51 protein-coding genes (1 of these 51 running past the window's edge) are annotated in these 57,671 nt (G+C 28.3%); 4 read left to right on the forward strand and 47 right to left on the reverse strand.

What is annotated here, in order from left to right; translation table 11 throughout:
* Window positions 1-175 precede the first annotated feature (175 nt).
* The 5 genes from BN899_RS11480 to BN899_RS11500 all read right to left on the reverse strand — a co-directional run bounded on the left by BN899_RS11480 (window position 176) and on the right by BN899_RS11500 (window position 3,836).
* Entirely contained in the window at window positions 176-1,807 is a 1,632-nt protein-coding gene (locus BN899_RS11480; RefSeq protein WP_052356838.1) for an SIR2 family protein, read from the reverse strand.
* A 126-nt stretch (window positions 1,808-1,933) separates the two neighbouring features.
* Complete coding sequence (locus BN899_RS11485; protein ID WP_042275551.1) at window positions 1,934-2,491, reverse strand: 3'-5' exonuclease; 558 nt, start codon at window positions 2,489-2,491, stop codon at window positions 1,934-1,936.
* Window positions 2,492-2,561: 70 nt separating this feature from the next.
* Complete coding sequence (locus BN899_RS11490) at window positions 2,562-3,071, reverse strand: hypothetical protein (protein WP_042275554.1); 510 nt, start codon at window positions 3,069-3,071, stop codon at window positions 2,562-2,564.
* A 48-nt stretch (window positions 3,072-3,119) separates the two neighbouring features.
* A complete protein-coding gene (locus tag BN899_RS11495; protein ID WP_042275557.1) occupies window positions 3,120-3,599 on the reverse strand; it encodes a hypothetical protein in 480 nt (159 codons plus the stop codon).
* 9 nt (window positions 3,600-3,608) lie between these two features.
* Window positions 3,609-3,836, reverse strand: coding sequence for a hypothetical protein (locus BN899_RS11500; protein ID WP_042275560.1), 228 nt, complete (start codon window positions 3,834-3,836; stop codon window positions 3,609-3,611).
* Between the two features lie 571 nt (window positions 3,837-4,407).
* On the opposite strand from BN899_RS11500, the gene BN899_RS11505 reads away from it, so the two are divergent.
* On the forward strand, window positions 4,408-4,668 hold the full coding sequence (locus BN899_RS11505; RefSeq protein ID WP_081712247.1) for a manganese catalase family protein: 261 nt from the start codon (window positions 4,408-4,410) through the stop codon (window positions 4,666-4,668).
* 490 nt (window positions 4,669-5,158) lie between these two features.
* Here BN899_RS11505 and BN899_RS11510 read toward each other — a convergent pair whose 3' ends face one another.
* From BN899_RS11510 to dut, 3 genes are all read right to left on the reverse strand, one after another.
* On the reverse strand, window positions 5,159-5,566 hold the full coding sequence (locus BN899_RS11510) for a hypothetical protein (protein ID WP_042275562.1): 408 nt from the start codon (window positions 5,564-5,566) through the stop codon (window positions 5,159-5,161).
* A gap of 168 nt (window positions 5,567-5,734) precedes the next feature.
* Window positions 5,735-6,862 carry a C40 family peptidase gene (locus tag BN899_RS11515; RefSeq protein ID WP_042275565.1) on the reverse strand — a complete coding sequence of 376 codons (1,128 nt, stop codon included), beginning with the start codon at window positions 6,860-6,862 and terminating at the stop codon, window positions 5,735-5,737.
* 327 nt (window positions 6,863-7,189) lie between these two features.
* The gene (gene dut / locus BN899_RS11520) at window positions 7,190-7,621 is read right to left on the reverse strand and encodes a dUTP diphosphatase (protein ID WP_042275568.1); all 432 of its coding nucleotides are present in this window, start codon (window positions 7,619-7,621) and stop codon (window positions 7,190-7,192) included.
* A 128-nt stretch (window positions 7,622-7,749) separates the two neighbouring features.
* On the opposite strand from dut, the gene BN899_RS11525 reads away from it, so the two are divergent.
* Together BN899_RS11525 and BN899_RS11530 are read left to right on the forward strand one after the other, a co-directional pair.
* Complete coding sequence (locus BN899_RS11525; protein ID WP_042275569.1) at window positions 7,750-8,379, forward strand: hypothetical protein; 630 nt, start codon at window positions 7,750-7,752, stop codon at window positions 8,377-8,379.
* 88 nt (window positions 8,380-8,467) lie between these two features.
* Entirely contained in the window at window positions 8,468-10,657 is a 2,190-nt protein-coding gene (locus tag BN899_RS11530; RefSeq protein ID WP_042275571.1) for a DNA topoisomerase, read from the forward strand.
* 19 nt (window positions 10,658-10,676) lie between these two features.
* Here the strand turns inward: BN899_RS11530 and BN899_RS11535 are convergent, their stop codons facing one another.
* From BN899_RS11535 to BN899_RS11610, 17 genes are all read right to left on the reverse strand, one after another.
* Window positions 10,677-10,928, reverse strand: a complete 252-nt coding sequence (locus BN899_RS11535) for a zinc ribbon domain-containing protein (protein WP_042275573.1) — start codon at window positions 10,926-10,928, stop codon at window positions 10,677-10,679.
* A gap of 261 nt (window positions 10,929-11,189) precedes the next feature.
* The gene (ppdK, locus tag BN899_RS11540; protein ID WP_042275574.1) at window positions 11,190-13,811 is read right to left on the reverse strand and encodes a pyruvate, phosphate dikinase; all 2,622 of its coding nucleotides are present in this window, start codon (window positions 13,809-13,811) and stop codon (window positions 11,190-11,192) included.
* A 44-nt stretch (window positions 13,812-13,855) separates the two neighbouring features.
* Window positions 13,856-14,692, reverse strand: a complete 837-nt coding sequence (locus BN899_RS11545) for a pyruvate, water dikinase regulatory protein (RefSeq protein ID WP_042275576.1) — start codon at window positions 14,690-14,692, stop codon at window positions 13,856-13,858.
* A 10-nt stretch (window positions 14,693-14,702) separates the two neighbouring features.
* A complete protein-coding gene (locus BN899_RS11550; protein ID WP_042275578.1) occupies window positions 14,703-15,341 on the reverse strand; it encodes a helix-turn-helix transcriptional regulator in 639 nt (212 codons plus the stop codon).
* A 339-nt stretch (window positions 15,342-15,680) separates the two neighbouring features.
* Window positions 15,681-17,747 (reverse strand): glycine--tRNA ligase subunit beta, encoded by a 2,067-nt coding sequence (gene glyS, locus BN899_RS11555; RefSeq protein ID WP_042275579.1) that lies wholly within the window; start codon window positions 17,745-17,747, stop codon window positions 15,681-15,683.
* On the reverse strand, window positions 17,747-18,625 hold the full coding sequence (glyQ, locus tag BN899_RS11560) for a glycine--tRNA ligase subunit alpha (RefSeq protein ID WP_042275581.1): 879 nt from the start codon (window positions 18,623-18,625) through the stop codon (window positions 17,747-17,749). Before glyQ ends, glyS begins: the two co-directional genes overlap by 1 nt.
* 156 nt (window positions 18,626-18,781) lie before the next feature.
* Window positions 18,782-19,405, reverse strand: coding sequence for a DUF4342 domain-containing protein (locus tag BN899_RS11565; RefSeq protein WP_042275583.1), 624 nt, complete (start codon window positions 19,403-19,405; stop codon window positions 18,782-18,784).
* Complete coding sequence (gene recO / locus BN899_RS11570) at window positions 19,398-20,171, reverse strand: DNA repair protein RecO (protein ID WP_042275585.1); 774 nt, start codon at window positions 20,169-20,171, stop codon at window positions 19,398-19,400. Before recO ends, BN899_RS11565 begins: the two co-directional genes overlap by 8 nt.
* On the reverse strand, window positions 20,137-20,292 hold the full coding sequence (locus BN899_RS11575; protein WP_071162450.1) for a YqzL family protein: 156 nt from the start codon (window positions 20,290-20,292) through the stop codon (window positions 20,137-20,139). Before BN899_RS11575 ends, recO begins: the two co-directional genes overlap by 35 nt.
* A 70-nt stretch (window positions 20,293-20,362) precedes the next feature.
* Window positions 20,363-21,742: a magnesium transporter gene (mgtE, locus tag BN899_RS11580; protein ID WP_042275587.1), complete on the reverse strand. Its 1,380-nt coding sequence runs from the start codon at window positions 21,740-21,742 to the stop codon at window positions 20,363-20,365.
* An 11-nt stretch (window positions 21,743-21,753) separates the two neighbouring features.
* Window positions 21,754-22,644, reverse strand: a complete 891-nt coding sequence (gene era, locus BN899_RS11585) for a GTPase Era (RefSeq protein ID WP_042275588.1) — start codon at window positions 22,642-22,644, stop codon at window positions 21,754-21,756.
* Window positions 22,645-22,950: 306 nt separating this feature from the next.
* Window positions 22,951-23,673 (reverse strand): diacylglycerol kinase, encoded by a 723-nt coding sequence (locus BN899_RS11590; RefSeq protein WP_042275590.1) that lies wholly within the window; start codon window positions 23,671-23,673, stop codon window positions 22,951-22,953.
* 3 nt (window positions 23,674-23,676) lie between these two features.
* A complete protein-coding gene (ybeY, locus tag BN899_RS11595) occupies window positions 23,677-24,135 on the reverse strand; it encodes an rRNA maturation RNase YbeY (RefSeq protein WP_042275592.1) in 459 nt (152 codons plus the stop codon).
* 29 nt (window positions 24,136-24,164) lie between these two features.
* Window positions 24,165-25,142 (reverse strand): PhoH family protein, encoded by a 978-nt coding sequence (locus tag BN899_RS11600; protein WP_042275594.1) that lies wholly within the window; start codon window positions 25,140-25,142, stop codon window positions 24,165-24,167.
* Between the two features lie 27 nt (window positions 25,143-25,169).
* Window positions 25,170-25,862, reverse strand: coding sequence for a sporulation protein YqfD (locus tag BN899_RS19805; RefSeq protein ID WP_242824162.1), 693 nt, complete (start codon window positions 25,860-25,862; stop codon window positions 25,170-25,172).
* Window positions 25,744-26,463 carry a sporulation protein YqfD gene (locus BN899_RS19810; RefSeq protein ID WP_242824160.1) on the reverse strand — a complete coding sequence of 240 codons (720 nt, stop codon included), beginning with the start codon at window positions 26,461-26,463 and terminating at the stop codon, window positions 25,744-25,746. Before BN899_RS19810 ends, BN899_RS19805 begins: the two co-directional genes overlap by 119 nt.
* Before the next feature lie 12 nt (window positions 26,464-26,475).
* A complete protein-coding gene (locus tag BN899_RS11610; RefSeq protein ID WP_042275596.1) occupies window positions 26,476-26,712 on the reverse strand; it encodes a YabP/YqfC family sporulation protein in 237 nt (78 codons plus the stop codon).
* 243 nt (window positions 26,713-26,955) lie between these two features.
* Between BN899_RS11610 and BN899_RS11615 the strand changes: the two genes are divergently transcribed.
* A complete protein-coding gene (locus tag BN899_RS11615; protein ID WP_042275598.1) occupies window positions 26,956-27,960 on the forward strand; it encodes a hypothetical protein in 1,005 nt (334 codons plus the stop codon).
* A 69-nt stretch (window positions 27,961-28,029) separates the two neighbouring features.
* On the opposite strand, the gene BN899_RS11620 is transcribed toward BN899_RS11615, so the two are convergent.
* From BN899_RS11620 to BN899_RS11725, 22 genes are all read right to left on the reverse strand, one after another.
* Window positions 28,030-28,527 (reverse strand): TspO/MBR family protein, encoded by a 498-nt coding sequence (locus tag BN899_RS11620; RefSeq protein WP_052356840.1) that lies wholly within the window; start codon window positions 28,525-28,527, stop codon window positions 28,030-28,032.
* A gap of 246 nt (window positions 28,528-28,773) precedes the next feature.
* Window positions 28,774-29,217 carry a GatB/YqeY domain-containing protein gene (locus BN899_RS11625; RefSeq protein WP_042275600.1) on the reverse strand — a complete coding sequence of 148 codons (444 nt, stop codon included), beginning with the start codon at window positions 29,215-29,217 and terminating at the stop codon, window positions 28,774-28,776.
* Window positions 29,218-29,244: 27 nt separating this feature from the next.
* A complete protein-coding gene (gene rpsU, locus BN899_RS11630; protein WP_021125460.1) occupies window positions 29,245-29,424 on the reverse strand; it encodes a 30S ribosomal protein S21 in 180 nt (59 codons plus the stop codon).
* 161 nt (window positions 29,425-29,585) lie between these two features.
* Window positions 29,586-29,936 (reverse strand): histidine triad nucleotide-binding protein, encoded by a 351-nt coding sequence (locus BN899_RS11635; protein ID WP_042275601.1) that lies wholly within the window; start codon window positions 29,934-29,936, stop codon window positions 29,586-29,588.
* Between the two features lie 41 nt (window positions 29,937-29,977).
* Window positions 29,978-31,279, reverse strand: coding sequence for a tRNA (N(6)-L-threonylcarbamoyladenosine(37)-C(2))-methylthiotransferase MtaB (gene mtaB / locus BN899_RS11640; protein WP_042275634.1), 1,302 nt, complete (start codon window positions 31,277-31,279; stop codon window positions 29,978-29,980).
* A gap of 1 nt (window position 31,280) precedes the next feature.
* The gene (locus tag BN899_RS11645) at window positions 31,281-32,033 is read right to left on the reverse strand and encodes an RsmE family RNA methyltransferase (protein ID WP_042275602.1); all 753 of its coding nucleotides are present in this window, start codon (window positions 32,031-32,033) and stop codon (window positions 31,281-31,283) included.
* Window positions 32,034-32,041: 8 nt separating this feature from the next.
* Window positions 32,042-32,980: a 50S ribosomal protein L11 methyltransferase gene (gene prmA, locus BN899_RS11650; protein ID WP_042275603.1), complete on the reverse strand. Its 939-nt coding sequence runs from the start codon at window positions 32,978-32,980 to the stop codon at window positions 32,042-32,044.
* Between the two features lie 154 nt (window positions 32,981-33,134).
* Entirely contained in the window at window positions 33,135-35,483 is a 2,349-nt protein-coding gene (locus BN899_RS11655; protein WP_042275604.1) for a glycoside hydrolase family 31 protein, read from the reverse strand.
* Window positions 35,484-35,554: 71 nt separating this feature from the next.
* A complete protein-coding gene (locus BN899_RS11660; RefSeq protein ID WP_052356841.1) occupies window positions 35,555-38,587 on the reverse strand; it encodes an endo-beta-N-acetylglucosaminidase in 3,033 nt (1,010 codons plus the stop codon).
* 121 nt (window positions 38,588-38,708) lie between these two features.
* Complete coding sequence (locus BN899_RS11665) at window positions 38,709-39,614, reverse strand: ROK family protein (protein WP_042275606.1); 906 nt, start codon at window positions 39,612-39,614, stop codon at window positions 38,709-38,711.
* Window positions 39,615-39,645: 31 nt separating this feature from the next.
* On the reverse strand, window positions 39,646-41,025 hold the full coding sequence (locus tag BN899_RS11670) for a glycoside hydrolase family 1 protein (RefSeq protein WP_042275607.1): 1,380 nt from the start codon (window positions 41,023-41,025) through the stop codon (window positions 39,646-39,648).
* A 99-nt stretch (window positions 41,026-41,124) separates the two neighbouring features.
* Window positions 41,125-42,399 carry a glycoside hydrolase family 125 protein gene (locus tag BN899_RS11675; RefSeq protein WP_042275608.1) on the reverse strand — a complete coding sequence of 425 codons (1,275 nt, stop codon included), beginning with the start codon at window positions 42,397-42,399 and terminating at the stop codon, window positions 41,125-41,127.
* Window positions 42,400-42,491: 92 nt separating this feature from the next.
* On the reverse strand, window positions 42,492-43,955 hold the full coding sequence (locus BN899_RS11680) for an ABC transporter substrate-binding protein (RefSeq protein ID WP_042275610.1): 1,464 nt from the start codon (window positions 43,953-43,955) through the stop codon (window positions 42,492-42,494).
* A 42-nt stretch (window positions 43,956-43,997) separates the two neighbouring features.
* A complete protein-coding gene (locus tag BN899_RS11685) occupies window positions 43,998-44,948 on the reverse strand; it encodes a carbohydrate ABC transporter permease (protein ID WP_081712248.1) in 951 nt (316 codons plus the stop codon).
* Between the two features lie 38 nt (window positions 44,949-44,986).
* The gene (locus BN899_RS11690; RefSeq protein WP_042275611.1) at window positions 44,987-45,916 is read right to left on the reverse strand and encodes an ABC transporter permease; all 930 of its coding nucleotides are present in this window, start codon (window positions 45,914-45,916) and stop codon (window positions 44,987-44,989) included.
* A gap of 179 nt (window positions 45,917-46,095) precedes the next feature.
* Window positions 46,096-47,586, reverse strand: a complete 1,491-nt coding sequence (locus tag BN899_RS11695) for a response regulator transcription factor (RefSeq protein ID WP_052356842.1) — start codon at window positions 47,584-47,586, stop codon at window positions 46,096-46,098.
* Window positions 47,579-49,312 carry a sensor histidine kinase gene (locus tag BN899_RS11700; protein ID WP_042275612.1) on the reverse strand — a complete coding sequence of 578 codons (1,734 nt, stop codon included), beginning with the start codon at window positions 49,310-49,312 and terminating at the stop codon, window positions 47,579-47,581. Before BN899_RS11700 ends, BN899_RS11695 begins: the two co-directional genes overlap by 8 nt.
* Window positions 49,313-49,323: 11 nt before the next feature.
* Window positions 49,324-49,938 carry a YesL family protein gene (locus BN899_RS11705; protein WP_042275613.1) on the reverse strand — a complete coding sequence of 205 codons (615 nt, stop codon included), beginning with the start codon at window positions 49,936-49,938 and terminating at the stop codon, window positions 49,324-49,326.
* Window positions 49,939-50,071: 133 nt separating this feature from the next.
* A complete protein-coding gene (manA, locus tag BN899_RS11710; protein WP_081712251.1) occupies window positions 50,072-51,016 on the reverse strand; it encodes a mannose-6-phosphate isomerase, class I in 945 nt (314 codons plus the stop codon).
* Window positions 51,017-51,112: 96 nt separating this feature from the next.
* Window positions 51,113-53,815, reverse strand: a complete 2,703-nt coding sequence (locus BN899_RS11715) for an alpha-mannosidase (RefSeq protein ID WP_042275615.1) — start codon at window positions 53,813-53,815, stop codon at window positions 51,113-51,115.
* Between the two features lie 135 nt (window positions 53,816-53,950).
* Window positions 53,951-57,073, reverse strand: coding sequence for an alpha-mannosidase (locus BN899_RS11720; protein ID WP_042275616.1), 3,123 nt, complete (start codon window positions 57,071-57,073; stop codon window positions 53,951-53,953).
* A 139-nt stretch (window positions 57,074-57,212) separates the two neighbouring features.
* Window positions 57,213-57,671, reverse strand: the 3' portion of a protein-coding gene (locus tag BN899_RS11725; protein ID WP_042275617.1) for an ROK family protein. It continues 477 nt past the right edge of the window; only the last 459 of its 936 coding nucleotides appear in the window; its start codon lies off the right edge, out of view; the stop codon is at window positions 57,213-57,215.

Consider the following 57,671-nt stretch of genomic DNA (forward strand, 5'->3'; position numbering starts at 1 on the left):
ACTTTTTTATTGCTTTTACAATTATATTCATTATTTTTATAATGTCTTAATTATATTAATAATATTATCTACAATTAATTTATATCCTACTATATAAATTATACATATATAGTACAAATCTTTAATATACTATAATAAGAGCTTTTATAATCGTCAACCTAAGAAGTCGGCTAAATTATATAGGTTCTTTTGTTAGGGAGCATATGCTCCCTTTTTGTCCTTCGTAATACTTTATGAAATCATAAATCTTAACTAATCTATTTAAATCTGTACGGCTTGCACCTGTAACTAAGTCCATATGATTGTCTGATACCTCTTTAATGAACTCATATAATTCATCTATATCTATATATTCTTTTTTCATTCTTGGAATATTCTTCAAACAATCTTTTATACTATAAGTAGTTTTTAATTCAGCAATACTTGTCTGAGTAATCTTATTTTTCCTTAAATCCTTTTTTATTCCCTCTGTTAGATACTCTCCATAAGTAGTCTTCTGATGTTTCTTTATTGATGGGTGTAATTCTCCTTCATATCCTCGTATATACTTATGCATTGGTATACTTTGGTTATGCTTTATTATATTAGGTAATGATTCTTCTACAACGGCTTTATTATTTAATGGCTTTCCTTCAAATCCTGTATTATAAATGATATCATTAAACAGATCTCTAGCCTCAATACCCTTATAACCTTTGTACCCTAATTGCTCCATTACCCCAAAACCAACTACTGCCTCTACTTCATCTAGCCTATCATCTTCTATATCCATAAGTACATTTAGCGTCTTTGATGGACTAGACTCTAATACTACATTGTATATATCATTTTTTAACTTTTTAATAAGTCTAGGGTTATATGAAACCTTATTTTCTAACAATGTTTCATATAATATAGAAAAATCTTTTATAAATAATTTTGTCATAGAGATAGATTTATCATCTCCTAAATTGGCAAATTCATATTTTGAAACACTATCTGGCTTATCTGTATTATTCCATTCAACAAATATAAATCTATCTTCTAATTTATTAAGATTTTCTTTTGATAAACATTTAGATATTGACGTTAATATTTCCCTAATATTAGTATCTCCTATTTTATACCCCATAAAAATTATAGGATATTCTAAAAATATAGTTAATAACTTTGCTACTAAATATGCATTTCTTTCATTAAACTTTTGATAATCCTTATCATTAATAACTATGCTATTGGGATCTAAACAACACCCATGAATTTTATATATCTCACTAATACCTGTTATTGGTTGGAATAATAACTCTTCTTGACCTACATATATTGAATATTTATATCTAGAAAATATTCTTTCTATTATGCAATCATAATTTGTTGTTATTATTCCTGCAATACTTTTATCTGCAACTTCTTCTAAAAGACCAATTTCTATATCAGTACCTTCCTTAAAATCTTTATTAGATATTTCTTTAAATAAATCTGCTATTTCAATTTTTAATGGTGAACAACCACTGCTACCTACATCAGTGTACTTAGCTCTACTTTCTTTGTACTCACTCGACATATACCATTTCTTATTAAAATCACCTTCTATTAATTCTGCTATTTTAGGCTCTAATCCATTTGAATATTCACTCCTACTTGCTTCATCTTTATACATTTGATATGCAAATTCACTATCTGCTGACAACTTTGCAAAATGTTTTAATAATCCCTCCCAAGTTGGAGCACCCATATACCTTTGTGTTATACCTGAACCTACAAATAAAAATGGTGGAGCAGATACCGATTTCAATTTACTTAATATTTCACTCTTAACATTATCCATGTATAAATTCCCCTTATTATTTCCATTTTACTTATTTAATTTTATCATATTTTGTAGATTAATATTTGATTAATTAATAATTATATATAACAAAAAGCAGGTATTATATCTACCTGCTTTTTATCTCTAAACCATCTTTTGATATATTTTATGTGCATATTCTGCATCATTTAACCCTCTATGAGCATTATTGTTATAGTTGCTCCATTCATCTATACCTAATAATTCAGTTATTGCATCACCTAATTTTGCACCATCTGCTTTCATATCGTAATATTCTTTATGCCATTTTTTATACATTTCCATAGTACAATATTTTTTTCTCCTAAATTCTTTATTGTTTATTCTTTTATAGTTTTCATTTATAAATCCATAATCAAATTTTATGTTATGACCTACTAATGCTAGCTTTTCTGCAAATTCTATAAATTTAGGTAAGACTTCTTCTATAGATGGAGCATCTTGAACCATTTCATTTGTTATTCCGGTTAAATCAGTTATTTTCTTAGATATCTTTTTTGTTGGTTTTACTAACATTTCAAATGTATCAACAACTTCTCCATGCTTTATTTTTAAAGCACCTATTTCTGTAATCTCATTTGTTACTGGTGATAATCCAGTTGTTTCTATATCAAATGCAATATAATTTTGTTTATCTAAATATTTTTTTCTTCTCTTTTTAATCTGCTATTTGCCTTTTTTCTTTGATCTTCAATGAATGTTTCTAATTGCCATGATTTAGTTTCTGTAACTTTTATATTTTTTGTTCCATTTCTTTTATTTTTGGTAAATAAATACTTTCTAATTTTTCAACATTTTCAACTAGGCTTGAAGGTAGACAATACTCGGGATTGTTTAATTGCCATATAAGATGTTGCATTTCATTTAGAATTAATATATATGGTTCTTTTTCATTTATTTCATCTATTAATATTTTTATATTTTCATCTTCTGAACATGATGTTTCACCTAATTTATTAAGTATATCTTTATACTCATCTATAACTTCTTTAATATTGTGAGCATTTCTTTCAATATCTCCATAAAGTTCATTTTTCCTTTTTATTAAGCTCTCTTCATAATCTTTTAATTTTCTTTTCTCTTCAACTTCATTTAATCTTATTTGCTCTTTAATTTCTTCTATTTTTCTTTTTTCTTCAAATTCATTTTGTTTAACATGATTACAATCTTTACATAATCCATCTATTAATTTTAAAAATATCCCTTTTTTATCACATTTACTACATTGATTAAATAACCCCATAATTGCCTCCATAATTGTATGTATTATAGGTTATATTATACTGTTATTTTATTTATTTTCCAACTTGTATTCATATATAAATCTTCTATCATATTTCTTACATTTCTTAGGTTTACGTCCTACATTAACTACTTGAGTTCCAGATATTTCAAAGTTACTTTTTATTTTACCAAACTTCCATTTAGAGATATTTAAAACTTCACATACTTCGTATTTAAACATATCTAATTTAATCTGATGTTCTTTGTATATTTCCAATACTACTTCTGGAGGTTGTTCTAGTAGATGTTTTTTTAATAATTCCTTAACTTCTTTTTCTTTTAAATCTGTATATTTTTTTATACCTATTTTACCTACTATCTTTTTACACTCATTTGTTGTTATTCTATCTATAAGTTTTATTGTATCTCTTATTACAAATACATCTATTTCATTTGGTTCATAAGATTTATAATCTATATTAAATACTTCTAAGAAAATATTATATAACTTATTATCATTTTTATTATTTATATATTTTGCTTTCATTACTTCTTATTATTTTTTGACTTTCTTTTTACTCTTATTATCATTATATCCTTCTACTAGTGTAAACTTTATGCAATATTTTCTGTTCATCGTCCCTTTTCCAAACCTACATAATTTTCTATTGTAATATAGACATTTATCACATACACATCTTATAGGTTTTATTCCTTGTTTCTTTCTTTCAGTAAGTGCATTTTTTGTTCCAGTCATACTCATTCCAGTTTTTTTACTTTTCATATTACATCTCCAATCTCTATATTATCTATTTCTTTTTTATTAAGCACTCAACTATGTCCAACTATTAAATTTATACTAGCAACTATTGACATATGGTAACCTAAACTGATTATCCTTGAAGGCTTAGCTATTTGGACATAGTTACCCACGAAAACTGTGAGTAGCCTTCCAGTAATTATCCCAGTTAGGATAGGTATGTTACGACCATACAACGTTACGGACTAGTACAAGCCATACAATATCTATGTTGATAATTTAATACCTGCTACATCCAACCCCGTAGCCACGTTTTAAATGATATTGCCCTCAAATTGGACTTCCTACCCCACCTATTTTTATTTATGGCTCGTGGTTACCATTCTCACCCCTTCAATATGGTACTAGACATATTTATATGGTGTTGGGATTTGTCCTATCTTAGAACCTTACCCAAGTGTTTAGTCGGCATCACCTGTACTCTGTCGAGCCATTCGATTCGCTATCTTGGTCAAACACACTTCCTTCTAACACCTTTTCGTGGTAAAATAAAATAACCACTATTAAGTTTTATACTTAATAATGGTTTTATTTATTGTTAGCAGATGCTCAAGGTGTTCCATTTACCACTGCTTTTATAGCTGTTATGGGAAATCCAGTTACTGATTTACATGAAGATATGGCTGCTGAACAAAAAGCTCTGGCAACTTATTATCAACTTGTAAATTTAACTGATGACGTTGATATAAAAAATGTACTAAAATTCTTAGGTGAAAGAGAAATAGTTCATTACCAAAGATTTGGCGAAGCTTTAATGGATGTTTATGAATTTGAAGAAAGTCAAAACTTATTTTAATATTATCTAAATATATGTCACCATCAAAATTTAAATAAACATGTTGGTGACATACTCATTTAATAAACAAAGTATAAAAACCTCTTACAGTATATATTGGTAAGAGGTTTTTATATTTTATTTATTAAATTAAACACGATAGTTCTCCTTTGAAGTATTTATTGCATAATATTTATTTAATTATTCAAATGAATATTTCATATGAATTTATCTTTTGTATACATTCATTATTCTGTATCGTAATCTGGTGTATAATCATACTCTAATTCATTTTCGTAATCAAGGTATACTAAGTCTAAACTATTATCCATAATTTCACCTCCTAAATATTTTATAATTTCAAATATGAAAGTTCATCTAATATTCTTTCATTTTAAAATATTATATGCAATTAGTTAACTAAAATTTCCATTTGTTACGAAATTATTTTTTATTTTTAATTATGCTTTTTAAAATATAAAAACTCTACCTACTAATGTAGGAAGAGTTTTTATATACTTGATAATACTCTTACTTTAATATCTTCATTTAATACACTAAATCTTGATATATTATCTATATCCTTAACTAAGTATGATTGTAAATAATCATTTAAGACTCTCAGAGGCATATATTCATATCGATTATCAAAGTAATAATTTAAACTTTTTATATACTTTAAATAACATTTATTAATTCTTAGTTCTACATATAAAGAATCTGTGTTTTCTCTTGATGATTGAAACATCTCTTTCAATCTCATATACGCACACTGAAAATCTTTTGGTAATTCTAAACTACTTAACCTTTCATCTAAAGCTTCTTCTATACTTAAAACGGCAACTCTATTAATAAATAAATCTATATAATAGCAATTTCTGCTATATTTGAATTGATAAAAATCAGTTACTTGGCTCATTGCTACACTCCTTACACTTTATATCTGATTTTTGACTCTTATATTTATTATTTTCAATATACCTTGTTATTTATTCATTAATAATTAATAAAGTTAATTTTGATTGTTGCATAAAAAAATCTATTTTCACTTTATTAAGTAAAAATAGATTATATAATTATATATTTATTATAAAACTCTTCTTGCGTTTACATATGCATTATTATAGTATCCATTCATATCAGATATTATTACTTTCTTTTTACTTGATGATGCATGTATAAATTGGCCATTACCCATATATATTCCTATATGACTTACTTGCCCATTATTTGCTCCATCGGTATCAAATGATATTAAATCACCTTTTTTAATATCACTTTTATTTATATATTGACCAAATTTAGCTTGATCTCTAGAAACCCTTGGAATACTAACTCCTACAGATTTTTTAAATACATATTGAGTAAATCCTGAACAGTCAAAGCTACTTGGACCTTCAGCTCCCCATACATAAGGCTTACCTAATAATGTTTTAGCAAATTCTATAACCTTATCAGCCTTTTGACTACTTGGAACATTAGATGATCCTTTATTACCTAAATATTGACTTGACATATATCCAACTTTTCCATTATAGCTTATTTTTGACCATCCGTTAGATTCTGATATGAATCCTACTTCTGTTCCTATTGACAAAGTAGCTATTTTTGAGTGACTTGTACTTGGGCCCGTTCTAAAGTTAACTGAATTTTCATTTACTACTTTTGTTGATTTTACAGAATTATCTTCTGATGGTGTATTTCCTTTATTTGATAAGTATTGGCTTGACATATATCCTATTTTTCCATTATAACTTATCTTTGACCATCCATTAGATTCTGATATAAATCCTACTTCTGCACCTTTATTTAGTTTACCAATCGATGAGTTACTTGTGCTTGGTCCTGTTCTAAAGTTTACTGAATTTCCATTTACTACCTTTGTTGATTTTATAGTATTATCTGTTGAAGTATTATTAGATGTAGATACATAATCTCCATGTACATATCCTACTTTTCCATTATGCTTAACGTTTACCCAATCACCACTTTTGCCTATATACTCCACAGTATTACCTTTATTTAATTTACCCATTGATGAATGATTTGTCCCTGGGCCTGTTCTAAAGTTTACTGAATTTCCAGTTATTGTTCTATATTCTATATTCATCGCTTGTACATTATTTTCATTTGCACTTGCTATAGTCGCTGACATTGGTAGAACTATAGATGTAGCTACCAATGTAGCAACTGCTTCTTTTTTACTTATGTTCATAATAAATCATTACAGACTTAACAGACTGTAATTAACTCAACTCCTTTCAAGTTTTTTAATAATATCTATATAAAGTAATATAATTTATATAAATCATCTTACTTTACAATTATGTTCTATTTACATTTCATACTCGATATGTATACTGTTTAACTTTATAAATATTTTTTATTTCATTTTAATCTATAATATTATTATTGCAAATTTGTTACTTTTTGTCTATACAAATACTAACTTGTAAAAAACTGACATTTTTTGTAGATTTATACATAAAAAAAGAAGAGGTAAATATTAAATTTAAACTCTTCCTTGTGAGAAATATTTTATTTAAAATCCAGTAGATCCAAATCCACCTTTACCTCTCTCTGTATTATCTAATTCTTTAACTTCTTCTATATTTATATCATATATAGGTTTAACTACCATTTGAGCAATTTTCATTCCTTTAGTTACAACAAATTCTTCTTTACCATGATTTATTAGTATTATACAGATTTCACCTCTATATCCTTCATCTATAGTACCAGGTGTATTTAAAACTGTAATTGAATGCTTAAGAGCCATACCACTTCTTGGTCTTACTTGAGCTTCTGTGTTTTTAGGTAGTTGTATTGATATTCCAGTTTTTATAAGTCTTGTCTCATTTGAAGGAATAACCACCTCTTCTATAGAATATAAATCCATACCAGCATCACCTTTATGAGCAAAATTTGGTATCATTGCTTCTTCGCTTAGTTTTTTTATCTTTAATGTATACATTTTAGTCTCTCCTTTTTTTATTCTTATTTAACTATTATATACATAATATTAATTATATTAAAGAGAGATAAATAATTAGATTAGATTTATTTTGCTATAAAGTATAATAATTTTTTAGGAGGGATTTAATGAACTTATTGCCTGTACCTTGGATGAAACAAAAATTAGAAAGTATTTATGAAGAAAAGTTATACGGTAGCCTATACTTAATTTATAATAATTTAAACTTTAATAATATTAACTTTACTACTTATGATTTAATTAATTTGCTAGATGATTTTAATATTACTATAGATGACACTAATCCACTATATCTATATTTACCGATTGAAGTAAATGAATTTATTAAAAATTTAATATTGTCATTTAAATCTATTTCTAAAGATAATATATATATTATACTTGGTGGATATAAGGAAAATCATCTTAAATGTAGTAATCTAGATTTATCTTATGATTTATATATAAAATTCCCAGAATTAGAAGGTTTAATAGACCATACATATTTAATCGATACTTCAAAATGTTTTGAGATTTTTACATCTTTATCTGACACTCAAAGAATTTATATAAATCCTCTATCATCTTGCACTATATCTGGTTCTATTTTAAATTACAATTTGAAAAAACTTAATCCTGATAATACAAATCATATAGCTTTTGTAACTTTAATGGATGAATTTTTAGCTGACAGTTTTGTTGATTGCTATCTAAAAGGTCTAACTAATAAAAACAATAATTTTAATTATAATGTATAGACTGCCTTGCAGTCTTTTCTTTTTTTATGATAATATATTTAAGTTGTTAAAAAACATTTACGCACTTTATAAAGGAGGTTTATATTTATTGAAACTAGTATTAGCGGAAAAACCATCTGTTGCCAAAACTATAGCATCCTTCTTAGGTGCTAAAACTAGAGGTGATGGATACTTCGAGGGAAATGGTTATATAATAACTTATGCTGTTGGGCATTTAGTTGGCTTATATGATATGAAGGATTATGATAAAGATAGATATTCGGGATCATGGAAGATGGATAATTTTCCATTCATACCTGCTGATAAATTTAAATTTAAAGTAGATAGTTCTAAGAAAAAGCAATTTGATATAGTAAAAAAACTTTTACATAGAGATGATGTAGAATATATTATAAATGCAACAGATAACGATCGAGAAGGAGAGCTAATATCTTTCCTTATATTTTTGCTTGCAAAAAATAAAAAACCTATTAAAAGAATCTTAGTTAATGAATGGACTCCCGAGGATATAACAAGGGGTATTAATAATTTAAAAGATGATTCTGAAATGAGAAATTCACAAGCAGCAGGATACACTAGACTTATTACCGACTGGTTAATTGGTATTAACTTTACATCTGCTGCTACATTAAAATATGGTAACGGAAAGTTACTTAATATTGGTCGTGTAATACTTCCAACTGTAAAATTAGTTTATGACAGAGATATGGAGATACTAAACTTTATACCTAAAACTTATTATGAAATAGAAGGTAACTTTAAGTGTGATAATGGAAATTACAAAGGAAAGTATACAAAGGGAAAAGAAAGTAAATTTGATACTATAGAAGAAGCAAATGAAGTTATAAATAGTATAACTTCAAAAACTGGAACTATAGAAGATAAAAAAGTTACTATGTCTAAAGAGTATGCTCCTAAACTTTTCAGTTTAACCTCTTTACAAGGATATATAACTTCTAAGCATGTGAATTTCACATCAGATAAGGTTTTAAGTGTGTGTCAGTCTCTTTATGAAGGAAAAGGTAAAGGTGGGTTTATAACCTATCCTAGAACTGATTCTATTTATTTAGAAGAAAGTTTAACTTCAAAAGTATCTCAAGCTCTAGATAAATTAAAAGTAGGACTTGAATATGAAAGTAAAATTAAATTTTCCAAAACAAAAAGAGTATTTGATTCATCTAAAGTAGATAGCCATAGTGCTATTATACCAACTTACATAATACCTAATAATTTAAGTGCTGATGAACTTATAGTGTATAACGCTATTAAAGATAGATTTATAGCAAACTTTATGCCTCCTGCTGAATATGAAAATACTGAAATTAAAACAAATGTTGATGGACATATTTTCTTAACTAAAGGTAAAGTTCTTAAAACTAAAGGTTATTTAGAAGTTTATAATAAAGAAGAAAAAGATGATTTACTTCCTATGGTAAATAACAAAGATGTTGTTGATATAATAGATATAAAAACTTTAACTAAGCAAACTACTCCACCTAAGCCTTATACTGAGGATACTTTACTTAAGGCTATGAAAAACTGTGGTAAAAATGTATCTGAAGAAGATACTGCTGTCTTATCAGGTTACTCTATTGGTACATCTGCAACTCGTGCTGATGTATTAAAGAAAATTATGCAAGTTGGATATGTTGGAAAAAAAGGTAAATCATACTTTATATCTGATTTAGGAAAAAATTTAGTAGAAATATTCCCTGTTAAAGATTTATTTGACGTTGATTATACTGGTAAGCTAGAAAAAAGCTTAAGCGATATTCAAAAAGGAAATTTCACTAGAAAAGAGTATCTAACTAATATAATGAGTTTTATTGTTAAAAATGTAGAGCTTATAAAAAGAGATCGACCTAAAAATATTAGTACAGAAAACTATACATACAACCCTAAAACTAAAAAATTCACTAAAGAATCATCTAAAAAAACTGATTCTAAATCATCAAATAAGAATACTTCAAAATCACCTAATGCTCAAAGTGAATCATTAGGAAAGTGCCCTATATGCCAAGGAGATGTTGTTGAAATTGGCAAAGGATATATATGTAATAATTACAAAGAATGTAAATTTGCAATTTGGAAAAGTGATAAATTCTTAGAATACTATAAAAAGAAACCTAATAAAACTATGGTAAAAAGTATACTTAAAAACGGATCAGCAAAAGTTAAATCACTAACTTCTAAACAAGGTGATAAATTTGACGCTATATTAAAATATTATAAAAAAGAAAATGGATATTTCGGGTGGGATATTGAAAGACAAGACTAGGTTGCTAATTTTTAGCAACCTAGTTTTCTTTATCATAAAAAGTTTCATCGATTTTACATCTTGCCATTTTCATAATCTCAGAAAATTTATATCCTTTTAACTTACATCCACACTTTGGACAGTATTCTAATTTTCTAGATACTAACGCTCTACAACTTGGTTCTGGACATCTTACCTTCTGATTTACCTCTGATACCTTAAGCCCACATCTTGGGCATATTGTTCCAGGTCTTGATGAAACATCTTTTCCGCATCTTGGACATTTTATCATTTTATATCCCCCATTGAATTTGACTTTCAAAATATCATTATATATTATGAGTTTTTTATTCTATATGTTACATAAAAAATTCGCTTCGCTCATGTCGCTCAAATGATTCGCCCACACGTGGCTCAAACGACCTACAAATCAGGTCCGTTGCTCAAGCTTAGTAGTGGAAAATTATATTTATTCATAAACCAGATAAAATATAATTTTCTTATATAAAAAAACTCCTCTATAAGTTATTTTATAAAGGAGTTTATATTTAAATTATTTATTTTTTATAGTTGCTTGTGCTGCTGCAAGTCTTGCTATAGGAACTCTAAATGGTGAACAAGATACATAATTAAGACCAAGCTTATAGCAGAACTCTACTGAAGATGGTTCTCCTCCATGCTCTCCACATATTCCTATTTTTAATTCTGGCTTTGTTTCTCTTCCTAACTTAGCACCCATTTTAACTAACTTTCCAACACCATTTTGATCTAATACTTCAAATGGATCTTTTTCTAATAGTTCATTATTTACATATTCCCCTAAGAACTTTCCTGCATCATCTCTTGAGTATCCAAAAGTCATTTGAGTTAAGTCATTAGTTCCAAAGCTGAAGAAATCCGCTTCTTGTGCTATTTCATCTGCTGTTAAACATGCTCTTGGAACTTCTATCATTGTACCTACTGTATAATCTACTTTTACATTTTCTTCTTTTATTATATTATCTATAGTTTCTTTTATCATTTCTCTTATTACTTTTAATTCTTTTACTTCGCCTACTAAAGGTATCATTATTTCAGGTATTACCTTTACTCCTAATTTAATAGCTTCTATTGCTCCATATATTATAGCCTTTGCTTGCATTTCATATATTTCAGGGAATGTTATAGCAAGTCTACATCCTCTATGGCCAAGCATTGGGTTAAATTCTTCTAGATCTACTATTCTTCTTTTTATTTCGCTTACTTCTATATTCATAGTTTTAGCAAGAGCATTTATAGATTCATCATCATGAGGTAAGAATTCATGAAGAGGTGGATCAAGTAATCTTATATTAACTTCTTTTCCATCCATAACTTTAAATATTTCTATAAAATCTTCTTTTTGCATAGGAAGTAATTTATCTAATGCCTTTAATCTTTGTTCTAGTGTATTAGATAATATCATCTCTCTTACAGCAGGTATTCTGTCTTCATCAAAGAACATATGCTCAGTTCTACATAAACCAATACCCTCTGCTCCAAATTTAATAGCAGCTTTTGCATCTCTTGGATTATCTGCATTAGTTCTTACTGCTATGTCTTTATATTCATTTACCCAGTTCATTAATATTTCAAAGCTTCCACTTAAAGCTACATCCGTCTTTTTAACTTCCCCTAAATAAACACATCCACTAGATCCATCTAACGAAATATACTCACCTTCTTTTACAATTGCTAACTCTGTTCTTATCTCTTTATTAAACTCATCTACTTTTATATCTGAGCATCCAGCTACACAACATTTACCCATACCACGAGCTACAACAGCTGCATGAGATGTCATACCACCCCTTGCTGTAAGTATACCTTCTGCGCATACCATACCTTCTATATCTTCAGGAGATGTTTCAAGTCTAACAAGTATTGCTTCTTCTCCTCTTTCCTTAGCGCTAACAACATCTTGTGCATTGAAGTAAACTTTTCCTCTACCTGCTCCAGGTGATGCTGGTAGACCTTTAGCTATAACTGTTGATTTTTCTAAAGACTCATTTTCAAAACTTGGATGAAGAAGTTGATCTAATTGTTTAGGATCTATTCTCATTATAGCTTCTTTTTTATCTATAATATTTTCTTTAACTAAATCTACAGCTATATTTATAGATGCTTTAGCTGTTCTTTTACCATTTCTTGTTTGTAATATATATAATTTTTCTCTCTCTATAGTAAACTCTATATCTTGCATATCTTTATAATGATTTTCAAGTATAGATGTTATTTTCGTAAATTCATCGTATGCATTTGGCATAACTTCTTTTAATGTAGATATATCTTTAGGAGTTCTTATTCCTGCTACGACGTCTTCACCTTGTGCATTAAGTAAGAATTCTCCAAATAATTTATTTTCTCCAGTAGATGGGTTTCTAGTAAAGGCAACACCTGTACCACTAGTTTCTCCCATATTTCCAAATACCATTGATTGTATATTTACTGCTGTTCCTAAATTATGAGGTATATCGTTTAATTTACGATATACTGCTGCTCTTGGATTGTTCCATGACTTAAATACAGCTTTTATAGCAAGCATAAGTTGTTCTTTTGGATTTTCTGGAAAATCTACTTTTATTTCTTTCTTATATAATTTTTTATATTCTTTCACTAGTTCTTTTAAATCATCAACATTTAAATCTGTATCAAATTTATATTCTTTACTTTCTTTTATCCTATCTAATATATTTTCAAATTTATATTTTGGAATTCCCATAGCTACATCTGAAAACATTTGTATAAATCTTCTATAACTATCATATGCAAATCTTTCATTGCTTGTAGCATTAGCCAATGCTAATACACTTGTATCATTAAGACCTAGGTTAAGTATTGTGTCCATCATTCCAGGCATAGAGAATACTGCCCCTGAACGTACTGATAATAATAATGGATTTTTACTACATCCTAGTGATTTATTTAACTCTTTTTCTAAGTGTAATAACTGGCTTTCTATTTCAGTTATTATTTCTTCTCTTATTATTTCATTATTATCATAATAATCATTACATGCTTTAGTTGTAATAGTGAAACCATTAGGAACAGGCAGCCCTATCTTTGTCATTTCTGCTAAGTTAGCCCCTTTACCTCCTAATAAAGACTTCATTTCTTTGTTACCTTCATTAAAACTATAAACATATTTAGCTTCCATCATTTAATCCCCCATCGATTAATATTATAGATTTTTATTTATCACTACTTCTCTCCATCTTTGTGTACTTTAAGTCCATTTTCTTTCATTATATCTATTATAATGCCTGCTGTTTCTTCAATAGCTTTGCTAGAAACATCTATTACAGGGCATCCTACCTTTTTCATTACTTTCTCAGAATAATCTAACTCTTGAAGTATTCTTTCTAGATTTGCATAGCTTGCATTACTAGATAAACCTAATGCTTTTAATCTTTCCTGCCTTATTCTATTTAGCTTTTCTGGAGTGTTTGTAAGACCTATTATTTTTTTAGGATTTATTTCAAATACTTCTTTTGGTATTGGTATTTCTGGAACTAAAGGCACATTTGCAACCTTTATATTCTTATTTGCCAAATACATACTAAGAGGTGTCTTAGACGTTCTTGATATACCAAGTAAAACTATATCTGATTTTAATATACCTCTTGGGTCTTTACCATCGTCATATTTAACAGCAAACTCTATAGCCTCTACTCTTTTGAAGTAACTCTCATCAAGTTTCCTTATAATCCCTGGCTCTCTTTTTGGTTTGATATTTGTCTTATTTGATATCTCCCTAAGTAAAGGTGTCATTAAGTCTATATGGCTTAATTTTTCGTCTTGGCAAAATTCCTTTGTCATTTTTAATAAATTCTCATCTACTAAGGTATACACTATTATTGCATCTTCATTTTTTCCACTATTAAGTATATCCTTTAAAAATCCTCTATCTGTAACATAAGGGAATCTTCTAATCTCATAGTTATCTTCCATACTAAATTGAGATATAGCAGCTTTAGTTACTTGTTGTGCAGTTTCACCAACTGAATCTGATATGACATATATAATTAAATTTTCCATATATTCCTCCTTAATTGTCTGTTAGCTCTAAAAATAACTTTGTTATGTTAGTCTTAGACATTCTTCCAATAACCTTAGCTTGATTAGGGTCATCTTCATGTTCTTCAATTACTGGTATGGAATCAACTTCATGTTCGATTATCTTTTTAGCTGCCACTAAAATCCCTTCTTCTTGACTTACAGTTATTACATTTGGCGTCCTAGTCATTATCATACCTATAGGCATCTTATTTATATCTCCACCACCTATAGTTGCTTTTAATAAATCTTTTCTAGACACTATTCCACATAAGTTTTCATCATCATCTATAATAAATATGCTTCCTACATCAGATAGGAACATTGTTACTATAACGTCGTATATATTTGTGTCTTTTTTAACAACTATTGGCATACTCATTATATCTTTAACTTTTTTATCTTTTATTTTATTTCCGATTAAATTAATTTCGCTAACTCCCGAGTAAAAATATCCAACTTTAGGTCTTGCATCTAATATGCCTGTCATAGTTAATATAGCTAAGTCTGACCTTAGTGTAGCACGAGTTACGTTTAAGTTAGCAGCAATACATTCGCTTGTTATAGGTTCATTAGCTTTTACTATGTCAATTATTTTTAATTGTCTTTGGTTAAGTTGAATAATGTTCACCTTCTTTCATTTGTGCTATACTTTTTACAGATTTTATCTTATATATTACATTATATATCTATATATATCATTCTGTAAACACTTTTTATAAATAAATGTTATACTTTTCTTTTTAGAAGCTTCAATAGTATATCTAATATATATTTATTGGGGTTATATATTAAATAATGTAGCTAAATTGTTTATACTATATAATATTATAATACATTATTGTACATAGTAACCAATTTAATACTAAATTTTTACTAAAATATAAAATTTTTAATATACATATAATTATTTTTTAATATTTTAATTTAAAAATAAGACCTAGGATTATCTCTTAGGTCTTATTATATATTATTTATATACTATTTTAGATAGGTCACATATACTTAACATAGTATCATATATTTGTTTAAGTAATCCTAATCTATTATTTTTTATAACTTCATCTTTATCCATTACCATAACGCTATCAAACATAGCATCTATTGATGGTCTTAATGATGCGAAGCAGTCTAATGCCTCACTATATTTTTTATCTTTTAATAATTCTTTAACTTTATCTTTTGTACTATTAAATTCTTTATATAAAGCTATTTCTGCTTCCTCGACTAATAGTTCTTCATTAACATCACTAGATACAGCCTTTTGAGCTAATGTAGAAACTCTGTTAAATGCTGTTAGCATTTCAACTAATTCATCTTTGTCTAGCCAATTGTTAAGTTCTTCTGCTCTTAAATGCATATCTGATATATCATTTAATTTAGAACTTAATACTGCATCTATAACATCATATCTTATTCCTAAATCTCTAAATAAGTTCTTTATTCTTTCTTTAAAGAATTCCATAATAGAAGATATTACTTCATCTTTATTAAATTCTAAGTTAGAGTAATTGTTAAGAGCTAATTCAACTAAATTAGCTAAATTAACATCTAGTTTACTATCCATTAATATATTTAAAACACCTAATGCTTGACGTCTTAAAGCGTAAGGGTCTTGTGAACCTGTTGGTTGTATTCCTATTGCAAAGAATCCTGCTATAGAGTCTAATTTATCTGCTATAGATAAAGCTATACCAGCATTAGTTTTAGGAAGTATATCTCCCGCAAATCTTGGTAAATAGTGTTCGAATATAGCTTCACTAACTGCCTCATTTTCGCCACTAACTTTAGCATATTCTCTACCCATTATACCTTGAAGCTCAGTAAATTCAAATACCATTCCTGTAACTAAGTCAGACTTACATAATGCAGCTGCTCTTTTAGTATCTTCTTTATCATTTGATAGGTTTAATAAGTCAATTATATTAGAGCTTAAGTTTTCTATTCTTAAAGTTTTATCATACACTGTACCAAGTTTAGCTTGGAATACTACACTCTTTAATTTTTCGTTATAGCTTTCTAAACTCTTCTTTGTATCTTCTTTATAGAAGAACAGTGCATCTTCAAGTCTAGCTACTAAAACTTTTTCATTTCCTTCTTTAACTTTATCGATTCTATAATCATTACCATTTCTAACTGCTATAAAGTTAGGTAATAACTTACCATCTTTAACAACAGGGAAATATCTTTGATGTTGTTGCATAGGAGTTGTTACAACTTCTTTAGGTAGTTTTGCATAGTCTTCATTGAATTCTCCATAAAATGCTGTTGGATATTCAACTAAATGAGTTACTTCTTCAAGTAAATCTTCATCAAACTCAACTTCTCCACCTAATGAATTAGCAACTTCTATACATTGTTTTCTTATAATATCTTTTCTTTTATCTTGGTCTAATATTACAAAGTTTTCTTCTAGCTTATTTAAGTAATCTTGTAGCGAATTAACTTCAAATTCACTTTGTCCTAAGAACCTATGACCCTTAGTAATATTAGATGATTTTATACCTTCTAAGTCAAATTCTAATACATTATCATTTAATAAAGTAACCATCCATCTTATAGGTCTAGCAAATCTCATATTTTTACCGCCCCAACGCATAGCTTTAGGGAATGTTACACTTTTTACAGCTTCTGGTAATATAGTTTTTAAAACTTCGCTAGTTTCTTTGCCAGCTTGTCTTATTGTTCCAAATATGTATTCATCTTTACCTACAACTTTAAATACTACATCCTCTTCTTTAAGACCTTTACTTTTCATAAATCCAAGTGCAGGCTTTGTAAAGTTTCCATCAGCATCTAACGCTATTTTCTTAGATGGTCCCTTTACTTCTTCTTCTAGATTACTTTGTTTTTCACTTATTCCATAGGCTATAAAAGTTAATCTTCTTGGAGTTCCATAAGTTTTTATTTCATTAAATTCAATTCTATTTTCATTGAACATCTTTGTTAAGTTGCTTTTTATTTGTTGTAGCGTACTACTTACAAATCTTGATGGTAATTCTTCAACACCAACTTCAAATAAAAGGTAGTTGTTCATTATCTATCACCTTCCTTTAAAAGAGGATATCCTAATTCTTCTCTTTGTTTTACAAATGCAGCTGCAACATTTCTAGCCATATTTCTAACTCTTCCTATAAATGATGCTCTTTGACTAACACCTACAGCTCCTCTAGCATCTAATGTATTGAATGTATGAGAGCACTTTAATACATAGTCATATGCTGGCACTACAAGGCCTCTTTCCATAAGTTTTAAGCCTTCTTTTTCATATGTATCAAATAGGTTAAATAGCATATCTGCATCACATTCTTCAAATGCATACATAGAGTTTTCATATTCAGATTGTTTAAATACATCACCGTAAGTTATTTCATCGTTCCACTTAAGGTCATATACACTATCAACTTCTTGAATGTACATTGCAAGTCTTTCTAATCCGTATGTAATTTCTCCAGTTTCTAGTTCACATTCTATACCACCAACTTGTTGGAAATACGTAAATTGAGTTATTTCCATTCCATCTAACCATACTTCCCATCCAAGTCCCCAAGCTCCAACTGTAGTTGATTCCCAGTTATCTTCAACGAATCTTATGTCGTGTTCACTTGGATCTATTCCTATAGCTTCTAAGCTTCCTAGATATAATTCTTGTATATTATCTGGTGATGGCTTAAGTATTACTTGGAATTGGTGATGTTGATATAATCTATTAGGGTTTTCTCCATATCTACCATCAGCTGGTCTTCTAGATGGCTCTACATAACAAACTTTCCAAGGCTCTGGACCTAATGATCTTAAAAATGTGTTAGGGTTCATTGTTCCTGCACCTTTTTCAACATCATATGGTTGCATCATTATGCATCCTTGATTAGCCCAATAGTTTTGTAGCGTAAGTATCATATTTTGAAAATTCATAATAATACCTCCTATAATAAAAATTTCACTTTCCTATAATATAACAAAGCCTTTCGTCTACACGAAAGGCCTTTAAATAGCTCTTTTCTAACTTTTAGAATATCAAATTCTATAAATTTTGTCAATGTAGATATAATTAAGTAAACTATACTGCATTTAATTATTTATATCATTTTTAATGTCTTCTTTGATAAGTTCATCTGTTATATCTTTATCATCTTTTTTATTGTCTACTACAACATCTTTTACGTCTTTGGCTGTGTTAGTTAACATTTGCTTTAACATATTAAGTTTTTCTTCGTTTAATTCTCCTAAATCAACAATAGTTCCATCATCTTCATTTTGAATTTTTATTCTAAATTTACCTATAACTGCTGCTGATAATCCTACTAAAGTTACTAATGGTCCTAATGCTATACCTACAACTCCAACTGTTAAAGGTATATTCACTATAATTTTATCATTCTTTGTAACCATAACCCTTATTACACTACTTCTTTTAATAAGTTCTTTAGCTTGTTCTTTTACGTGTGTAAAATCTTCTCCAAATTGTTCCTTAAATTCTTTCATATCATCAGAGTCTTTATTAAAAACATCTTCAATTTTTTGTCTAGCTTGCTTTGTTTTTTTGCTTATTGGGTTTATAGATTCTAACGCAATAACTGCTTCTATTATATCTCCATTTGAATCTATAAGTGCTTGTTTAACCTGTGCATAAGTAGCATTTGGAACTCTTGATATTACTGCATCCATTTGTTCAATAGTTATATTACTATTCATCCTTATCAACTCCCTTATTATTTTGAATATTTTGTAGTAGATATAATGATTTTAAATTTACATTATCAATATAGGTATTTAGATATTTATTTAATATCTTTCCCAATTCATATGTTATATATTTTGAAACTTTTGCCTTACTACACTTCAATATGTCATTACTTAATATATATTCCATAAGCTTCACAGTAGTTACGTCAATTTTTAAATTATTTTCAGTATGTTCACTACATATTCCACATAATATGCCACCCTCATCTACATTAAATACAGGTTTATTTAAATCTTCACTTCCACAACTTGAGCATCTATTTACTACTGGCTTAAATCCTATATAATCTAAAAATTTTATCTCAAAAGCTCTAGTTATAAATTGTTTATCTACATCATTTTGAGTATATAAATGTAGAGTTTGTGCAAGTAGTACAAATAGTCTATTATTCGTTTGATTTTCTAATGTAGATCCTTCTACTAGTTTTGTAATATATGTAGCGTATGAAAATGCATCTATATCATAAGATATATCATAAAAACTTTTTATTATATCACTTTGACTTACCCTATACATATTCCCTTGTTTTTTTAGAGTATAATTGGAATAGGAGAAGAGCTGCGATGATGAAAGGAAAGAACTTTTATTTCTCTTAGCTCCTTTCGCTAGAGCAGCTACTTTTCCAAGTTTCCTAGTAAACAAAGTTAATATTACATCATTTTCTTCATATCTTACCGCTTTAAGTACTATCCCCTGGGTGTTCAAGATTATCATAGTCGCTATCTATCTCCCTTATATCTTCATTTTCTTCATGCAGGCCTTTAAAGTCATTTAAATACATATATGCTTCTATACTACCTGTCTTTTTAAAAACTTCCCAACATAAATTGTTCATTTTTAAAAACCCCCTCCTTACATTTATACTATATTTTTAGTAAGAAGAGGGTAAATAATACATAAAGTTATTAAACAATTTTTGACAATAATACAGTAGTTATAACAAGGTATATTGCTATCCCAGTTATATCAAGCACTGTAGCTATAACTGGCGCTGAAATTATTGATGGATCTAAATCTAATTTTTTTAAAAATACTGGTATAAATGCTCCTATCATTGCTCCAACTATCATATTTATAAATAATGATAAAGATACAACTAGGACAATATCTATATCTTTAGTAAATACAAATATAACCATAGCAAGAATTATACTACATATAACTCCTGTAATAAGACCTACTATACCTTCTCTTATAACATTACTAAATTCTAAATCTTTATTTGATAATGCCATAACGGTAAGTGCAGAAGATTGAGTTCCTATATTTCCACCCATACCTATAACAACCGGTATAAAAAATACTAAAGTTGCATAAGTAGGATTCATTATAAAGTCTAAGTTAGAAACCATCATTGCAGATAATAACCCTCCGATTAATGTTATTATAAGCCATGGCATCCTTCCTCTAACTGATGATGAAATCTGATCTTTTAACATTGGATTTACTTTTTCCACTGTGTCTCTTTCATGCTCTGAAGAACCTGCAAACTTATACATATCCTCTGTTGCCTCTTCTTCTATAACATCAATTATATCATCAACAGTTATTATACCTTTTAATTTTTGGTCTCTATCTATTACGGGTATTGCTATTAAATTATATTTCGATACTAATCTTACAGCTTCCTCTCTATCTTCATCTACGAAAACTGATATTATATTTTCACTCATCAAATCTTTTATAATACTAGAATCTCTAGAAGTTATTAGCTCTCTTAGAGATAATACACCTACTAATCTTTCTTCATTATCTACTACGTATATATAATAAATAGTTTCCGCATCTTGAGCATTTTCTCTCATATGCTCTATTGCTTCTTTTGCAGTCATATCCTTATTTATTTCTATATATCCAGTAGTCATTATTCCGCCAGTAGATTCTTCTTCATATATTAATAGTTCTTTTAAATCATCTGCATCTTCTTGACTTAAAAGTTCAATAATTTTTTCTCTTTCTTCTACTTCTAACTGACTTAATATATCAGCCATATCGTCAAGAGACATTAATTCTAGTATATTTTTTCTATGGTCTACATCTATTTTTGATAATATTGTACTAAAAAATTCAACGTCACTTTCTTCTAATATAGATGCTGCCATATCAAGAGGAAGAACTTCAAATAATTTTATTTTCATGTTTTCCTCTAAATGCTCCATTATATCAAAAATATCTATTATATGATATTCTTCAAGTAACTCTCTTAATTCTAATACTTTATTATTTTCAATTAATATTTTGACTTCACTCAATAAGTCCTGGGACGCATCCTGTTTCCTATCCATATAATCCACCTTTATTTTTCAGTATATCCAAAGTTACTTACAGAACTTTGTAAATTTCTCCAATTCTCTTTTACTTTAACCCATAATTGAAGATTTATTTGAGATCCTAAAAGTAATTCCATATCTTCTCTTGCTGACTTTCCTATTCCTTTTAGTTTTCTACCATTTTTACCTATTATTATACCTTTATGAGAGTCTCTTTCGCAATATATTACTGCAGAAACATCAACAATTTCTTTACCTTTTCTTGGTTTCATCTTTTCAATTTCAACAGCAACACCATGAGGTATTTCATCATGAATATAGTGAAGAACTTTTTCTCTTATTAATTCTGATACTAAAACTCTTTCTGGTTGATCTGTTATCATATAATCTGGGAAGTATTTAGGTCCTTCTTCTAAATGTTTTGATACTACCTGTAATAATTCCTTAACATTTCTTCCCTTTAATGCTGATATAGGTACTATTTGCTTAAATACACCTTCAGCATGATACATCTTCATCATATCAAATAAATCTTGCTCTTCTATTTGATCCATTTTATTTATAACTAAGACTACTGGAGTATTTATTTTCTTTAAGTCTTCTATTATCATTCTATCTCCAGGGCCTATTTTTTTAGAATCATCTACTACATATAATACTACATCTACATTTTTAAATGCATCAGTAGCAGATTTAACCATAAATTCTCCTAATTTATTTTTAGGCTTATGAATTCCTGGTGTATCTAAAAATACTATTTGGCATTCTTCATCTGTATAAACTGCCTGTATTGTATTTCTTGTAGTTTGAGGCTTATCACTCATTATAGCTATTTTTTCTCCAACTACATTATTCATTAAAGTAGATTTCCCTACATTTGGTCTTCCTACTATACTAACAAATCCTGATTTAAACATATTGTCATTTCTCCTATCATTTTCTTTTGTACATTATAAATTCTCTTTAAAATCACTTCCTAGGAAGTGATTCGGTAATAAATCTTTTATTATCTGATTTGTATTTACCTAGTTTATATTCATTTTACTATCTATAGATTTATATTATAAAAAATAGATAATAAATATTCTTAATTTAATATAATTTAATATTAATATTTTTGTCTAGTATGTTCCATTATAGCATAAAAAGAAGTCTTAAAGACTTCTTTTATAAACATTATACACTCTTTTTCTATTATAATTCATTAAATTTAATATTATATATTATTTTATGTAAAAAACACTCATTTGGAATATTAGTATTCCTATTAAAGTACCTAAAATCCCACCTGCTACAGTTTCCCAAAAAGTATGAATTTTTCCTTCTATCCTACTTTGTGCAACTAATACTGCCATTAAGTAAGCTAGTGTAGATGCAACTACTCTTTCCGTCATAAATGTAATTCCTGTAGCCATAGCAAACGCAAGCGCTGCATGTCCACTAGGCATTCCTCCTTTTAAAGGAGTACCCGTTGATGTCATTGCCTTTACCACCACTACAGCTATAAGTACTAACACAATACAGATTAATGTTATATGAGGTTCTGATTCTCTAATCGTATACATTAGCCTTACTGATATATCGGTTATTTTATCATAAAATAATAGATATCCAACTACAACAGAATTTAGTGCTGCAATTAGCACTCCACCAGCAGCAACGTCTTTAGCAATTTTAGCAAGTACATTATATTCTTCAGTTATCATATCAATTGTTTTTTCTATAGCTGTATTAAACATTTCCGATATTACAACTAAGCTTATGGAAAATATTAATATAAGCATTTCTACCCTTGATAAATCGAAAAATAAACTTGCCACAAACACTAATACGGCAACAAAATAATGTATTTTCATATTTCTTTCAAACTTAAAGGTATATATTATCCCCTCTATTGCCGCATTAAATGCTTTGATTATCCCCTGACGAGTTTTTTTAGATTTCATAAATTACTCCCTTGTTATGTTTAGCTTGTTTAATATATATTCTTCCTTTTGTCTCATTTCTTTTGTATTTTCTTCATTATCATGATCATAACCTAAAAGATGGAATGTACTATGACAAACTAAAAAGCATACTTCTCTTTCAAAACTATGATTATATTCTTCACTTTGTTCAAAAGCTCTTTCTAAAGATATTACTATATCCCCTAAAGACTCCTCTTCGACTTCTATATCAAATTCATCACTTAAAAGAGGGAATGATAGTACGTCTGTGGCTCTATCTACTCCTCTGTATTCTCTATTTAATTCATGTATTTCTTTATTATCTACAAATGATAAACTAACTTCATATTCATCATCATACCCTTCATAATCTAAGCATTCTACGATTATATCTTTTATTTTCTCTATTAATTCTTCACTTACTTGTATTTTATCTTGTCTATCATCTATTATAAGTTCCATATCTTTTTCTTCCTTTGTTAAAATTTATATTATTTTTTATCCATTTTCTTTTCTTCTTCTTTGTCAAACTTTTCATAAGCTCTTATTATTCTTTGAACTAACTCATGTCTTACAACATCTTTATCGCTTAAAGCTATAGAACCTATGCCTTCTACATCTTTTAATATTGCTGTAGCTTGTAAAAGTCCACTTTTTTTCTTATTAGGTAAATCTGTTTGTGTTAAATCTCCAGTTACTACTGCCTTTGACCCAAATCCAAGCCTAGTTAAAAACATCTTCATTTGCTCTGGTGTTGTATTTTGAGCTTCATCTAATATTATAAATGCATTATCTAATGTTCGCCCTCTCATAAATGCAAGAGGTGCAACTTCTATAGTCCCTCTTTCTAAGTATTTAGCAAACTTTTCCGGCCCTAACATATCAAATAAAGCATCGTATAAAGGTATTAAATATGGGTCTACTTTTTCTTTTAAATCTCCTGGTAAGAATCCTAAATTTTCCCCTGCTTCTACTGCTGGTCGAGTTAATACTATTTTACTTACCTCATCTCTTTTAAATGCTTTTACAGCCATAGCCACAGCTAAATATGTTTTTCCTGTTCCTGCTGGTCCAATACCAAAAGTTATGTCATTTGATTTTATAAGATTTATATATTTTTTTTGCCCTAATGTTTTAGGTTGAACTGGTTTACCTTTTTTAGTTACAACTATAACATCTTCAAGTTCTTTAAGTTGTTCTTGTTTTCCTTCTAATAATAAAGACAGTGAGTATGATATACTTTGCTTATCTAAACTTTTTCCATTTGATACTGTTTGGTGAAGTTCATTCATAAGTTTTAATGCCTCATCTACATTCTTCTCTTGCCCCATTAAAACTATATTACCTTCTCTTAGTATTACATCTATATTTAAAGTTTCTTCTATTAATTTTATATTTTCATCAAAATTTCCAAATAACTCTCTTTCAAATTTTTCTTCTGAAATTATAAACTTCTTTTGTACTATCAATTTAGTATGCCTCCTTGAATAAGATAATTAATTTTCATCTTTAGTATCATTTTGCTCTTTACTATTATTTTTATCCTCAAATTCATTTCTTATATCATTTATTGGTCTTTTTTCAGGATTTGAAGGAATTGGTTCTTCTGTATCAGTAGAATTATTTTGTTGTTTTATTATCTGTTCTGCCTCTGACTTACTAAGAGGGTAAAGTTTTGCTATATTTTCAGATGCCTGAACAGTAACTCTATACTCTAATATATTTTTATTAACTTTATAATCATGGTCTACTTTTACAATTCTTGCAGAAGCTGGTATTATGTATTCTAGTTCTTTTAATACATTCTCAGAAAGTTCTTTTTTAAGTTTTTCTTTATCTTTTTTAACTTTAACATTTTTTGTTTCATAAAAAGTACTTACTTTTATCTTTAAAGGAAACGTATAGTCTCCAATAGAAAGCTTATGTTCTTTATTTTCAATAACATAATTATTATAATTTATATTTCTTCTTATTGTATAGTTTTTATCATAAAAACTTATACTATATACTTTTTTACGTTCTCCAGTTTTTTCTTTTTCTACATCTTCATAGCTTGCACTTTTTGAGACTTCATAGAAAGTACTTGCCCATACTTCTGGTATCGACTTTGTATTTGCTCCATTTAAAAGCACATCTCCTTTTTGAACTATATCTCCAACGTTTGCAACCTGACTTCCACTTCTTGGTATTACCTTTTCTATTATACCATTTTTTTTGAGCTATTATATTACAATAATTTGATTCATCCGTTGATTTTAAGCTTTCTGCCTTCTTTGTTACAGTTACAAATATATTTGTCCCTTTAACATTTATAGATACATATGCCACATCGTCAAATGCTAACATTATTTGATCTCTTATTTCTTTTCTATCTATATTCTTTTTGTATACACCTGGCTTAAGCCCAGCATCGTATAGTTCTTTCCTTAATGCATCTTTTTTTATACCTTCTGGAACTTGTATGTATATATCCGTTACAAACTGTGATGTCATAATCAAAAGTGCTAAAGATATAATTGCAAAAACCCATAATCCTTTATGCTTATATATTCTTTTTATTAGAAATGGTAAACCTGTTTTTTGCTTAACTTTAACATCATAGTTACTTCCCCTATATACTTGTTTGAACTCTTTCATATCCTGCCTATCAACACTAAACTGAATTTTACTACTGTTTATTCTTGTAACATCATATACTTTTATTCCATTTCTCATAAGGTGATTTAAAAAACGTTCTACACCTATTCCCTCTACAGTTATTACATAATATCCTCTTATGTAACTTATCAATCCAATCTCCTCCTAATCTATATACTCTACACTATATATAATTCCTTTTATTCCTATCTCATCATCAGTAATATATTTTAGTGAAAGTTTATCTCCCGATATTTTAATTGCTTTTACCTTAGTTTTTATTTTTATTAAATCAGTTTCATAAGTTATTATAGATAAGTAATTTTCTATACTTACAAATGTATTACCTATCATAGTTACTGTTGGTTGGTTTACTTGCAGGTCAGTTGATATATCTACCATATCCATATCCCTCCTTAATATATTTTATGTTCATAATTTTTCTTAAATTACTTTTTAATACTGCAAATTAATATATATTAGATTTTTATTATATTTTTATATATTATAAATTTTATTTAAATACTAACTTACTAATTACTATATTTTATAATACTCTCTTATTTAAATATGTGTGTAAACTTATATATATGTTTAGAATAAAATAAGAATATATCAATAAATTTTATTAGAAAGGATGGTTGCATGAAAAACACCTTTGTGAGTATAGTTCAAAAATGTATATGCGTAGACTTTTTACTAAATACATTAATAAATTCAAATTCATATCAATACTTAAACTTCTTATCTGATATGAAAAGTGAAAACTTAAGAAACATTAAGGTTATATGCCATTTATATGAATACATTTACTGTGAGCGGTTAAATCTAGATGATATAGAGCCTTTGAAGCTTGAAAGATCTTATGAAGATAAACTACACGTATTACTTAAATTTAACTTTAATATATTATCTGAGCTTGAGGATTTAAAAAAATGCTCTTTTAATCATTACTATTTTAGACTTTTACAAGGATTAATTAGTAGCTATCTTAATTTCATATCCTTTATAAACTGTTTTTGTCCAATTACACAATCTAAAAAGCGTGACTTTGAAATAAATAATACTACTCCTTACTTTAAGATAGATTCTCATGTGCTTAATTACCGATTCTTTTACATGGTAAGTGCATACAACGATGAAAATATACCTAAAAATATTTCAATAGATTTTATTAGAGATGTTTCAATAGATGCTATTGATTTCTTTTTTGACTACTCTTTATTAGATAATACAATTTCTTCTGAGCAACACGAAATATTTTTTGAAAATAATCCTGAGAACAAATTTTATCAGTTCTTCTTTAAATCAAATGATAAATCTTTTAAAATTAGAGTTATGGATAAAGACCCATCTGTTTTTTACATGTATCAAACCTCAGATAACTTTGTTGAAATTGCTCCATCTATAAATAAAAATGACATTATAAATTTTGCTAATGATTATATTAAAGAAAAGTTTAAAGATGTATATTCTGATTTAGTACTTGACGAAAGCTATACAAATACATCAACATATATGGAAACAATTGAAAGCTATAAGCTTAAATACAATTATAAAGGTGATAAAGGTAAAATTAATCTCACTAAGGGGTTGTATATTACGGTAGATGCAAGATATCTTAATATAAAAGAAATATCATTATTTTAAATATTATTATGAGACAATTATTGATTACTTAAAAATAAAAATACTGAGTAATATCTCAGTATTTTTATTTTATCTATTTATTGTCCATATAAAATAATTTAAAAATAATGCATAAAAAATCCAAAGCAGATACGGTATGTTTAAATATGCAACTTTTTTATCTAATTTACGGAATTTAAAAATCATTATTATTAATATTATAATCATAATAATTAAATCTGCCATAGCTGTAAATCTTAAATCTAGTCCAAAAAATAATATGCTCCATAAAAAGTTAAGACCTAGTTGTAGCCAATAATAAAACATAGCGTCTTTAACTTTAGTAGATTTATAATCTTTTTTCATAATAATATACGAGGATATCCCCATTAATATGTAAATTATAGTCCAAGCTATAGGAAAAATAAAACTTGGTGGTGCAAATCCTGGCTTTATTAATTGAGAATAAGATGTTGCTATATCGACTCCTGAAAGCATTTGTGATATAAAACTACTAGCATATCCAATTACTAGCGGTATTAATATGCTTATTAGAAAATTTCTAACTTCTTTTACTGATATAATCAAAATTTTCCCCTCTTTCATTTTCTTATTTAATTAATAAATATGTACAAGGCTATATCATTATTCCAAGTTTTACTTTCGTTATTTCTAAAAATTCCATTGGCTCATTTCGATTATGCAATCTCTCAAATTTAGTGGTTCAGACTATAACTTATCTACAAATCAGATAATTTTAGTAACGTGTTATAAAAGTATTTTATAATATCTTAGCATATAAAAAACCTAGAGATTTCTCTCTAGGTTTTTAATCTATTGTAAGTTAGCCTTAACCAACTCATTTATAAGTTTGCCATCAGCTCTTCCTTTTGTTTTCGGTTTTATGGCTGACATTATTTTTCCCATATCCTTCATAGAAGTTGCTCCTACTTCAGATATAGTAGATTTTACTATTTCATTTAATTCTTCTTCGCTTAATTGCTGAGGTAGGTACTCTTTTAAAACTTTGATTTCAGCTTCTGTTTCCTTTACTAAGTCATCTCTGTCAGCTTTTGCGAATTCAGTTAAAGCATCATTACGTTGCTTTAATTGTTTAGAAATTATATCAATAATTTCTTCATCGCCAAGTTCAACTCTATTGTCAATCTCGTATTGCTTTATAGAAGCTCTTATTAAAGTTACTACAGATTTTCTAACTGTATCTTTGTTCTTCATTGAAGACTTTAAGTCTTCTTGTAACTTTTCTTTAAGGGACATTCCCTTCACCTCTTTAAATCTTATTTACTATTTCTTAGCGTTTTTTCTTCTTGCAGCTTCTGCCTTTTTCTTACGTCTAACGCTTGGCTTATCATAGTGCTCTCTTTTTCTAACTTCAGACATGATGCCAGACATTGCACATGAACGCTTGAATCTTCTTAAAGCGCTGTCTAATGTTTCATTTTCTCTAACTCTTACTTCTGACATTTCTTTTTCCCTCCCTCCGATAGCGCGAATTATGCTGGGACTGTAACTACGATTATATCTGCATAATATGCATTACAACCTCACACTTTGTTTATTATAAACTAATCTTTTACTTTTTTCAAGTATTTTTATTGAATAAGATTTTAATTTTTAAAATTATGCTATTTTTTCTCTGCTTCATACATAGGTAGTTTTTTACCCGCTAATATATGGTAGTGAACGTGCTTAACCTCTTGTCCACCATCATCTCCACAGTTATTTATAATTCTAAATCCAGTTTCATTAAATCCTTTTTTATTAGCTATTTTATTAATAACATTATGAATATGCCCTACAATTTCCATTTCATTTTCAGGTATATCTATTATACTTTCATAGTGTTTTTTCGGTATAACTAATATATGATATGGTGCCACTGGATTTATGTCATTAAATGCTAAAACTAAGTCATCTTCGTACACTTTACTGCATGGAATTTCACCATCTATTATTTTACAAAATATACAACTCATTTTAATACCCCCCGTATAAGATTTTTCTATAGTTCTATATACTATACTAACATTCCTTCCACATACTCGTCTTTCACATTAGTTATTTTAACTTTTAATATCTCACCTTGTATATCTTTTTCACTTGGAACAACTACTCTTATATAATTAGTAGTTAGACCTTCGTATTTATTATCAACTATATTTGTTTCAAATAGAATTTCTAATTCTTTATCTATAAACTTAGATGCAAACTTATTAAAGTTTTCTTTATTTAAATTTAAAAGCTTGTCACTTCTAAATTGTTTCATTTGTGGATCTATTTGATTTTCCATAGTTGCAGCTGGTGTACCTTTTCTTGGAGAGTACTTGAATATGTGCATTTGAGAAAGTTCTATATCTTTTAAAAATTCATAAGTCTTATTGAATTCATCACTAGTTTCTCCAGGAAACCCTACAATTACATCAGTAGTTATTGCCACATTAGGTATATTTTCTCTTAATCTATCTACTATAGTCTTATATTCCTCTGTAGTGTATCTTCTATTCATTCTTTTTAAAGTTTCGTCACATCCACTTTGTAACGATAAATGATAGTGTGGGCACACTTTTTCCATTTTTGAAACTTCACTTACAAACTCATCAGTAAATAAAACTGGCTCAACTGAACTTAATCTTATTCTCTTTACACCTTCAACTTTGTTTATCTCTTTTATTACATTTAATAAATTTATTTGTTCATCTCTTAAGTCTTTTCCATAAGAAGCAACGTGTATTCCGGTTAAAACGAATTCTTTATATCCATTACTTACTAATTTGTTAACTTCTTCTAATATACTTTCTAAACTTCTACTTCTTACCTTACCACCTCTAGCATAAGGTATTATACAATAGCTACAGAATCTATCGCATCCATCTTGTATTTTCATAAATGCTCTAGTTTTCCCATTAGATTGGCTTATTTCTATATCTTCAAATGCTCTAACCTTCATTATATCATCAACAGTACTTACTTTTTTACTTGCATCTATTTTTTTAATTTCATCAACTATTGTTCTTCTTTCATTAGTTCCCATTACTAAATTTACTTCTTCAATATCAAGTATCTCTTCAGGAGATACTTGAGAATAACACCCAACAACAGCTATTATTGCATCTGGATTTTTCTTTTTCATCCTTCTTATATATTGGCGTGATTTTCTATCACTCATATGTGTTACTGTGCATGTATTTATTACATAAACATCTGCAAATTCTTCACTGTCAACTTGAACATATCCTTCTTTTTTAAACATCTCAAGCATTGCTTCTGTTTCATATTGATTTACTTTACATCCTAGTGTATAAAAAGCTACCTTTTTCACTTTATTCATTACCTCCTATGTCGCTTAGTTCATATAAAACTATTGACGACGCTACCACTGACGCTGTCTCTGTTCTTAATATCCTCGGTCCTAAAGAAACTACTTGTCCTTTAATCTCTTCTATAGATTTAATTTCTATATCTTCAAATCCACCTTCTGGACCTACAAAAATACCTATGTTATTTATATCTACACCTTTTACAGCTTGCTTAATCGATTTTGTTCTTTCATTTTCATAAGGAGCTATATTTAAATCATTTTCTTTCATATCTTCTAAGGCTTCTTTAAAACTTAAAATACCTCTTAACTTAGGTATTTTTCCTCTTTTACTTTGCTTTGCTGCTTCGTATATTATTCTTTCCCAGCGCTCAATTTTTTTATCTTCTTTTTTATCAGAAACGTTAACTACACTTCTCTTCGTTTGAACTAGTATTATTTCGTCTACTCCAATTTCTGTAAGTTTTTGAAGTATCATTTCCATTTTAGGGCCTTTTGGTAGTCCTTGATATAATTTAACCTTTAAATCTGATTCTCTTTTTATATCAACACTTTCTAATATATCTAAAATAACATTATCTTTATCTATACTAGTTATTTCACATATATATTCGTTATTATCATTATCACATATTTCTAATTCTTCTCCGATTTTACATCTTAAAACTTTAGATATATGTTTAACATCTTCACCTTCAATGATACATGTGTTATTTTCAAGGTTTATATTTTTCTTCTCTACAAAAAATCTATCCATAATTTCACCTACTTCAATCTAGATACTATAGCATTCCACTCACCTAGAGATTGGACTTCAACTATCTCAAATCCATTCTCAACTAGGCTAGTTTTTACTTCATCAACTTTAGCATGTATTATACCTGATGATATAAACACTGCATCATCTTTCATAAAATTAGCAACATCTTTTGCTAGTATTTTTATTATATCTGCTATTATGTTAGCAACTACTATATCAGCTTTATCCTTTATAACTTCGGTTAAATTTCCATGAAGTGCAACTACTTTATCTTCTACTTTATTTAATTCTATATTTTCTTTAGATACTTTTACAGCTACTTCATCTAAATCAACAGCTGTTACTTCTTTTGCTCCTAATTTAGCTGCAGCTATTGCAAGTATTCCACTTCCACAACCTATATCAAATACTTTTGAGTCCTTTTTAACATACTTTTCTAATTGTTGTATACACATACTTGTAGTTTCATGAGTTCCTGTACCAAAAGCCATACCTGGGTCTAATTCTATGATTAAATCTTCTTCTTCAGCTTCATATTCTTCCCATGTTGGTTTTACAACTACTTTTTGACCTACTTTAGTTGGTTTGTAATAGTTTTTCCATTCATTAGCCCAATCTTCTTCATCAACTTGAGAAAGTTCAACTATTGCTTCTCCTATATCTATTCCAAACTCTTTTAATCCTTGTATCTTCTCTCTTATTAAATTTAAGTCTTCGCTTACGTCTCTTTCTTCAGTTATGTAAGTTTTTATTATAACTCCATCATATCCACTATTGAATATCTCTTCTTCTACAAAATCCCAGTCATACTCATTTTTCTTTTGGAATTTAAAATCTTTAGGATCTTCTATAGATACTCCACCTACATTTTGTTCATATAATATATTAGTTATAGCTTCAACTGCTTCAGTTGTAGTCTTTATTGTTATTTCAGCCCATTTCATTTATAAAGCACCATCCTTATGTTTAATTGTCTTATTTTCATAAATTTTATTATATCATATTTATTATTATCTTTAATATAATTCTTTAGTCTATTTCATTGTGCATATATTCAAAAGAGCTGACAACTATTAGTTGCCAGCCCTATCTGTTATATTATTTTAAATCATATTCAAATGACATAGTATTATCTATTTTCGCACCATGTATTTCTTTTTTATTAATTATAACTTTATTATATTTACTACTATTTATATTAAAAATAAACTTATTATATTTAGCACCATATTTATCAATAATAAAATCAATATTTATATTTATTTCATTTTTATTATCTATAGATATTTTATATAAGTTGTACTTACCATCCTTATATTCAAAACTTTCTCCATCATCTTGATAGTGAATATACTCGAAATTATTTTCATCTAAGTATATATCTAAAATTAAAGTATCTATTTCTTTTTCTCCTATATAATTCATACCAGGAAAATTCGGTATTATACTTCCTGATTTAATATATATTGGGCATATATCTAGCGGAGTTTCTTTTATTATATATCTTCCTCCTTCATATACTTCTTTCGTCCAATAATCCACCCATCTACTTCCATTAGGTAAATAAACCATTCTAGCCTTTTTACCTTGCTCAAGTATTGGTGCTACCATTATATTTTCACCACAAAGGAATTGGTCATTTATTTCATATGTTTTTTCATCATTTTGATAGTGTAATAAAAGAGGTCTTATTAAAGGAAGTCCATTACTTTCTCCTCTATAGAATGTATCATATATATATGGAAGTAACTTGTATCTTAACTTAACATATTTTCTATATATATCCTCTGTTTTCTTATCAAATGCCCAAGGCTCTTGGTCTCTTGAGTATATTGTTGTATGATTTCTAAATAATGGAGTAAATGCACCGACTTGAACCCATCTACTAAGTAATTCAGATGTAGCATCATATCCAAACCCACCTACATCTGTACCACAAAATGACATTCCACTAAGCCCTAAGTTCATAAGCATTGGTACACTCATCCTAAGGTGTTCCCAAGTACTTTGATTATCTCCAGTCCAAACTGTTGAATATTTTTGAGTTCCAGAGTAACATGCTCTTGTTATTACAAAAGGTCTTTTATTAGTATGTTTTTTTATCCCTTCATATGTAGCCTTACTCATCATATGCCCATACACATTATGAATTTCTTTATGGTCTAAAATGTCACCATCTTCATTAAATTTAATATCATCTGGAAGCGGGCCATTAAAACTTGCAGGTTCATTCATATCATTCCATACTCCAGCTACTCCATCATCAAGAAGTATTTTTTGATTATTTGACCACCAATTCCTAACTTTACTATTCATAAAATCTGGAAAAACTGAATTACCTGGCCATACCCAATTAGTATATGTTATTCCATTTTTATCAGTTGCAAAATACCCATTTTTTAATCCTTCATCATATATAGAGTATCCTTTATCTACTTTAACACCTGGGTCTATTATTGTAACCAATTTAAATCCATCTTTTTTAAGATTTTCTATCATTTTTTTAGAATTTTTAAATTTATTTTTATCCCACGTAAATACTCTAAAATCATCCATATACTCTATATCTAAGTATAGTGCATCACAAGGTATATCTTTTTCTCTAAATTTGTTTACTACTTCCATTACATTACTTTCAGGACAATATGCCCATCTACACTGCTGGTATCCTAAAGTCCATAGCTGAGGAAGTGGCGTACTTCCAGTTAAATAAGTATATCCTTTTATTACTTTATCAACACTTGGCCCATATATAAAATAATAATCTATATTTCCATCTAACGATGCAAAATAATAATAATTTGAGTTTTCTTTACCTAAATCAAAGTGAGTTTCAAATGTATTATCAAAGAAAATTCCAAATGCTTCTTTATCCTCTAAAGTTATAAAAAATGGTATCGATTTATATAATTTTTCATATGTCTCCCCATGAGGAGTTGGGTCATCTGTATTCCAATTAATATAATGACACCCTTTTTTATTTAAATGGCCTGTTCTTTCACCAAATCCATAAAAGTACATTTCTTCTTTTAGTTTTTTAGGTATAAATACCTTGTAATCCATATGTTCTGTTGGTTTATGACCTTCCTGTATGGCTATATCTAATCTTCCTGCACAGTTTTTTATAAATGGCTCTCTATCTCCTCTATAATCCTCACATATCAACTTTTCATCTTTATTGTATATATCTGTTTTAAAATCATCATATACTCTTACACTTAAATCATTAGTTTTTATTTCTATATATAAGTCTTTATTTATAACTTTAAACTCGCATTTTTCTACCTTTAAATCTTCAATTGCTTTAGATTTTCTCTTTTCTCTTAATGTTGGCACAAAAAAGTTTACTATGTATGAATTTATGATCTCTATCTTAGCATTAATGTTCTCAAATTTTATATTTACGACATTATCTTCAATGTTATAATCTTTTATTTTTCCAAACATACTATTCCTCCACTATATAATCTTATAAGCTGATGTATAATATACACCAGCTTATTTAGTATTTAACTTATTTAATTTTCTCTTACTGTTTCAACTTCTTCATTTACTACTTTAGGCTTATTTAAATTTTCAAAATATGTTTTTAATTCAACTTCTATTTTTAATATTTCTTCCTTTTCTACTTCTACTTTATCTATTATTTGTTTAGCCTTAGTTAATATAGATTCAAAGTTTTCATCTTTTATTCCTAAATCTTTATATTCTGCTTCTATCTTTTGTATAGCTTCATTTAATTGGTATAAAGATTGCTTATTATCTATAACCATAATTTTATTATCATCTAAACCTAATACTTCTATTTCATATATTCTTGTTGCTCCACCTGATCCCTGTTCAGATTTATTTATCTTAATTCTTACATATCTTGCTAATTCGTAGTTTAAATCATCTTTAGATACTGCATCTGTATTTCCTTTTATATCTTTTAATTGATTCCATATTTTTGAGTCTTTACTAACTTCCACAGTATACTCAGATGTATTTAAACTTTTAGCTTCTCCACCTGCCTCTGCATGACTCATTCTTAGTTCCTTTATAGTCATTTCTTTTCCTAGGTCAACTTCTATCCAATTACCTTTTTCTCCAAATGCACACCACTTGCTATTTAACTTTCCATCAAACGCAAATTTAGCAGATTCCCCATCATTAACCTGAGCATTAGCTTTTGCCTCTTTATTTAAGGCTAAATTTAAAAGTCCACCTTTAGCTTGATTACTTACAACTATAAAGTCATCTTTTTTATTAATAGTTTCTCCTGCTGGATTTGACACTATTTGAGTTACAGAGTACACTCCTGGCTTATCAAATTTAACAGTTACTTCTTCACCACTTAATTCTTCATTTTTATGTAATCCTTCTATTTTCCAGTTAACACTATTTTCAGCTAATGATTTATCAGTTAAAGTTATTGACTCACCCGGTGCTACAATTGGCGAACTAACTTCAAAATTAGCTTTAGGAGTTTCAAGTTTTGGCCACTTAACATTTACTTTCGCTTCGTGTTGTGGATTAGTTTGGTTAAGCTTACTTACTGGTTTCACTGTAAATGTTGACTGTGTATCTAATGTAAGTTCTCTTTCTATATTGCTTACATAGAATGCATTTGTCGGAGTTGCTCCTACTAGCTCTTTGTTTCCTTTACTATCTTCTATGTATATTTCATAATGACTTATATCACTACTACCTTTATCCCATGTTAATCTTACATTTCCATAGTAGTTATCTATAACTTTAAAATCTTCTACTTTTAAATTAGATATTTTAGAAACTTCATTACCTTTATTTCCATCTGTTATAGATAATTCCCCTAAATTAAGTTTATATTTAGTTGACTTAGATCTACCTTCTACTACTAAAGATATTTCCTCTAATTCTTCACCTGCAAATTTACCTAAAGAAGCTTTAGCTTCACTCCAATTCCCACTTTGCTTGGTATCTAGATTTACAGTTTTCTTTTTCCCATCTATAACTAGCTCTAACTTAAGTTTAGCTTTATCATTAGTTGATTTGTATTTTAAAGATATCTCTGTATTTGAAGTTAAATCTAATTCTGAAGCATATAACTTTATAGTACTTTTTCCTCCCTTTTCTAATTTACCTCTAAGTGCTATAGAGTTTCCTCCATAGAAGCTATCAGTATAGTCTATATCTGCACTTAAATTATTTTTCTTATTCTCTATTACCCATCTGTATGTTGGCATTACATCCATCATACCTCTATGGTTCCATTCATCATCTGAAACTTGATTTCCATTTACATTAAAGAACTTACCATTACCCATAGAGAAATTTGTTACAAATGGTAAAGATGTTACAGGCGATTTTTCTACTATGTAATTAGATATACCTTTCCAATCTTCCTCACTCTTTTCTCTTGGATCTCCATTTTCATTTACCCAGAATCTGTTTTCTTTTGCTAAAAATTCGTCAAAATCTTTCGATGAATCATAAGTCCACGAAGGGCAGTATAATCCTAAAGATGTATTTGCATTTTGGCCTTCTGGGAATAAATAATCCCATTTAATTTTTGTGTTATAGCCATTAGCTTGTACATCAACTCCTGCATATAAGTCATATGGGCTTCTTTTCATTTGCTTAGCAAGTTTAGCTGATTCTTTTAATTCTTTCCCTGTTACAGTATAAGGAATTCTATTTTGGGTATTATCCGGGTCTACAGCTCCATATTTTTCATTAGTCCACCAGAAGTTTAAGAACATACCATCTGATAACGATTTCTTGTTAGTTCCTAAAAAATCCTTATTATAATCATTTAACCTATTTTGCCAAAATACTCTACCATCATCTATCATAGAGTCATACCAAATTATTTCCATGTTATCAGGCTTTATCTTTTGTAGATATGCTAAAAATTCTTTCATTAATTTTGCTAGCTCAGGTTTAACAGTTTCTCTATCACCTGTCTCTTGATTTATAAACCATCCATCAAAATTGTAGTGTTTTGCTACTTCAACTAACTTATCGGCCATAGGGAATGTTCCATCTTTACTTTTTTGTAGAAATTCTTCCATCCATTCATATCTTCCCCCATATTCTAATGGTGGGAAAAATACAGTTCCTAATACTGGTACTCCATTAGTATGAGCTGAATCTATTAAATCTGCACTTGGACTTAGTATTAGACCTTCTCCACCAGATCCTCCCCATGCAACTAATGTGTCTATGTATTGCCAATAGCTGAAGTTGTATCCATCAAATGTATCTTTTCCTTGAGATGGAGTAGAACTAGTAGTTTTATTAGCTATAGCTAATGATATAACTTTAGCATCTTCACTTTGTGAGTTTTTTAATTTTTCTCCATCAGTTCTTTCTTGAAGAGGTACTGTTCCAACATTAAACTTTGCATCTTTGTCAGTTTGCGGGTTCCACTTTAATAATTCATTTGGATACCAATAAGATGAAAATGGCTGTCCTGTTTTTTCTTGTGCTTCTATATCTGAATCTAATATTGCATAACTTGTACTTGGTATAGCGCTGAAAAGCATCATTGCAGCTATTGCTGATGAAATAAACTTTCTGTGTTTCATAGATTTCCTCCCCCATATTGATTATTTTATATATTAAAGCGAATTATATTTTCAATTTATATAATTCGCTTTTTCTAACTTAAAACCAACAACATGCTTTTAATATATTTTATATGTGAGCCTAGCTATTTGAAGTTTCTATTTCATATTTATTAATGTAATTATATAAAGCCCCTATTTTACCAGAGTCATTTTGGAATTTACAAGTATCAATTTTAACTGATTTTAGAATATCTTTATTTAAAAGTTCTAATTTTCTTTCTATATTTTCAATTAAATCATCTCTTACACTTAATCCTCCGCCAATTAAAACCTTCTCTGGCGCAAAACTATAAACAATATTATAAATTCCTACTGCTAATGAGAAATAAAAATCTTCTATTAATTTTTGAACTTCTACATCCCCATTTTGCGCTAACTCAAAAACTTCCCTACCATCTAAGTCAGTGCCCTTAAGTCTATTGACTCTTGCTATTAAGTTATATGTTGAACCTAACCTACTAAAAGTTTTATACTCTAAGTTTTCTAATTCTGATATTCTGTGTTCTAATATATTTATCCCAAATTCTCCAGCCATACCTCTGTATCCCCTATATAGTTGGTTGTTTATAAATACACCTCCACCAATTCCTGTTCCTATAGTTATACATACAAAGTTTTTATTATCTACTGCATTTCCCATATATTTTTCAGCCATTGCTACACAGTTAACATCATTATCATAAGAACAATGAAGTCCTGTATGTTCTTTTATGTACTTGTTAAGATACATATCTTGAAGGTCTGTTACTTGTCCCATAAAATGAATATATCCATCATCATCAATACCACCAGGAACACTCATAGCTACACCTTCAATGTCATATCCAACTTTGTATTCATTTATTATATCTACAAGTATTTTTTGCGTTTTCCCTTGACCTTGATTAGGTGTTTTTAAAGAATTAGAAACTATCATATCACCTTCTTTATTCATTAAACTATATTTTATAGCTGTCCCTCCAATATCAAAAACTATATAATACATAATTCCCCCATGTTTTTATAAATTTTTAAAATTAAAATCCATTATTTTCTATAACTTCTTTAAACCAATATGCACTCTTTTTAGGAGTTCTTTTAAAATTATTATTTAAATCAACTTCTATAAATCCATATCTATTTTTGTATGCATTTAGCCAAGACCAGTTATCCATAAATGTCCATAAATGATACCCTTTTAAATTACATCCTTCTTCAAGTGCTTTATGAGCCCATTTTAAATGTTCACTTATAAACTCTATACGATAATCATCTTCTATTTTTCCATCTATCTTAAACTTTTCTTCACCTTCTACACCCATACCATTTTCAGATATAAAAAATGGTATATTTTTATAATTATCTCTAATATTTATAGCTAAGTCGTAAATACCTTTTTCATATATCTCCCAACCTCTATGAGGATTTATTTTCTTCCCAGGCATATCATAAAAATCAAAGAATGATTCTGGTGTTAAAGGTTCTCCTTCTTCAATCTTACTTTCCTTAGTCTTTACTCTTCTTGGCTGATAGTAGTTTACTCCTAATAAATCTACTGTGTTATTTTTAATTGCATCTAAGTCTTCTACTGTAAATTCAGGCATTAAATTTTGTTCTTTTACAAATTCTATTAATTCCCCAGGAAATTCCCCTAAAATAGATGTGTCTAAGAATGACCTATTTAGTATTAAATCAGCTATATTAGATGCTTTTAAGTCCTCATCACTATTACTTCTTGGGTATGATGGTGTTAAATTTATTATTATTCCTATTTCTCCACCTTGATTTAATTTCTTATATTCCATAATAGCTAATGAACTAGATAACATTATATGATATCCAACTTGTACTGCTCTTTTAAAATCAACTACACATGGATAATGGTAATGACCTAAATACCCACATTCAACTGGAACTATAGGTTCATTGTGAGTAAACCATTTTTTAACTCTATCTCCAAATAGCTCAAAACATTTTTTAGCAAAGTTTTGATAACAAGTTACAACCTCACGATTTTCCCATCCACCTATGTTTTGTAGATACATAGGCATATCAAAATGGAATAAATTTATAAATGGTTCTACATTATGTTCTATCATTGTATTTATTACATCATTATAAAACTTAACTGCATCATCATTTACACTTTGGTCTTCATTTATAAGCCTAGACCAACTTATAGAAAATCTAAATGAGTTATGTGAAAAATCTTTCATTAGCTTTATATCATCTTTATATTTATAATAAAAATTACTAGTATTATAAGGACCTATATTATTATGAAATTTTTCTGGTTCTATCTCATACCAGTAGTCCCATATATTTTGTTCTTTCCCGTCAATATTATATGCTCCTTCCATTTGTGTTGCTGATGATGCACTTCCCCACCAAAAATCCTTTGGAAATTTATAATTCATGTTAATTCCTCCATTAAATTCGCTTCATTAAATTAATCGATTTATATTATTAGAAAAGCTATATAACTATACCTATAGCTATATAGCTTTTTATAAATTTTATTTTTTAACTTTTATTCCACAGTAATCTAAAACCAATTCACAGAACATCATATTTGCCCAAGAAAACCAATCTCTAGTGAATTTACTTGGATCATCTGGATGGAACCCTTCATGCATTAAATATGTTCCTGCATCTGTATTTTTCATAATTTCTAGTAGTTCTCTCTTTTTATCCATGTCATTAGTTGTTAAACCTTGCATAGCAAGTGATATATGCCATATATAACCTTCCGGAGTGTGAGGACTTCCTACACCTGATGCATACTTACCTATATGGAACTCTGGATTTTCTGTACTTAGTATGAAGTTTCTAGTATTAACATATTTTTCATCATCTAAGTCTGCATATCCTAAGTATGGTATAGCTAATAAACTTGGAAGATTTGCATCATCCATTAAGTTGTAATTACCTAATCCATCTACTTCATATGCATATATTTCTCCGCATCTTGGATGATTATATAGCGCATGCTTTTGTATTCCTTCATTTATTTCATCACTTAATTCTCTTGCACATTTAGATAGTTCATTATCATTTAATATTTCTTTAGATATTTCATCGATATAATTTAATACTACTACTGCAAACATATTAGATGGTACTAAGTAGCTATATTGGCAAGCATCATCACTTGGTCTAAATCCACACCAAGTCATTCCTGTTTCTTTATGCATTGTTCCTTTACCACTTCTTGCTAATGTGTCTAATTGACGGCAATCAAGTCTTTCAAATATATATGGAGAGTTTTCTTCATGATTTTGTTCTACTTTCCATAAATCAATTATCGTACGTGCTGCCTTTTTAAAAGTTTCATTAAATTGAGTTGTTCTTCCTGTATTTTTATATAATAAGTAACTTAATTGTATTGGGAAACATAGAGAATCTATCTCATATTTTCTTTCCCATATTTCAGGCTTCATATCAGTTAGATCACTTTGATGTCCCATACCATTTGCTTCTTCATTAAATGCATTTGCATACGGATCAACTAATATATATCTAAATTGTCTTTCAACTAACCCTTCTATCATATCCGCGATTTCTTTATCTTCATTAGCTAAAACTAAGTAAGGTCTAACTTGGCACACAGAATCTCTTAACCACATAGCTGGTATATCCCCTGTTAATACATATGTAGTACCGTCATTCATTCTTTTAACAGTTGTATTTATAGTATTTAAAAAACATTTTTCAAACATTTCTCCTAGTTTTGCATCATCTTTTAACTTATCTTTTACTTCCTGTACTAATACATTTATTGAGTTATACATTTTGTCCCCCTATATTAATCAAGGTATTCTACTACTATTTAGTAGAAGAATACCTTGATATATAAATTTAATGTTATTTTATTAGTTGTTTATTATTTTTTTTGATCTGCCATCCACTTGTCGTATTGTTCTTGTATACTAGCCATAACTTTATCAAGACCTGCAGATTTTAACTTCTTATTTAATTCTCCTAAGTATTTATCTGTATCTACAGACCCTGTATATAATGGAGCTTTGAATTCTTGAACTATATTAGATATAGTTGCTAACTCTGTACTTATATCAGTTGTATCTACATAGAATCCTAATGTTGGAGATGCTACTGCTTTTTCATTGAACTTTTCATATTGTTCTATTCTATCTTTAGGGTCAGTATCAAAGTTTTTAGTTAAGAATACATTTCCTAAAGCCCAAGAAGGCATATTATAAGCTTTAGCTTCTTCAGTTTTAGTTATAGTTTTATCTTCATTAGTCTTATAGTGAACATCTTCTATACCTCTGTCTATTAAGTTTCTTAAGTACTCATCTGTATTTAATAAGTTTAAGAATTTCATAGCCTCTTCTGGATGTTTAGATGCTGCTGATATTGACATTATAGAACCTGTAACAGAGTTATTTATAGTTAAAGGATCATGCATTTCACTATACGCTATTGGATATCCTGCATTTGAAGACCACATTTCTCCTGCACCCGGTGCATATTGTTCTTTTCTAACAAACCAGTTTTGAACACTCATTTCATGTGGATCTGTATCTGTTGAAGCTTGCGGATGAACAAATCCTTTTTGATAGAATCTTCTTAAAGTATTTAAAGTCTTTTTAACATCTTCTTGTTCATATATATTTACAACCTTAGTTGTATCACCTTCTAAAGCTATACCAAATGGTAAGTTTTCACCTAATAATAAGTCATATGGCATATATGGTACAAAAGTTGCTCCTGCTGACATAGGCATTTTTAAATCTGGCTTTTTAGCTTTAACTACTTCTAAAACTTTTTCTAAATCTTCTAATGTTTTAACATTAGTCATATCTACACCAAGCTCTTTAGCCATGTCTGCATTGTAAGCCCAAACCATTTGTTGACCAACTTCTTTATTAGCTGGTACTCCGTATAATTTCCCATTTATAGAAGCTCCCTCTAAGAATAAAGGATTTATAGCTTCTTTTAATTCTTTTCCATGCTTTTCTAATAAATCACTTATTTCTAAGTAAGCTCCTTTTTGTGCATTTAATGCATAGTCACTTGCAAATGCTATATCAAATGGTTCTCCTGAAGATGTTATAACTTGCATCTTTTGACCGTAATCTCCCCAGTCGACCATTCTTAAATCTAATGTAACACCTATTTTTTCTGCTGTATACTTATTAACTTCTTCCATAACCTTAGCTTGGTCCGGCTGTGGAGTTCCTATCATATACCACACTAATTCAACATTGTCGCCATTACCTTTTTGAGCATCACCTGAATCTTTAGTACTTGAACACCCTGTAAGTATCGCTGATGATGCTATTGTTACTGCTAAAAATAAACTAGATATTTTTTTGAATTTCATAATAAAATCCCCCACTTATTATTTTTTATAATGTATATTTTATTACTCTTTTACCCCACCTATCGTTAACCCGCTTACAAAGTATTTTTGGAAGAACGGATATGTACACGCTATAGGTAATGTTGATATTACTACCATTGCCATTCTAACAGATTCTTGAGGTAATGTTGACATAACTTGACCACTCAACATAGCATTTTGTCTTATGAATTCCATATTTTTTTCAATCTTCATAAGCATGTGTTGTAGCGGAACTAATTCTTGATAATCAACATATAACATGGCGTTAAACCAGTCATTCCAATATGCTAATGTACTAAATAATGCTATTGTTGCTATACCTGGCAGAGCTAGTGGTATAACCATCTTTATAAATATCTTAAATTCACTTGCACCATCTATTCTAGCTGACTCTATTATTGACTCTGGAACAGACTTTTGGAAGAATGTTCTCATTACAATTATGTTAAATGAGTTAAATGCTAGTGGTAGTATTAAAGCCCATATAGTATTTTTAAGGCCTAATACTTGAGTCATAACTATGTACGAGGGAACCATACCTCCTCCAAATAACATAGTAAAGAATACTAAAAACATAAACTGTTTTCTAAATGCAAAGTTTGGTCTAGATATTGCGTATGCATATGTAGATACCATACTTACATTTATTATAGTTCCTAATACTGTTACAATTATTGTTACTATATAAGATTGAGCTAATTGCCCACCTGATTCAATTAAATATTTGTAAGCATCTAAACTCCACTCTTTCGGGAATATAGAATACCCATTTTGTATTAACGATTGTTCTGATGTTAAAGATATTATAATAACAAATACAAATGGGAATATACATGCTATTGAGAATATCGCTAATATTATATTTGTTATTATGTTTGTTATACCTGTAAACCCTTCATTATAAGCTTTTTTCTTTTTCTTAGAAGAGTGTACTGGCTTTTTTGCATCTTTTTTAATTGCTTGTGAATCCATAATTTATCGGCAAATAAATGCCTGTCCCCCCTTCTATTTTAGAATAAACCATATTCAGGATCTATTTTCTTAACTGCAAAGTTTGTAGCCATTATCAATATAAATCCTACTATAGCTTGATATAAACCTGCTGCTGTACTCATTCCTATGTTACCCATATTCATAAGACCTTTATAAATATATGTATCTATAACATCTGTTACAGGATATAAAACAGCTGAGTTTCTTGGTACTTGGTAGAATAATCCAAAGTCTGATCTGAATATTCCTCCGATTGCCATTATTGTAAGTATTATCATTAAAGGCACAATTAAAGGTATAGTTATATTTTTTATTTGTTGCCACTTACTAGCTCCATCTATTGTAGCTGCTTCGTAATAAGTTTTATCAATACCTACTATTGCTGCTAGATAAACTATACTTCCATATCCAACACCTTTCCATATATTCATAAATACCAGTATTCCCGGCCAATGCTTCGGTTCACTATACCAAGATACAGGATCTACTCCGAATGCACCTAATACTGAATTAAGCATCCCTTTATCAAAGCTTAAGAAACTAAATACAAAGTAACTTACTATAACCCACGATAAGAAGTGAGGGAATAACATACTAGTTTGATATATTTTCCCCAATTTTTTATTCGATATTTCGCTAAGTGCTATAGCTACAAACACTGCAAATATTAATCCTAATATTATAAATACTAAATTGTATAAAACAGTATTTCTAGTTATTCTAAATGCATCCCCACTACTAAATAAGAATTCAAAGTTATCAAACCCTACCCATTTACTATTAACTAAACTGTCTATAAATCCACCCGAACTTATTTTAAAGTCTTTAAATGCTAATACTGTACCAAACATTGGTAAGTATGAGAATATTAATAACCATATAGTTCCTGGTAAAACCATCAATAACCATGATTTGTTTTTCCATAATTTCTTTAGAAATTTTTTCACTATATCCACCCCTCTCTTTACTTATATTTTACCATCAGGCAAATGTTTTCTAAAGTTTACAATTATTAGATTAGCTACACAAATCTTACTAAGTATACGTTTTCCAGAACTATTTTTTATAAAACACATAAAAAAGGTTGGCAATAACTTATCACCAACCTTTTTTAGTTAATTTACAATTATAAATTAATCTTTCTCCACTCACTTGGAGTTACTCCAGCAATATTTTTGAATTTTCGATAGAAATAATTTTTGTTAGTATAACCTACTAGAATTCCTATTTCACTAGCTTTAAGAGTTGTATCTGATAGTAATTTTTTTGCTTTGTTGACTCTAAAGTTATTTATATAATCCGAAAATAATGTTCCCGTTTCTCTTTGGAATAACTGTCCTAAATATATAGCATTAATATTTAGTTTATCACTTATCTCTTTTAAATTTAAATCATATTTATAATTCTCTTCTATATACTCTAGTAACTTTAATATAACAGGACTAATACTTTCATCTGCTTGTTCTAATTTAGTTTGTATATGTTTAAGCATATTAATTAGTTGAATTTCTATTTCATCTACAGTACTATGATTATTTACTATACATTCAAAATACTTATGCAAATCTTTTATAATCTTAGATTCATTAAAGTAATTATAAACATTTAAAAATATTTCTACTGATTTCATTTTAATTTGTTTTGGAGTTAAATCTTCTTCATTTTTTAATTTTCCAAAGATTTGATTGATATAGCCTGAAGTTTTAGAAATATCTTTACTTACTAACATTTTTTTTAGCTCTTCAAATTCTATATACGTATCATTTTGTTTTGACGCCTGTTCTTTGTAAAATTTTACCCAAGATTTATCTGAATATATCATTTTATATTCACTAATCTCTAAGGAAGTTTTATAACTTTTGTATATATCTTTAATTGAATTTACATATTTGCCTACACTTATATAAACTAAAGAATTACTTTCATTCATTATATCAGCTTTAAGTTGTGATAATTCGCTTGTTAATATGTCTTTATTTTTCTCATTAACAATTAGTAAAGCACTAGACTTAGATTTTATACAGTATATAAATTTATTATTTTTTATTTTTTCTTTTAATATAACACCTATATCACAAGATGTATCACTTAGTTCTATCATAGCTACACAATAATTATCATCTTTAAGTACTATATTTAATTCTTCTAAATTATTTGTAGCACTTTCTTCGTATTCTTCAGTTAGTAATTTTAATAGTAGGTTATTTTTTACTATACTTTTATCTGACATATTCTTTTCTTTTAATTTTATATTTTTATATATATTTTTTAAGTTTTCAGATAATTCATCTGTATCTATAGGTTTTAGTAAATAATTTTCTGCACCCATATTCATAGCTTTTTTAGCGTATTTAAACTCTTGAAATGCACTAAGTACTATGAAGTTAGTTTCATAATTTTCTTCTTTTAATTTGCTAATTAATTCTAAGCCCGTCATTTTAGGCATCATTATATCTGTTATTATTAAATCAATATCATTCTTTATTATCTCATTAAATCCATCTTCACCATTACTTGCACTTCCAACAATATTAAACCCATACTCTTCCCAAGGAACGATGTATCTTAATCCTTCCAATATAAATGGCTCATCGTCTAACAAATATACACTATACATCTTCATCCCCATCCTTTAAAATTGGTAGCTTTATTTTTACAGTAGTTCCTTCAAATTCTTTACTACTTATTTCTAGTCCATAATCATCTCCAAATTTTAATTTTAATCTGTTATTTATATTCATTAATCCTATTGAATTTGTTTTTTGTAGGTTTTTTACAAGTTGTTCCTTAATCATTAATAAGACCTTTTCATTTATTCCAACCCCATTATCTTTTATAACGATTTTTATATCTTCTTTTATTTTAATTACATTTATATCTATTTGATTATCATTACGATCTTTTCTTATTCCGTGGTTAATAATATTTTCAACTATTGGCTGTAAGATAAATTTTGGAACTATATAATCCATTGATTCTTCATCAGTGTTTATAGTATAGTCAAGTATTCCCTTATACCTTGTACAACATAAATTTAAATACATCTTACAATATTTTATTTCTTCACTTAATAAAACCATGCTTCCATTGTTATACGTAGAATATCTAAACATACATGCCAAACTATATATCATTCCTGCTACTTCTGTATTCTTACTAGAAAGCGCACACATTCTTATAACCTCTAGCATGTTATATAAAAAATGAGGTTTTATCTGTGCTTGAAGTGCATTTATTTCTGCCTGCTTTTGTTTAACCTCTGATATATAATTTTTATTTATATTATATTGTAGACTTTCACTCATTTTATCTATTCCTATAGCTATCATGTCTAACTCATCATCTTCTTTTTCTATGTTAAATCTTGCATCTAAATTTCCTTTTTTAATTTCTTCTATACATCTCATCATTTTTTTTAGTTTTAATGAATATCTGCGTATAATAAAATAAGTAATTAATATTATTGTTATAATACTTATTAATGATATCAATCCTATTTTTGATACAATACTTTTTATACCTAAATCATCATTATTTATTAAACTGATATATCTAAACTTAGTTTGAGCATCTTCTTTAAGATTAATTATAGGCTTATTATCAAGTAAAGTTTTAACATGTATAGTATTATTTTTATGTGAATAGCCTTCTTGTCCTATTTTTTGTATATAATCTTTTTTAATACTTTTATCTGAACTAAATACTATATCTTTACTTTCATCACAAATAATTAAATCGCCCTTTAAGTTTGTGTTTTTTAATATTTTATTTAATTCATTTAAATCAAAATATATATCAAGATACCCTATTGTATACATAGAATCTACATTTTTTATAGGCTTTGTAATTTTTCTCATAGATGCGTTTTGCTTTTTTAAGTTGTACCACTTATTATGATTTAAAACTATTTCACTTTTGTATTCCTTATCTTTATCATTAATTACTACTGCTAAAACATCACTTCTATTAGATAACATAGTATCTAGTAAGTACTTTAAATCAATTGGAGTTTTGCTTCTAGTTGAAAATCTATCTAATTTATAACTTAAATATTCTTCATATGATGATGTTGTTAAAACTTGAATTTCATTTGTTACATCCGATTGTGTGTTTACACCATTTATAATTGAATTACTGATTATATTTTGTTCTTCAAATCTTTTTTCTATATTAAATATTACTTCCGAATGAATATTTAGCTCATTTTGAATTTCATTTTCTATATAATAACTTAGAAATATATTTGCTAGTAAAAATATAGATATTATAGTTATAGTTGAATATATAAGTAACATTTTATTGAATAATTTATTTTTTATATACTTAGTGTGTAGTTTTTTCAAATCCCCACTCCCTATGCGCTAAGAGTTTTCTTTAAATATAAAAACCTCTTGTATAGTATGTGCATTACCCAATAAGAAGGTATAACCATAAAGAAAAATGGAATTAATCCTGGACTACCCTTTACAAAATAATAAATTAATCCAAATCCTGCTCCTATTATTACTGTTTGCATTGGACTAGTTAATGCTAATATAAATGAATTCTTTATATAATCTTTTATACTTAACTCAAAATGTACGTATGTAGGGAAAAAATAAATAAATGCTACACTTACAAAGAATAATACTGCCATTACTAGTATATATAGTACTGTTGAGTATAAAGCTTCCATTTTGTATAAAATATTAAGATCCATTGCTAAAAACATAAAAATAGCTGCAAAAAATAGACCACATTTATTAGCATTTTTAAATTCCTTTATATATACATCTTTAAATGTTTTAAATATAGGTATATCTAACTCGCCTTGAACCCACTTTCTTAGTATATAAAATGTTGTTACTGTTGCTGGCATAATACCTAGTACTACACCTCCCATTACTGTAAATGCAACCCATAAAAAGTTGAGTATTAAAAATCTGTAAATCCACTCACAAAAATTGATTAGTATTCCATCTAATTTCATATAAATCACCCCAGTTGTATTTTTGTTTATTACCATTTTAATATAAAAGGTTTTCCCTAGTTACATTATAATATATTAAAATAAAAGTTTTAAGCCTATTTTATAATAAACTTAAAACTTTTATTTTCAAATATTAAATATGAGAGCAAATTATTTCCATATTACCTTCTATTTTAAAGTCTTCTATCCCAAATGGTAATATAAAGTTAGCTCCTTTATTTAATAAATATTCTCTAGAGTCTAAATGTATTTTGCCACTACCTTCTAACACACTATATAATGTAAATGGTTTATCATGTGTAAATTTACATTCTCCAAATATATCTAGCTTATGTACACTAAAGAATTCATTACATATAAAAGTTGTACATTTATATGTATCCTTTGAAACTACACTGTAAGTATTATCACCTTCGATATGAGGAACTGTTGAAACATCTATTGATTTTTGTACATGTAGTTCACGTTTATTTCCATTATTATCAACTCTATCATAATCATAAACTCTATATGTAGTATCTGAGTTTTGTTGAGTTTCTAAAACTAAGGTTCCTTTACATAAAGCGTGGATAGTACCACTTGGAACATAGAAGAAATCTCCCTTTTTAATTTTAACTTTTCTGAGAAGATTATCCCACTCATCATTTTCTATCATTTTTTGTAACTCTTCTTTATTTTTAGCATTATGACCAAAAATCATCTCTGCATTATCATCACAATCTATAATATACCAACATTCTGTTTTTCCTAATTCTCCGTTTTCATTTACTTTAGCATATTTATCATCTGGATGAACTTGAACTGATAAATTGTCATTTGCATCTAATATTTTAGTAAGTAAAGGGAATTTTTCTCCCTCTATATTCCCAAATAATTCTCTATTTTCATTCCAAACTCTAGATAATGTTTTTCCTTTATACTTTCCATTTTGTATTTCACAATCTCCATTTTCATGAGAGCTTATAGCCCAACATTCTCCTGTATTATCAGATGGAATATCATAATTAAATTTATTTTTTAACTCGCTTCCGCCCCATATTCTATACATAAATAAAGGCTTTAAAAATAATGGTTCCATAAATATATTATCTCCTTAAAATTACCCTTGCTCATATAGCTTAAGTTTCATATTTGGTATTATATAAAAAAGCTGCCTTTTAAGACAGCCTTTTCACTAATTTCCTATAGCTATCGTTGCTATTTCAGATTTTCTTAAACTAATTGAATTTTCTATAATATTTTTCATATCTTCTTCTAATATATTTGTTTTGTACTTTTTCCCTTTTATTTCACACTTATTTATATTTAATGAAGAGTCAACATATGATGCATTAAATACTCTAAGTATCGTCTTATTATTTTCATTTAACTTTAATGTAGACCACATTACTGCTTTACCTTCAATGTCTAATAAGTTATAATTATGGCTTATACCATCTGTCTTAAGATCTAGTTGCTTAGTAAGTACTGGTACTTGGAACATATTAGCTTCTCTAAATGATTCATACATGTCTTGTCCATGAGTTATAATTTCTAATTCTGATTCATACTGTCCTTGACACTGTGCTTCTGGAGTTTCAAACACTCCCCAGTCTCCTAGCTCTCTAACGCTTCTAAGAAGAGTTACAGCTACCTGATTTCTTTCATCATTTAACATTTCATACTCATTTAAACCTTTGTTTGCTATTGTAATACCATATTCTTCATTATGAACATTTACAAAACCATGTTGATGTTGGCAGTTACTTGGATTTTCCCAAGTTTCGTAAGTAGTATTGCTTCTTTTTGCTACTTCAAATATAGATTCTGCAAAATGAACATCAGATTTTATATCTGTAGCAAATAACATTCTCATTCTGTGATCTTTAGCTATATTATTAAATGATGATTTTATTTTTAAGCCTTTCGATGATTTTTCTAACGTTAAAGTTGTTTTTATTATTAATGCTACAGTTTCTTTAACTCTTTGAGATTTTCTATGTTTAAATTCTAAAACTTCTTCTATCTCTTTATTTAATAATTCATTTGCACATGCTGGAACTTCAAAGTTATGAGTAATTTCAACTACTGCCTTATAAGGTAAGTCATCGACTACCTTTATATCAGCTTTTATGTCTTTTGTAGTTAAAGGTACTTCTCCAACTGGTTTCATATAAATGTATTCATTTCCTATATCACCAGTATTTTCATATATACATAAATCTTTAAACTTTTTATTAGTATTTTTATCTAATATATTAACTGATCCATTTTCATTAATTTCAACTTTTATATTTTCATTTTCTAATATATTTTCATTTATTAGTGAACTTTTAGTTTCATTGTCTATAATTTCATCATCTTTTACTAAAGCGTAAGTATCCCATCCAAATGATTTTATATTTTTAGTTTCAAGTTCTACTCTAACTAATCTGCTGTAATATGGCTGTCTAAACTTATCATCTGGTAAATCGTAATCAAACTTTATTCCTAAATCAGTTATTCTTGCATCTATTTTATTTCCATCTGAATCTACTACTTTAAATTTAGGTAATTCTACTTTTCTCATTTCCTTTGCTATTAAGTTAGGATGACCTTCTCTAAAATACTTTTTGTAAAGCTTAATATCAGTAGATATCACTGAACATCTATCATATCCAGTAGTATTTACTATCATAAATGGATGTACTTCTTCTCCTAACTTACTGAATTTTTCAGTATTAATTTGGCTACCTAAGTACATTAAACTTTCATTTATTATATACTTTGCAACGTCTTTTGCTTTATCAAATCTTGCTACCATTTCTCTATGTACTTCATCTACACTACAACCACATATACTATCATGAGGATGATTTTTCATTAAGGACTTCCACCCATATTCAAATAAGTGATGAGGATATTCAAATCCAAAGTTGTGTGCCATAGTTGCTAATGGTTCAGCTACTTTTTCAAATAAAGTTTGGCATAATTGATTCCATTGCTTTAAATAAACCCTAGCTGAAGCAGTATTTACTAATGTATACCATCCATCAGTTTGTTGGCTTCTAAGTTCTCCTTTTATAACTTGTAAATCATCATTCATATTTTCTCTTAATTCTTTTATATAATCATCAAAATTAGAATGTACAAATTCTATATCATCGTATAAATCTTTTGCAGTATTTATAGCTTGTGATAAATCGGTTTGTACTGGTTGATGGTCACATCCATTCATAAATAGTAATTGATTCGAAGATGCAAATTTAGCTGCATCATCAAGCCTTTTATCCCAGTACTCTTTTGCTTCATCTGGATTAGTTGGAACTTCCATTCCATTACAATACCAGTTTGCAAATAATATCCCTAGTACTCTCGATCCATCTGGTGATTCCCAATACATTTCTGAATATGGAGATTCAAATTTATCATCTGCACTTACTTCATTATTAAATCCAGTTGGCTTTACACCTCTTCCAAAGGCTGCAGTATCTATTCCAGCTTGTTTTAATATCTGCGGTGCTTGTCCCATATTCCCGAAAGAATCTGGGAAATATCCTACCTTAGCTACGTCTTTGTTATATTTTCCTGCATCTTTATGACCGTATTGTAAATTTCTTATATTCGATTCACTACTAGTTAAAAATTCATCCTGTAATACATACCATGGGCCTATTTTTAATTTACCTTCTTTTATTACTTTTTCTAATAATTCTTTCCTCTGTGGCCTTACTTCCAGGTAATCTTCTAATAAAACAGTTTGACCATCTAAGTGATAATATTTAAATTGTGAATCATTTTCAAAAGTATCTAAGAGTGTGTCCATAGTTTTTATAAGCATCATATGATGCGTTTCATATGGTAAATACCATTCTCTATCCCAGTGTGTATGAGATATTATGTGAGCTTTTTTTCTCATAATTTAAGTCCCCCATTTTATAGTAATTTATTTAAATTTATTATTTTATAGAGTTAAGGTAACTTCCTTACTCTAGTTAGTATTAAAATAAGAAAGTTACCTTTGGAGTATATATAAAATTTTAAAATAGTTAGCTTATTTATTCATTTTTATCTTTACTGTTTTTATTTCATAAGGAGTTAACGTTAATTTTATTTCTTTTTCATTTCTTAACTCTTCTGTTGGTCTTTCCATTAAGTCAGTTTCTTGCCATCCATTTATTTCATATCCACTAGTTATATTTACATATTGTTTACTTCCTGCATATTCATGTAAACGGATAACTACTGCATCTTCATCTTCACATTTCTTTATAGCATCAACTAAAACATATGCATCATTAAAATTAAACATTTTGTTTGGTATATCTTCTCTTATAGAACCAGTTATATGAGTTAATGGCTGATTTAATTCATAAGCTGCCTTAACTGTATTTCCTTCAACAAAATCGCCACTATGTGGAAGTAATGAATAAGTAAAGTTTTGCTCTCCTTGATCTTGTACTGGATCTGGGTGAGTAGCTGATTTTAATAATGTTAATCTTATTACATTATCTTTTATATCGTGGCCATACTTGCAGTTATTTAATAAACTTACTCCATAATCTCTTTGAGATAAGTCTACCCATTGTTGTGCTACAGTTTCAAATCTTGCCATATCCCAACTAGTATTCCAATGAGTAGGTCTCTTAACATTACCAAATTGTACGTCGTAAGTTGCCATTGTACTTCTTACATCAACTGGGAATGCAACTTTTAATAATTGCTTTTGCTCTCTCCAGTCAACATTAGTTACAAAGTCTATTCTTCTATTGTCTGCATACACTACCATATCTTGGTTTATAGTAGTATTCATATATTTGTAGCTAAATCTTACAACTGCTTTTAGGTTTTTACACTCTATTAACTCTATATTTTGTAAATCAGTAACTTCTCTCATTTTTTCTTGGTAATAAATATCTATATCCCAAGCTTCATGTGCCATTGGCTTATCTTCAAACATTTGAAGGACATTTCCTCTTTGACCTTTAGCTAATACTTCTCTATTATTAGTTCTATCAAATATAGAAGTTAATTGACCAACTTCATTCCATTTTATTTCATAATTAGGAGTAGTTATTTCATACTTACTATATTTAAATACTGATCCACTTTCATCTATAGACTCTTCTTTTAAAGTTATTCTCTTCCATCCAGTAGAAGGAACATCTTTAACTTTTACTATATACTTTCCTTCTTCTTTTTGTGATTCTAACTTGTTTCCATCTTCATCATAGAAATTACCTACTAAATCAGCTTCTATTTCTACAACCTCAGTTCTATCCCAGTTAGCATTATTTATAACTGTAAAAGTGTTTTCTTTTTCAGTTACTAGAGTTTTATTGAAATCATCCCTAGCATCAAGTGCTAAATCTTCTGCTTCTTTATACTCTATTTTTACATCTTCATATACTTCTGTAATTGAAGAACCTGGTATTATGTCGTGGAATTGATTTCTAAGTATAGTTTTCCATCCTTTAAGTAAGTTTGTACTTGGATAAGTATTCCAATCATTATTTGCTAATGAATTTATCGCTCCTAGCCACTCAGTTTCTCTATATAAAAGTTCTAACTTTCTATTCATCATCTTAGTGTAAGCTTGGCTTGTATATGTCCCTCTATGGTATTCTAAGTATAATTCTCCGTCCCACGTATGAACATATTCATTCGTATTTTCTACTTTTTCTCTTAAAGCTTTGAAGTATTCTCCTGCTTTTCCTGTTTTAACATTTGGAAGACCTGGCATTTTGTCTAATCTTCTTCTGTATTCTAACATTTCACGGTTTACACCGCCACCGCCATCTCCAAATCCATAAGAAACTAAAAGATCTTTAGTTAAGTTTTTATCTGTATAAGCATCCCATACACCTTTTACTGTTTTTGGTGTAAGTCTTCCATTATATGTATAGAACCATGATCCTGGTTGACTCCATGGCTCTGGAGTAGTTATAAAGTGAGTTAATATTTCAGAACCATCTATACCTCTCCAATTAAATGTATCATGCGGCATTCTATTGTATTGATTCCAGCTTATCTTTGTAGTCATAAATGTTTTTATTCCTGATTTTTTAAGTATTTGAGGTAATGCCCATGAATATCCAAATACGTCTGGTAACCATAAGTATTCAACATCTTTATCAAATTCTTCTTTTATAAATCTTGAACCAACTAATAATTGTCTAACTAATGATTCTCCTGATGGTATATTACAGTCTGCTTCTAACCACATACCTCCATCAATTTCCCAAGAACCATCTGCTACTTTTTGCTTTATAGCTTCGTATAATTCTGGATAATCATTCTTTACATACTCGTATAATTGTGGTTGAGTTTGTAAGAATACATACTCTGGATATCTTTCCATAAGTCTAAGTACTGTAGAGAATGATCTTGCACACTTTTCTCTAGTGTGTTTTAATCTCCATAGCCATGCAACATCTATATGAGTATGTCCTATACAAGTTACATTAATTACTGAGTGTTTATCTATTTTATCAATTTCTTCATTTATGTAATCTGCTGCTTTGTGCGCTGATTCATAGAAATCTTCACTTCCTGGATATGCCCAATCTATAAATTTAAATGCATCATTTAAGATTTTAGTTAAGTTAACTTTATCTACAGAGTACTCATCTAATTCCCCTATTGTCTCTAAAATTACCATAGCATTGTAATATAAATCATCCATTTTTTCATCTAACCATGCTATTTGAGCTCTATTTATACGATGTTCTTGATCTCTTTTTACTCCTCCGCCTTCAAGCCCAGTCCATAGTCTAAACATTAGCTCTAAATTAGTCCCTGAAGTACTCTCTGGAAAGAATACTTCCTTATGGTTGCTATCTACACCTTGATATGGCCTATTATTTAAGTAAAATAATGATTCAAATCCTGAGTTGTTACCTGCTCCGGTTTCCCCAAAATCAAATATACCAACTACTTTATTTTCTCCCCAAGATTTAGGTATTTCTACAGTTTTATTCATCCAAAGGTATAAATCTCTACCTTTCCAAGTCTCCCCTGTTCTTATTACTCCATCAAATTCTGTTGGTATTTCCGGATTTATATCTCTATCACCATTTAGTTTAGTGTTAAAATATTCAAGTTCTATTATATCTCTATATCTATAGTTATCTAACTCATGTATTCTATTTCTAAGTTTATCTATTGTATAAAACATATCTGTCCTCCCCTAAAACTTTTTATAATTAGTTTTCTTATTCATATTTCGATTATAATTTAGAAACGTTTTCAATGTCAATTTTCTACACATATATACTTATTTAGTGCAGTTTTTATAATATGAGTATAGCTGTTTATTATAGGAATGCTGCGCCTATTATTCCTGCATCAGACCCTAAACTAGCGCACACTATTTTTGCAAAATCTTCATTTCTATATAATACATACTCTCTTATAATTGGCTCTATATCTTTAAGTATTATATCGCTTGCTCTAGATACTCCCCCTCCAATAGATATAATCTCTGGATCTAATATATTTATAATACTAGCCATAGCTTTAGCTAAATACATTTTAAATCTAGTAATTATCTTTATAGCTACTTCATCACCTTGTCTATAGGCATCAAATACAGTCTTTGCAGTTATTTGTTCTAAATCACCTTCAACAAGGTCTAGTATTACACTTTTCCTACCTTCTATTATTAGTTTCTGAGCATACTTTATAATTGCAGTTGCTGAGCAGAAAGTTTCTAAACATCCATTATTGCCACAGTTACAATCAAAATAGTTTTCTCCTATTATTGCATGACCTAT

Source organism: Faecalimicrobium dakarense (assembly GCF_000499525.1).
Taxonomy (GTDB): Bacteria; Bacillota; Clostridia; order Peptostreptococcales; family Peptostreptococcaceae; genus Faecalimicrobium; species Faecalimicrobium dakarense.

Excerpts from the sequence above, each read along its gene's own strand:
- BN899_RS11480 (WP_052356838.1), bottom strand. The coding sequence starts at position 1,807 with ATGGATAATGTTAAGAGTGAAATATTAAGTAAATTGAAATCGGTATCT.
- BN899_RS11490 (WP_042275554.1), bottom strand. The coding sequence starts at position 3,071 with ATGGGGTTATTTAATCAATGTAGTAAATGTGATAAAAAAGGGATATTT.
- BN899_RS11495 (WP_042275557.1), bottom strand. The coding sequence starts at position 3,599 with ATGAAAGCAAAATATATAAATAATAAAAATGATAATAAGTTATATAAT.
- BN899_RS11500 (WP_042275560.1), bottom strand. The coding sequence starts at position 3,836 with ATGAAAAGTAAAAAAACTGGAATGAGTATGACTGGAACAAAAAATGCA.
- BN899_RS11510 (WP_042275562.1), bottom strand. The coding sequence starts at position 5,566 with ATGAGCCAAGTAACTGATTTTTATCAATTCAAATATAGCAGAAATTGC.
- BN899_RS11515 (WP_042275565.1), bottom strand. The coding sequence starts at position 6,862 with ATGAACATAAGTAAAAAAGAAGCAGTTGCTACATTGGTAGCTACATCT.
- dut (WP_042275568.1), bottom strand. The coding sequence starts at position 7,621 with ATGTATACATTAAAGATAAAAAAACTAAGCGAAGAAGCAATGATACCA.
- BN899_RS11525 (WP_042275569.1), top strand. The coding sequence starts at position 7,750 with ATGAACTTATTGCCTGTACCTTGGATGAAACAAAAATTAGAAAGTATT.
- BN899_RS11535 (WP_042275573.1), bottom strand. The coding sequence starts at position 10,928 with ATGATAAAATGTCCAAGATGCGGAAAAGATGTTTCATCAAGACCTGGA.
- ppdK (WP_042275574.1), bottom strand. The coding sequence starts at position 13,811 with ATGGAAGCTAAATATGTTTATAGTTTTAATGAAGGTAACAAAGAAATG.
- BN899_RS11545 (WP_042275576.1), bottom strand. The coding sequence starts at position 14,692 with ATGGAAAATTTAATTATATATGTCATATCAGATTCAGTTGGTGAAACT.
- glyS (WP_042275579.1), bottom strand. The coding sequence starts at position 17,747 with ATGAACAACTACCTTTTATTTGAAGTTGGTGTTGAAGAATTACCATCA.
- glyQ (WP_042275581.1), bottom strand. The coding sequence starts at position 18,625 with ATGAATTTTCAAAATATGATACTTACGCTACAAAACTATTGGGCTAAT.
- BN899_RS11565 (WP_042275583.1), bottom strand. The coding sequence starts at position 19,405 with ATGAATAGTAATATAACTATTGAACAAATGGATGCAGTAATATCAAGA.
- recO (WP_042275585.1), bottom strand. The coding sequence starts at position 20,171 with ATGATAATCTTGAACACCCAGGGGATAGTACTTAAAGCGGTAAGATAT.
- BN899_RS11575 (WP_071162450.1), bottom strand. The coding sequence starts at position 20,292 with ATGAACAATTTATGTTGGGAAGTTTTTAAAAAGACAGGTAGTATAGAA.
- mgtE (WP_042275587.1), bottom strand. The coding sequence starts at position 21,742 with ATGGATAGGAAACAGGATGCGTCCCAGGACTTATTGAGTGAAGTCAAA.
- era (WP_042275588.1), bottom strand. The coding sequence starts at position 22,644 with ATGTTTAAATCAGGATTTGTTAGTATAGTAGGAAGACCAAATGTAGGG.
- BN899_RS11590 (WP_042275590.1), bottom strand. The coding sequence starts at position 23,673 with ATGAAATCTAAAAAAACTCGTCAGGGGATAATCAAAGCATTTAATGCG.
- ybeY (WP_042275592.1), bottom strand. The coding sequence starts at position 24,135 with ATGGAACTTATAATAGATGATAGACAAGATAAAATACAAGTAAGTGAA.
- BN899_RS11610 (WP_042275596.1), bottom strand. The coding sequence starts at position 26,712 with ATGGTAGATATATCAACTGACCTGCAAGTAAACCAACCAACAGTAACT.
- BN899_RS11615 (WP_042275598.1), top strand. The coding sequence starts at position 26,956 with ATGAAAAACACCTTTGTGAGTATAGTTCAAAAATGTATATGCGTAGAC.
- BN899_RS11625 (WP_042275600.1), bottom strand. The coding sequence starts at position 29,217 with ATGTCCCTTAAAGAAAAGTTACAAGAAGACTTAAAGTCTTCAATGAAG.
- rpsU (WP_021125460.1), bottom strand. The coding sequence starts at position 29,424 with ATGTCAGAAGTAAGAGTTAGAGAAAATGAAACATTAGACAGCGCTTTA.
- BN899_RS11635 (WP_042275601.1), bottom strand. The coding sequence starts at position 29,936 with ATGAGTTGTATATTTTGTAAAATAATAGATGGTGAAATTCCATGCAGT.
- BN899_RS11645 (WP_042275602.1), bottom strand. The coding sequence starts at position 32,033 with ATGGATAGATTTTTTGTAGAGAAGAAAAATATAAACCTTGAAAATAAC.
- prmA (WP_042275603.1), bottom strand. The coding sequence starts at position 32,980 with ATGAAATGGGCTGAAATAACAATAAAGACTACAACTGAAGCAGTTGAA.
- BN899_RS11655 (WP_042275604.1), bottom strand. The coding sequence starts at position 35,483 with ATGTTTGGAAAAATAAAAGATTATAACATTGAAGATAATGTCGTAAAT.
- BN899_RS11660 (WP_052356841.1), bottom strand. The coding sequence starts at position 38,587 with ATGAAACACAGAAAGTTTATTTCATCAGCAATAGCTGCAATGATGCTT.
- BN899_RS11665 (WP_042275606.1), bottom strand. The coding sequence starts at position 39,614 with ATGTATTATATAGTTTTTGATATTGGAGGGACAGCTATAAAATATAGT.
- BN899_RS11670 (WP_042275607.1), bottom strand. The coding sequence starts at position 41,025 with ATGAATTATAAATTTCCAAAGGATTTTTGGTGGGGAAGTGCATCATCA.
- BN899_RS11675 (WP_042275608.1), bottom strand. The coding sequence starts at position 42,399 with ATGTATAACTCAATAAATGTATTAGTACAGGAAGTAAAAGATAAGTTA.
- BN899_RS11680 (WP_042275610.1), bottom strand. The coding sequence starts at position 43,955 with ATGAAATTCAAAAAAATATCTAGTTTATTTTTAGCAGTAACAATAGCA.
- BN899_RS11685 (WP_081712248.1), bottom strand. The coding sequence starts at position 44,948 with ATGGATTCACAAGCAATTAAAAAAGATGCAAAAAAGCCAGTACACTCT.
- BN899_RS11695 (WP_052356842.1), bottom strand. The coding sequence starts at position 47,586 with ATGTATAGTGTATATTTGTTAGACGATGAGCCATTTATATTGGAAGGA.
- BN899_RS11705 (WP_042275613.1), bottom strand. The coding sequence starts at position 49,938 with ATGAAATTAGATGGAATACTAATCAATTTTTGTGAGTGGATTTACAGA.
- manA (WP_081712251.1), bottom strand. The coding sequence starts at position 51,016 with ATGGAACCATTATTTTTAAAGCCTTTATTTATGTATAGAATATGGGGC.
- BN899_RS11715 (WP_042275615.1), bottom strand. The coding sequence starts at position 53,815 with ATGAGAAAAAAAGCTCACATAATATCTCATACACACTGGGATAGAGAA.
- BN899_RS11720 (WP_042275616.1), bottom strand. The coding sequence starts at position 57,073 with ATGTTTTATACAATAGATAAACTTAGAAATAGAATACATGAGTTAGAT.